Origin of the sequence: Agrococcus sp. DT81.2, assembly GCF_049844935.1 — a bacterium.
Taxonomy (GTDB): Bacteria; Actinomycetota; Actinomycetes; order Actinomycetales; family Microbacteriaceae; genus Agrococcus.
The window spans coordinates 56,125-112,742 of record NZ_JBNCLZ010000005.1; the positions used below are offsets into that span (position 1 = coordinate 56,125).

General features: G+C 72.6%; 51 protein-coding genes (2 of these 51 only partly in view). 20 read left to right on the forward strand and 31 right to left on the reverse strand.

Annotated features, from left to right (window positions below):
• Positions 1–1,232 carry the 3' portion of a vWA domain-containing protein gene (locus ACLQ21_RS10725; RefSeq protein WP_425663531.1) on the forward strand. 580 nt of this gene lie to the left of the window's left edge, so 1,232 of the gene's 1,812 nt are visible here — the last part of the coding sequence; its start codon lies beyond the left edge, outside the window; its stop codon occupies positions 1,230–1,232.
• Between the two features lie 55 nt (positions 1,233–1,287).
• On the opposite strand, the gene ACLQ21_RS10730 is transcribed toward ACLQ21_RS10725, so the two are convergent.
• The 8 genes from ACLQ21_RS10730 to rpsP form a co-directional block, all read right to left on the reverse strand.
• Positions 1,288–1,914 (reverse strand): ribonuclease HII, encoded by a 627-nt coding sequence (locus ACLQ21_RS10730; protein ID WP_425663533.1) that lies wholly within the window; start codon positions 1,912–1,914, stop codon positions 1,288–1,290.
• On the reverse strand, positions 1,914–2,684 hold the full coding sequence (gene lepB / locus ACLQ21_RS10735; RefSeq protein ID WP_425663535.1) for a signal peptidase I: 771 nt from the start codon (positions 2,682–2,684) through the stop codon (positions 1,914–1,916). The genes ACLQ21_RS10730 and lepB overlap by 1 nt, the downstream gene beginning before the upstream one ends.
• Before the next feature lie 133 nt (positions 2,685–2,817).
• Positions 2,818–3,168, reverse strand: coding sequence for a 50S ribosomal protein L19 (gene rplS / locus ACLQ21_RS10740; protein ID WP_425663537.1), 351 nt, complete (start codon positions 3,166–3,168; stop codon positions 2,818–2,820).
• A gap of 196 nt (positions 3,169–3,364) precedes the next feature.
• On the reverse strand, positions 3,365–3,988 hold the full coding sequence (locus ACLQ21_RS10745; RefSeq protein ID WP_425663538.1) for a hypothetical protein: 624 nt from the start codon (positions 3,986–3,988) through the stop codon (positions 3,365–3,367).
• 65 nt (positions 3,989–4,053) lie between these two features.
• Positions 4,054–4,767 carry a tRNA (guanosine(37)-N1)-methyltransferase TrmD gene (gene trmD, locus ACLQ21_RS10750; RefSeq protein WP_425663540.1) on the reverse strand — a complete coding sequence of 238 codons (714 nt, stop codon included), beginning with the start codon at positions 4,765–4,767 and terminating at the stop codon, positions 4,054–4,056.
• A 3-nt stretch (positions 4,768–4,770) separates the two neighbouring features.
• Positions 4,771–5,436, reverse strand: a complete 666-nt coding sequence (rimM, locus tag ACLQ21_RS10755) for a ribosome maturation factor RimM (RefSeq protein WP_425663542.1) — start codon at positions 5,434–5,436, stop codon at positions 4,771–4,773.
• 7 nt (positions 5,437–5,443) lie between these two features.
• Positions 5,444–5,680 (reverse strand): RNA-binding protein, encoded by a 237-nt coding sequence (locus tag ACLQ21_RS10760; RefSeq protein WP_425663543.1) that lies wholly within the window; start codon positions 5,678–5,680, stop codon positions 5,444–5,446.
• Between the two features lie 2 nt (positions 5,681–5,682).
• The gene (rpsP, locus tag ACLQ21_RS10765; protein ID WP_425663545.1) at positions 5,683–6,105 is read right to left on the reverse strand and encodes a 30S ribosomal protein S16; all 423 of its coding nucleotides are present in this window, start codon (positions 6,103–6,105) and stop codon (positions 5,683–5,685) included.
• Positions 6,106–6,287: 182 nt separating this feature from the next.
• Here rpsP and ACLQ21_RS10770 point away from each other — a divergent pair, with 182 nt between their 5' ends.
• Positions 6,288–7,382: a carboxylate-amine ligase gene (locus ACLQ21_RS10770; protein WP_425663547.1), complete on the forward strand. Its 1,095-nt coding sequence runs from the start codon at positions 6,288–6,290 to the stop codon at positions 7,380–7,382.
• Positions 7,383–7,397: 15 nt separating this feature from the next.
• Here ACLQ21_RS10770 and ACLQ21_RS10775 read toward each other — a convergent pair whose 3' ends face one another.
• The gene (locus tag ACLQ21_RS10775) at positions 7,398–8,060 is read right to left on the reverse strand and encodes a hypothetical protein (RefSeq protein WP_425663549.1); all 663 of its coding nucleotides are present in this window, start codon (positions 8,058–8,060) and stop codon (positions 7,398–7,400) included.
• 18 nt (positions 8,061–8,078) lie between these two features.
• Positions 8,079–8,888, reverse strand: coding sequence for an LLM class F420-dependent oxidoreductase (locus tag ACLQ21_RS10780; protein WP_425663551.1), 810 nt, complete (start codon positions 8,886–8,888; stop codon positions 8,079–8,081).
• Between the two features lie 40 nt (positions 8,889–8,928).
• On the opposite strand from ACLQ21_RS10780, the gene ACLQ21_RS10785 reads away from it, so the two are divergent.
• Positions 8,929–10,032 (forward strand): GNAT family N-acetyltransferase, encoded by a 1,104-nt coding sequence (locus tag ACLQ21_RS10785; RefSeq protein ID WP_425663553.1) that lies wholly within the window; start codon positions 8,929–8,931, stop codon positions 10,030–10,032.
• 128 nt (positions 10,033–10,160) lie between these two features.
• Here the strand turns inward: ACLQ21_RS10785 and ACLQ21_RS10790 are convergent, their stop codons facing one another.
• The 6 genes from ACLQ21_RS10790 to ffh form a co-directional block, all read right to left on the reverse strand.
• Positions 10,161–10,820: an NAD(P)-binding oxidoreductase gene (locus tag ACLQ21_RS10790; protein ID WP_425663555.1), complete on the reverse strand. Its 660-nt coding sequence runs from the start codon at positions 10,818–10,820 to the stop codon at positions 10,161–10,163.
• A 58-nt stretch (positions 10,821–10,878) separates the two neighbouring features.
• Positions 10,879–11,637 (reverse strand): ABC transporter ATP-binding protein, encoded by a 759-nt coding sequence (locus ACLQ21_RS10795; RefSeq protein WP_425663557.1) that lies wholly within the window; start codon positions 11,635–11,637, stop codon positions 10,879–10,881.
• Complete coding sequence (locus tag ACLQ21_RS10800; RefSeq protein WP_425663559.1) at positions 11,634–12,629, reverse strand: iron chelate uptake ABC transporter family permease subunit; 996 nt, start codon at positions 12,627–12,629, stop codon at positions 11,634–11,636. Before ACLQ21_RS10800 ends, ACLQ21_RS10795 begins: the two co-directional genes overlap by 4 nt.
• Positions 12,622–13,596 carry an ABC transporter permease gene (locus tag ACLQ21_RS10805; protein ID WP_425663560.1) on the reverse strand — a complete coding sequence of 325 codons (975 nt, stop codon included), beginning with the start codon at positions 13,594–13,596 and terminating at the stop codon, positions 12,622–12,624. Before ACLQ21_RS10805 ends, ACLQ21_RS10800 begins: the two co-directional genes overlap by 8 nt.
• Positions 13,597–13,603: 7 nt before the next feature.
• Positions 13,604–14,551 carry an ABC transporter substrate-binding protein gene (locus ACLQ21_RS10810; protein ID WP_425663562.1) on the reverse strand — a complete coding sequence of 316 codons (948 nt, stop codon included), beginning with the start codon at positions 14,549–14,551 and terminating at the stop codon, positions 13,604–13,606.
• A 134-nt stretch (positions 14,552–14,685) separates the two neighbouring features.
• A complete protein-coding gene (ffh, locus tag ACLQ21_RS10815; RefSeq protein WP_425663564.1) occupies positions 14,686–16,230 on the reverse strand; it encodes a signal recognition particle protein in 1,545 nt (514 codons plus the stop codon).
• A gap of 161 nt (positions 16,231–16,391) precedes the next feature.
• On the opposite strand from ffh, the gene ACLQ21_RS10820 reads away from it, so the two are divergent.
• Positions 16,392–17,555, forward strand: coding sequence for an AMP-binding protein (locus tag ACLQ21_RS10820; protein WP_425663566.1), 1,164 nt, complete (start codon positions 16,392–16,394; stop codon positions 17,553–17,555).
• 164 nt (positions 17,556–17,719) lie between these two features.
• Here ACLQ21_RS10820 and ftsY read toward each other — a convergent pair whose 3' ends face one another.
• Entirely contained in the window at positions 17,720–18,589 is an 870-nt protein-coding gene (ftsY, locus tag ACLQ21_RS10825; protein ID WP_425663568.1) for a signal recognition particle-docking protein FtsY, read from the reverse strand.
• A gap of 170 nt (positions 18,590–18,759) precedes the next feature.
• Here ftsY and ACLQ21_RS10830 point away from each other — a divergent pair, with 170 nt between their 5' ends.
• Positions 18,760–20,031 carry a TerC family protein gene (locus ACLQ21_RS10830; protein WP_425663570.1) on the forward strand — a complete coding sequence of 424 codons (1,272 nt, stop codon included), beginning with the start codon at positions 18,760–18,762 and terminating at the stop codon, positions 20,029–20,031.
• Between the two features lie 4 nt (positions 20,032–20,035).
• Positions 20,036–20,854: a DNA-3-methyladenine glycosylase family protein gene (locus ACLQ21_RS10835; protein ID WP_425663572.1), complete on the forward strand. Its 819-nt coding sequence runs from the start codon at positions 20,036–20,038 to the stop codon at positions 20,852–20,854.
• A gap of 21 nt (positions 20,855–20,875) precedes the next feature.
• On the opposite strand, the gene ACLQ21_RS10840 is transcribed toward ACLQ21_RS10835, so the two are convergent.
• Positions 20,876–21,991, reverse strand: coding sequence for a class I SAM-dependent methyltransferase (locus ACLQ21_RS10840; RefSeq protein ID WP_425663574.1), 1,116 nt, complete (start codon positions 21,989–21,991; stop codon positions 20,876–20,878).
• 74 nt (positions 21,992–22,065) lie between these two features.
• Between ACLQ21_RS10840 and ACLQ21_RS10845 the strand changes: the two genes are divergently transcribed.
• Complete coding sequence (locus tag ACLQ21_RS10845) at positions 22,066–23,433, forward strand: FAD-binding oxidoreductase (RefSeq protein WP_425663576.1); 1,368 nt, start codon at positions 22,066–22,068, stop codon at positions 23,431–23,433.
• A 3-nt stretch (positions 23,434–23,436) separates the two neighbouring features.
• Here the strand turns inward: ACLQ21_RS10845 and ACLQ21_RS10850 are convergent, their stop codons facing one another.
• Positions 23,437–24,165 (reverse strand): arginase family protein, encoded by a 729-nt coding sequence (locus tag ACLQ21_RS10850; protein ID WP_425663578.1) that lies wholly within the window; start codon positions 24,163–24,165, stop codon positions 23,437–23,439.
• 220 nt (positions 24,166–24,385) lie between these two features.
• Between ACLQ21_RS10850 and ACLQ21_RS10855 the strand changes: the two genes are divergently transcribed.
• Complete coding sequence (locus ACLQ21_RS10855; protein ID WP_425663579.1) at positions 24,386–25,060, forward strand: hypothetical protein; 675 nt, start codon at positions 24,386–24,388, stop codon at positions 25,058–25,060.
• Between the two features lie 207 nt (positions 25,061–25,267).
• On the opposite strand, the gene smc is transcribed toward ACLQ21_RS10855, so the two are convergent.
• Entirely contained in the window at positions 25,268–28,750 is a 3,483-nt protein-coding gene (smc, locus tag ACLQ21_RS10860; protein ID WP_425663581.1) for a chromosome segregation protein SMC, read from the reverse strand.
• A 107-nt stretch (positions 28,751–28,857) separates the two neighbouring features.
• Here smc and ACLQ21_RS10865 point away from each other — a divergent pair, with 107 nt between their 5' ends.
• Genes ACLQ21_RS10865 through ACLQ21_RS10880 form a run of 4 tightly spaced genes read left to right on the forward strand, consistent with a single transcriptional unit; the run spans position 28,858 to position 33,591 of the window.
• The gene (locus tag ACLQ21_RS10865) at positions 28,858–29,952 is read left to right on the forward strand and encodes a hypothetical protein (RefSeq protein WP_425663583.1); all 1,095 of its coding nucleotides are present in this window, start codon (positions 28,858–28,860) and stop codon (positions 29,950–29,952) included.
• A complete protein-coding gene (locus tag ACLQ21_RS10870) occupies positions 29,949–31,034 on the forward strand; it encodes a GNAT family N-acetyltransferase (protein ID WP_425663585.1) in 1,086 nt (361 codons plus the stop codon). The genes ACLQ21_RS10865 and ACLQ21_RS10870 overlap by 4 nt, the downstream gene beginning before the upstream one ends.
• Positions 31,031–32,185, forward strand: a complete 1,155-nt coding sequence (locus tag ACLQ21_RS10875) for a GNAT family N-acetyltransferase (RefSeq protein WP_425663587.1) — start codon at positions 31,031–31,033, stop codon at positions 32,183–32,185. The genes ACLQ21_RS10870 and ACLQ21_RS10875 overlap by 4 nt, the downstream gene beginning before the upstream one ends.
• A complete protein-coding gene (locus ACLQ21_RS10880) occupies positions 32,182–33,591 on the forward strand; it encodes an aldehyde dehydrogenase family protein (protein ID WP_425663589.1) in 1,410 nt (469 codons plus the stop codon). Before ACLQ21_RS10875 ends, ACLQ21_RS10880 begins: the two co-directional genes overlap by 4 nt.
• 220 nt (positions 33,592–33,811) lie before the next feature.
• On the opposite strand, the gene ACLQ21_RS10885 is transcribed toward ACLQ21_RS10880, so the two are convergent.
• From ACLQ21_RS10885 to ACLQ21_RS10905, 5 genes are read right to left on the reverse strand one after another with little or no spacing between them, the layout of a single operon-like run.
• Positions 33,812–34,441 (reverse strand): DUF2461 domain-containing protein, encoded by a 630-nt coding sequence (locus ACLQ21_RS10885; RefSeq protein ID WP_425663591.1) that lies wholly within the window; start codon positions 34,439–34,441, stop codon positions 33,812–33,814.
• Positions 34,442–34,462: 21 nt separating this feature from the next.
• The gene (mutM, locus tag ACLQ21_RS10890) at positions 34,463–35,359 is read right to left on the reverse strand and encodes a bifunctional DNA-formamidopyrimidine glycosylase/DNA-(apurinic or apyrimidinic site) lyase (protein ID WP_425663593.1); all 897 of its coding nucleotides are present in this window, start codon (positions 35,357–35,359) and stop codon (positions 34,463–34,465) included.
• A 1-nt stretch (position 35,360) separates the two neighbouring features.
• Complete coding sequence (gene rnc, locus ACLQ21_RS10895; protein ID WP_425663595.1) at positions 35,361–36,047, reverse strand: ribonuclease III; 687 nt, start codon at positions 36,045–36,047, stop codon at positions 35,361–35,363.
• Between the two features lie 10 nt (positions 36,048–36,057).
• Positions 36,058–36,261 carry a 50S ribosomal protein L32 gene (gene rpmF, locus ACLQ21_RS10900; protein WP_123698226.1) on the reverse strand — a complete coding sequence of 68 codons (204 nt, stop codon included), beginning with the start codon at positions 36,259–36,261 and terminating at the stop codon, positions 36,058–36,060.
• Between the two features lie 3 nt (positions 36,262–36,264).
• On the reverse strand, positions 36,265–36,825 hold the full coding sequence (locus tag ACLQ21_RS10905; protein ID WP_425663597.1) for a YceD family protein: 561 nt from the start codon (positions 36,823–36,825) through the stop codon (positions 36,265–36,267).
• Between the two features lie 212 nt (positions 36,826–37,037).
• Between ACLQ21_RS10905 and ACLQ21_RS10910 the strand changes: the two genes are divergently transcribed.
• The gene (locus ACLQ21_RS10910) at positions 37,038–38,546 is read left to right on the forward strand and encodes a DUF222 domain-containing protein (protein WP_425663599.1); all 1,509 of its coding nucleotides are present in this window, start codon (positions 37,038–37,040) and stop codon (positions 38,544–38,546) included.
• Between the two features lie 9 nt (positions 38,547–38,555).
• Here ACLQ21_RS10910 and ACLQ21_RS10915 read toward each other — a convergent pair whose 3' ends face one another.
• Entirely contained in the window at positions 38,556–39,341 is a 786-nt protein-coding gene (locus tag ACLQ21_RS10915; protein ID WP_425663601.1) for a ZIP family metal transporter, read from the reverse strand.
• Between the two features lie 63 nt (positions 39,342–39,404).
• Here ACLQ21_RS10915 and ACLQ21_RS10920 point away from each other — a divergent pair, with 63 nt between their 5' ends.
• From ACLQ21_RS10920 to ACLQ21_RS10930, 3 genes are all read left to right on the forward strand, one after another.
• Positions 39,405–40,862: an MFS transporter gene (locus tag ACLQ21_RS10920; RefSeq protein WP_425663603.1), complete on the forward strand. Its 1,458-nt coding sequence runs from the start codon at positions 39,405–39,407 to the stop codon at positions 40,860–40,862.
• Between the two features lie 165 nt (positions 40,863–41,027).
• A complete protein-coding gene (locus tag ACLQ21_RS10925; RefSeq protein WP_425663605.1) occupies positions 41,028–41,873 on the forward strand; it encodes a hypothetical protein in 846 nt (281 codons plus the stop codon).
• Between the two features lie 22 nt (positions 41,874–41,895).
• Positions 41,896–42,837 carry a Vps62-related protein gene (locus ACLQ21_RS10930; RefSeq protein ID WP_425663607.1) on the forward strand — a complete coding sequence of 314 codons (942 nt, stop codon included), beginning with the start codon at positions 41,896–41,898 and terminating at the stop codon, positions 42,835–42,837.
• A 42-nt stretch (positions 42,838–42,879) separates the two neighbouring features.
• Here ACLQ21_RS10930 and ACLQ21_RS10935 read toward each other — a convergent pair whose 3' ends face one another.
• Complete coding sequence (locus tag ACLQ21_RS10935; RefSeq protein WP_425663609.1) at positions 42,880–43,653, reverse strand: SDR family NAD(P)-dependent oxidoreductase; 774 nt, start codon at positions 43,651–43,653, stop codon at positions 42,880–42,882.
• A gap of 139 nt (positions 43,654–43,792) precedes the next feature.
• Here ACLQ21_RS10935 and ACLQ21_RS10940 point away from each other — a divergent pair, with 139 nt between their 5' ends.
• Both ACLQ21_RS10940 and metX read left to right on the forward strand, forming a co-directional pair.
• Positions 43,793–45,112: a bifunctional o-acetylhomoserine/o-acetylserine sulfhydrylase gene (locus ACLQ21_RS10940; protein WP_425663611.1), complete on the forward strand. Its 1,320-nt coding sequence runs from the start codon at positions 43,793–43,795 to the stop codon at positions 45,110–45,112.
• Between the two features lie 19 nt (positions 45,113–45,131).
• A complete protein-coding gene (metX, locus tag ACLQ21_RS10945) occupies positions 45,132–46,355 on the forward strand; it encodes a homoserine O-acetyltransferase MetX (protein ID WP_425663613.1) in 1,224 nt (407 codons plus the stop codon).
• Between the two features lie 1,190 nt (positions 46,356–47,545).
• Here metX and ACLQ21_RS10950 read toward each other — a convergent pair.
• The 4 genes from ACLQ21_RS10950 to ACLQ21_RS10965 all read right to left on the reverse strand — a co-directional run bounded on the left by ACLQ21_RS10950 (position 47,546) and on the right by ACLQ21_RS10965 (position 53,069).
• A complete protein-coding gene (locus ACLQ21_RS10950) occupies positions 47,546–48,589 on the reverse strand; it encodes a hemolysin family protein (RefSeq protein ID WP_425663615.1) in 1,044 nt (347 codons plus the stop codon).
• Complete coding sequence (locus ACLQ21_RS10955) at positions 48,586–49,905, reverse strand: hemolysin family protein (protein WP_425663617.1); 1,320 nt, start codon at positions 49,903–49,905, stop codon at positions 48,586–48,588. Before ACLQ21_RS10955 ends, ACLQ21_RS10950 begins: the two co-directional genes overlap by 4 nt.
• Before the next feature lie 121 nt (positions 49,906–50,026).
• Positions 50,027–51,469 (reverse strand): GuaB1 family IMP dehydrogenase-related protein, encoded by a 1,443-nt coding sequence (locus ACLQ21_RS10960; protein ID WP_425663619.1) that lies wholly within the window; start codon positions 51,467–51,469, stop codon positions 50,027–50,029.
• A gap of 10 nt (positions 51,470–51,479) precedes the next feature.
• On the reverse strand, positions 51,480–53,069 hold the full coding sequence (locus tag ACLQ21_RS10965; protein ID WP_425663620.1) for a bifunctional 3'-5' exonuclease/DNA polymerase: 1,590 nt from the start codon (positions 53,067–53,069) through the stop codon (positions 51,480–51,482).
• Positions 53,070–53,136: 67 nt separating this feature from the next.
• On the opposite strand from ACLQ21_RS10965, the gene ACLQ21_RS10970 reads away from it, so the two are divergent.
• Both ACLQ21_RS10970 and ACLQ21_RS10975 read left to right on the forward strand, forming a co-directional pair.
• Positions 53,137–53,643, forward strand: coding sequence for an HNH endonuclease (locus ACLQ21_RS10970; RefSeq protein WP_425663622.1), 507 nt, complete (start codon positions 53,137–53,139; stop codon positions 53,641–53,643).
• Positions 53,644–53,781: 138 nt separating this feature from the next.
• Positions 53,782–56,618: the 5' portion of a multifunctional oxoglutarate decarboxylase/oxoglutarate dehydrogenase thiamine pyrophosphate-binding subunit/dihydrolipoyllysine-residue succinyltransferase subunit gene (locus ACLQ21_RS10975; RefSeq protein WP_425663908.1), read on the forward strand. Its footprint extends 985 nt past the window's final position; 2,837 of the gene's 3,822 nt are visible here — the first part of the coding sequence; it begins with the start codon at positions 53,782–53,784; its stop codon lies beyond the right edge, outside the window.

The following is a 56,618-nucleotide window of genomic DNA, read 5'->3' on the forward strand; positions in this document are numbered from 1 at the left end:
GCATCGCCGACCGCGGCCGCGGCGACTACCTCGGCGTCTCCGAGGCGAGCAGCCTGCAGCACGCGCTCGAGCGGCTCTCGGCACGCGCGTTCCGGCCCTTCGGCGTCGTGGGCGAGCCCGTCGATGGCACGCTGTCCGCCGACGGTGCCCCGGCGCTCGCCGCGGGCGCGCAGTACGTCGACGAGCTCGTCGGCGACTCGACCCTCCACTACCTCGTCGATCGCGGCACACCGGGCTCCGTCATCCACGTCGGCATCGCCGGCCGCCTGCCGCACGATGGCAGCGTCACCGTCGAAGGCACGCTCACGACCCCCGACGGCGAGGCGTGCGACGCCACGAGCATCACCGCGCTCGGCGAGGACCGATTCTCGGTCTTCGCAGGCCGCGTGAGCGCCGCGGAGGGCAGCCCGGAGCACGCGTGCGCCACCGCCGAGCAGCTACTCCTGTCGGTCGCCGCGACCACGCCGCCCGGCGTCGCGGTGCCCTTCGAGCTGCGCATCGCGGAGCACGCGTGGCCGAGCAACGCCGCTTCCCTCCCCGCGCCGGCCGACGCGGAGCGCGGCTGGCAGCTCTCGCTCGCGGGCGACGGCGCGGGCGGTCCTGTCGTCGGCGGCTCGAGCCTCAACGACGCGCCGCTCATCGCGCCCGGCTCCTACCGCACCGACATGCTGCCGAGCGAGTTCCAGTTCTTCCGCGTCGCGGCCGAGTGGGGGCAGACGCTGCACGTGCAGGCGAGCCTCGACCCGGCGTACCCGGCGCCGCCCAGCGCCTACGGCATCCTGCAGGTGCTCGACCCGGTCGGCGCCGACGTGTCGGCCCTGCTCGCGACGACGTCCGACGGCGTGCGCTGGGCCCAGGCGATGCCCGAGCCCGGCTCGTCGGTCGCGGTCACCGCCGCGCCGGTGATGTTCGACGGCAACCCGGGGGCCGTGAAGCGGCCGGTGATGTCGGGCGAGTACATCGTCGCCGTCGGCTTCGAGGCGGATGCGGGCACGACGCCGTCGCCGCTGCTCGTCACGATCGAGGTGGTCGGGGAGCCCGCCGGCACGCCCGACCTCTCCGGAGCGCCGCCGGTCGATGCCGCGCCGCCGCCCGCCGCCGCCGGCCCGGCGCTCGACGCCGCCGCGTGGACGGTCGTCGCGGTGTTCGCGGGCGTCGGCCTGCTCGTCATCGCCCTCATCGCGGTCGCGATGTGGCTGCGCCAGCGCCGAGCGCCGCGCTACCGCGGCTGACGACGCATCCGTCGCACCAGGCGGCCCGGCCGCCGCCGGCCCAGTCGCAGCGGGCTCAGTGCAGCCACGACCGCCGGTGCAGCACGCTCGGCCCGAGCTCGGCGATCGCGGCGAGGTGGGTGGCGGAGCCGTAGCCCTTGTTCGACGTCCAGCCGTAGCCGGGGTGCACGCCGTCCCACTCGATCATCCGGCTGTCGCGCTCGACCTTCGCCACGAGCGCGGCACCCGAGACGGATGCGCAGTCCCGGTCCGCCTTCGCACGCAGCACGGTGCGCACCGGCCTGCGCAGCGCCGGGGCGAGCCAGTCGTGGATGCCGTCGAGCAGGATCGCCGCCGCCGGCACGTCGACGCCGGCCTCGTGCAGGCCGACGAGCGCGCGCCTGCCGGCGAGCCCGAGCGCGACCTGGATGCCGAGCGCGTCGATCTCGTCGTTCGTCGCGTGGCCGACGGCGCTCACGCCCCACGAGCGCACGAGCGGCGCGGTCGCGACCCTGCGCGGCTCGGTCATCGTCTTGGAGTCGCGGAGGTGCTCCGGCCACTCGCCGCAGTCGGGTCGCAGCGCGAGCGCCCCGACGCTCACCGGACCGGCGAGCGCGCCGCGACCGACCTCATCCATGCCGATCACGAGCGGCGTCACCGCCCACAGCTCGCGCTCGACCTCGAGCGTGGGCAGCTCGGGCATCAGGCCGAGACGCCGAGCGGCAGCAGGCGCTCCTCTGGCGCGCTCTGCGGCTCGACGCCGACGTAGGAGGACTCGTAGCCGTCGAGCAGCGTCCACCGCTCGAGCGGCCACGAGATGAGCACCGCGCGGCCGACCACCGACGCGATCGGCACGAAGCCGCCGCCGGGCGCGTCCATGTGGGCGCGCGAGTCACCGGAGTGGTTGCGGTTGTCTCCAAGCACCCAGAGGTGGCCCTCCGGCACGGTGACGTCGAAGGCGACCGAGCTCGCCGGCTGCCCGGGCGCGTCGAGGTGCAGGTAGGGCTCGTCGATCGGCACACCGTTGACCGTGAGCTGCCCGAAGTCGTTGCAGCACTCGACGCGATCGCCGGGCAGGCCGATGACGCGCTTGATGAGGTAGCCGTGGTCGTCCTCGGGTGCGAGGCCGACGAAGGTGAGGAACCAGTCGACGGTGCCGAGCAGGCCGGCCTCCTGCTCCGCCGGCGGCTCGGGCAGCCAGCCGCCCGGATCCTCGAAGACCACGACGTCGCCGCGCTCGACCGGCACGACGGCGGGCGTCAGCAGGCTGACGATGATGCGGTCGTCGACCTGCAGGGTCTCGTTCATCGACTCCGACGGGATCCAGAACGGCCGGATCAGGAACGTCTTCACCAGGAACGAGATGAGGAGCGCGATGAGGAAGATCACCACGAGGTCGCGCAGGAACAGCAGGAAGCCGCGCCCGCTGGACCGCTCGCGGCCGACCTCGCCGGTCTCGACCGTGTCCGTCATCCCCCACCCTTCGCCTCGGCAAGTCTAGGTGCGCGCGTGTGCCCGACCCGTGGCCCGCTCGACGCGGCGGGTCACGATCAGGCCACGAACGCGCGAACGGGGCCGGCGTGGAGCCGGCCCCGTTCGTCGTGGATCAGGAGTGGTCGCGCTTCTCGCGGATCTTCGCTGCCTTGCCGCGCAGGCCGCGCAGGTAGTACAGCTTCGCGCGGCGCACGTCGCCGCGGCTCACGATCTCGATGTGGTCGATGACCGGGGAGTGCACGGGGAAGGTGCGCTCGACGCCGACCTGGAACGACACCTTGCGGACCGTGAAGGTCTCGCGCACGCCGTGGCCCTGGCGGCCGATGACGACGCCCTGGAAGATCTGCACGCGCGAGCGCGAGCCCTCGATGATGTTGACGTGCACCTTGACGTTGTCGCCGGGGCGGAAGTCGGGGACGTCGGAACGGAGGCTGGTCGCATCGACCTTGTCGAGGATGTGCATGGCGGTGTCGCTCTCTGCAGCCGCCACAGGTCGGCCGCGCAATAGGAAGGATCAGGGGTTCTGGTGCGGTGCCCGCCGCTCCCCTGTGGCAGAGGAAATGTGGCAGTGGCCGCGCGAAGGCGGTGACTACGTGGCACCAACGAGCCATCTTGCCACACGCGCGCGGTCCACGCCAACGGCGCGGCGGCGCGCCGGGTCAGCCGCGAGGGTCGTCGTCGATGCTGATGACCCTGCCGGCCTGCGGCCCGTCGACGGGCTCGAACGTCGCGTCGGCGCGGCGGGCGCGCTGCTCGATGATGGGCGCCTGCAGGTCGTTCACGGCGCGCTCGACGCGCGCCCGGGTCTCGCGACCCAGCTCGAGCGCCTGCAGCCACGCGAGCACGGCTCCGCCGATGACGGTGATGAGCACGCCGATGGCGGTGAAGGACTGGGATGCGGTCAGCCAGCCGTCGCCGAGCCACGCGGTGAGGGCGCTGCCGGTGCGTCCGCCGCCCGAGTCGACGACGGTGAAGCCCATGAGCGCGATGACGAGCAGCCAGGGGCCGATGAGGCGCACGTCGCGCCACTGCACCGCGCGGGGCCGGCGCACCTGCTTGCGCGCGACGGTGAGGCCGACGACGACGCCGATGAGCACGGCGAGCGCCGGTCCCAGCAGCGCCTGCAGCAGCAGCCAGTCCCCCAGCGGAGCGCCCGCGAGGGCGCGGCCGAACATGATCCAGGCGGGCAGCACCACGATGGCGCCGATCATCGCCCAGAAGAACCCGCGCAGCGCCCAGTGCCGCTGCCCGGCTCGGGTCGACGTGCGTGCGCTCGCTGCCATGGCATCGAGGCTAACGCCAGGGGCCGCTGATCGCCCCCGTGTTCGCTGAGGGCTGGCGCCGCGCGCTAGAGCGGGCTGTCGCCGCCCGGCAGCAGGTCGGGCCGCACCCGCCGGGTGCGCTCGAGCGCCTCCGCCCGGCGCCAGGCGTCGACGGCCGCGTGGTTGCCGCCGCGCAGCACCTCGGGCACCTCGAGGCCGCGCCACACGCGCGGCTTCGTGTACGACGGGTGCTCGAGCAGGCCGTCCTCGTGGCTCTCCTCGACGAGGCTCTCGGGGTTGCCGACCACGCCGGGCACGAGCCTGCCGATCGCCTCGATCATGGCCATCGCGGCGACCTCGCCGCCGTTGAGCACGTAGTCGCCGAGGCTCACCTCGAGCACGCGGGCGCGCGTCGCGACGTGCTCCGCGACCCGCGCGTCGATGCCCTCGTAGCGACCGCACGCGAACACGATGCGCGACTCGGTCGCCAGCTCGCGGGCGAGCGACTGGGTGAACGGCACGCCAGCGGGTGTCGTGAAGATCACCAGCGCATCCGACGGCGGGCCGTCCTCGGGCCCGAGCAGCGCGTCGAACGCCTCGCCCCACGGCTCCGGCTTCATCACCATGCCGGCGCCGCCGCCGTACGGGGTGTCGTCGACGGTGCGGTGGCGGTCGTGCGTCCACTCGCGCAGGTCGTGCACGCCGAGCTCGAGCACGCCGTCGCGGCGCGCCCGCCCGAGCAGCGAGACGTCGAGGACGCCGAAGAACTCGGGGAAGATCGTGACGATGTCGAAGCGCACGCGCTAGGCCCGGTCGTCGCCGTCGGCCTGCGTCGGTGCCTCGTCGACGGATGCGTCATCACCGGTTGCGACGTCGCCGGCTGCCTCGTCGGCGGCGTCCGCGCTCGCCGGTGCGACGGCTTCGTCCTCGGACGTCTCGAGCTCCTCGAGCAGTCCGGGCGGCGGCGTGATGACGATGCGGCCGGCGCGGAGGTCGACCTCCGGCACGATCGCCTTGACGAACGGCACCATCGCCTCGGTGCCGTCGATCTCGATGATGAGCATGTCCTGGGCCGGCATCGGGTCGACGCGCACGACGCGGCCGATGCGGGCGCCGTCGCGCCAGACCTCGAGGCCGGCGAGCTGGTGCACGTACCAGGCGTCGGGCTCGGTCGAGACCTCGGTCGGGTCCTGATCGATCCAGAGCACGGCCTTGACGAGCGACTCCGCCTCGGTGCGGTCGGTGACGCCGGCGAAGAAGGCGACGGGTGTGCCGTTGTAGACGCGCAGCTCGAGCAGCTCGAGCGTCTTGCCGTGCCACTTCGACGACGTGGGCACCTGCAGCGCGAAGCGCGCGCCCGGCGTGAACCGGCGCTCGGGGTCGTCGGTGTAGAGCTCGACCTTGATCGCGCCCTTGAGCCCGTGGGCCCTCGTGAGCCGTCCCACGCGCAGCTGGGTGCGGGCGGGCACGGCGGGCCTAGCGATCGGTGTCCACCACGTCCACGCGGACGCGGCGTCCTCCGGGGAGCGCACCGATCACGGTGCGCAGCGCGCCGGCCGTGCGGCCGCCGCGCCCGATGACGCGGCCGAGGTCCTCGGGGTGCACGTGCACCTCGAGGACCTCGCCGCGCTGCGTGTCGCGCGCGCCGACGCGCACGTCGCCGGGGCGATCGACGATCCCCTTGACGAGGTGCTCGAGGGCGTCGCGCAGCATGGTCAGGACTCGGTCGACTCGGCCTCGGCGGCGGCGGGCGCCTCCTCGGCAGCGGCGGGAGCCTCGGCCGGCTTCTCGGCCTTGGGCTTCAGCACCGGCTTCTTGAGCTCGTCGGCGGCGAACGCCACCTTGCCCTCGGGCTGCTTGACCTGGTTCTCGGTCGAGCCCTCGCCCGAGAACTTGCCCCAGTCGCCCGTGAGCTTGAGGAGCGCCGCAACCTGCTCGGTCGGCTGCGCGCCGACACCGAGCCAGTACTGGGCGCGCTCGCTGTCGATCTCGATCAGCGAGGGGTGCACGGTCGGGTGGTACTTCCCGATCTCCTCGATGACGCGACCGTCGCGCTTGGTGCGCGAGTCGGCGACGACGACGCGGTAGTAGGGTGCGCGGATCTTGCCGAAGCGCTTCAGACGGATCTTGACTGCCACAGTTCTCCTGCTTTGTGTTCTCGTGTTGCACCGCGGCCTGCGCACGTGGGATATGCGCGGCCCGCAAAGCTCGGTGAGCATCCGCGCGCCGGATAGAGGGTCGGGCGCGTGCTCGACCCCCTATTCTGGCACATCCACGACCGACGCGCGCGCCATGCGCCGCGCGGCCCTACGCTCGACGCATGGACTTCGCATCCTCCAGGCGCTCGACCCTCGGCGTCGAGTGGGAGCTCGCGCTCGTCGATCCGGACTCCGGTGAGATCGTGCCGCGCGCGAAGGAGCTGCTGACCGCCATCGACGACAAGCGCTTCGACAAGGAGTTCCTCGCGGGGATGATCGAGCTCATCACGGGCGTGCACCGCACGACCGACGAGGCCATCGACGAGCTCAGGGGCATGCGCGACACTGCCGTGGCGGCTGCCGAGCGGCTCGGGCTCGCGATCGTCGGCACGGGCACGCACCCGACGAGCCGGTGGCGCGAGCAGGAGCAGGCCGACGACGACCGCTACCGACGCGTCGTGCAGAAGGCCGGCGACTGGGGCAGGCGGCTCATCATCTTCGGCGTGCACAACCACGTCGGCGTCGAGGATCGCGACAAGGTCGTGCCGCTGCTGCGCTCCATGCTCGACCGGCTGCCGCTCATCCTCGCGCTCTCGGCATCGAGCCCCTTCTGGCAGGGACTCGACACCGGCTTCGCGTCGCACCGCACGATGCTGTTCCAGCAGCTGCCGACCGGCGGCCTCCCGCCCATGCTCGTCGACTGGCAGGAGTACGAGCGCACGCTCGCCGACATGCTCAGGGCCGGCGTCATCGACGAGCTCGGTGAGCTGCGCTGGGACGTGCGCCCCTCCCCCGCGATCGGCACGCTCGAGGTGCGCATCGCCGACGGCGCGCCATCCATCGACGACCTCGCCGCCGTCACGGCGCTGAGCCACTGCCTGATCGAGGAGGCGTCGCGCGCGCTCGACGCCGGCGAGCCGCAGCACCACCTCCCCTACTGGCTCGTGCGCGAGAACAAGTGGCGAGCCGCGCGCGACGGGCTCGACGCCACGGTGATCATCGACGAGCAGGGGATGCTCCAGAGCGCGCGGGATGCGCTGGGTGACGCGGTCGAGCGGCTCGCGCCGATCGCGGCCGACCTGGGCGCTACCCGCTCCCTCGAGGCGGTGACGCGCGTGCTGGAGCGCGGCGGCTCCGCTGCGCTCCAGCGCGCCGCCTTCGGGCGCGGCGGCCACGCCGCGGTGCTGGCCGAGCTGATCGAGGCGCTGAAGGCGTAGCCGGCACCTCCGGGCTCATGGACGTGCGCGCTCGGGCGCGAAGGCGGAGATGCGCGCGGCCAGCTCCTGGACGTCGCTGACGCGTGAGGTCGTGGCTCCGAAGCGCCAGTCCTCCCGCGTCGGTGCGAGCCCAACTGTCACGACGCCGTCGCCCGCGCGCACATGCAGGTCCACAGTGGGGTGCACGATGGGCATGCCGTACCAGGACCGACCGCTGGTCACGTCGGCGATCTCACCCCATGGCAGGTGCCAGCCGAAGCGGTTCCGCAGGAACCCGCGATAGAACGTGAGGCCGCGGACGTCCACCACGACGCTCGGGGTTGTCCCAGGATCGCCGTCGACGAGGACACCCCGCGCGAGCGAGAGCTCGTACAGGAAGTGCCCGCTCGTCGCGGCAGCGAAGACCAGCGCGCCCGGATGCTGGTCCCGCAGCCGGCGGAGTCGCCGCCGTTGCGGCAGGAGGATGCCCAGCAGCCAAACGAGTCCGGACGCGAACAAGCAGCTCGCGACGATCCCGAGGATGAGCGTCGTCGCCGCACCCGTCCCTTGGACTGCGTCGCCGATCAACAGCGTCCACGACAGCACGGTGCCCAGCCCTGTCGCGGTGAGCCATCCGAGGACAGCGGTCCACCCCCACCGCGAGCGCAGCGCTGCTCGCCGTGCCCCCTGCTCCCGCATGGACGCAGAGCCTCCCACTCAGGCGTTCTTGCGATCGCGCCAGTCGAGGTAGGCCTGCACCCGGTCGAGCGCGTAGCCGTCCGGGGTGTCGTCGCCCGACAACGGGATCGTGAGCAGCCGGGTCCCCGCCGCGTGCAGCGCGTCGAGGCGATCGAACCCGACGCCGCCGACGCCGTCGCGCACGCTCGCGCCGTTCGAGATCTCGATCTCGCTCACGTCCCGGCCGATCGCCTCGCAGTTGCGGCGCAGCACGTCGAGCTTGTGCGGCAGGTCCTGCGGGCCGACGAACGAGTGCCAGATGTCGGCGTGCTGCGCGACCATCGGCAGCGTCTTCTGCTCCCCCTTGCCGCCGATGAGGATCGGCATCGGGCCGACGGGCGGCGGGTTGAGCTTCGACCAGCGCTCCCGGATGCGCGGCAGCGCCGCCCCGAGCGCGTTCAGCCGCGAGCCGACCGTGCCGAAGTCGTAGCCGTACTCCAGGTAGTCGCGCTCGAACCAGCCCGAGCCGATGCCGAAGATGAAGCGGCCGCCGGAGATGTGGTCGATCGTTCGCGCGACGTCGGCCAGGAGGTCGGGGTTGCGGTACGAGTTGCAGAACACGAGCGGGCCGATCTGCACGCGCTCGGTCGCGACCGCCCATGCCGCGAGCTGCGCGGTGGCCTCGAAGTGGATGCCGTCGAGGTCGCCGGAGAGCGGGAAGAAGTGGTCCCAGCCGAACACCGCGTCGACGCCCATGTCGTCGAGCCTCCGCGCCGCGTCGATCGTTGCCTGCATGGAGACGTGCTGCGGCGCGAGCTGCACGCCGATCCTGGTGGGTCGCTCGATCATGTCCTCGACCCTACGTGCATCGCACGCGTAGCCTGTCGAGGTGCACTCCCTCGCCCCCATCTCCCAGCGGGCCGAGGCGCCCGCGACGCTGCCCGCCATCACCGCCGGCGGACTGCGCTGGCGCCCGGCCACCACCGACGATGCCGACGCGATCCTCGTGCTGTCGAACACCATGCACGAGGCAGACGGCGCGCCCTACCGGGAGACGATCGACGAGGTGCGCGCCGACCTCGAGGCGCCGTGGCGGCGGCTCGACACCGACACCCTGCTGGGCTTCGACGACGCCGGCGAGCTGCGCGCGACCGCGATGATCGAGACGCCGCCCGGCGACGAGTCGACCGTTCGCACGTACTGCTTCGGCGGTGTCCACCCGGAGCGGCGCGGCGAGGGCATCGGCCGCGAGCTGTTCGCGTGGCAGGTCGCGCGCGCCCGCCAGATCATCGCGGCGACCGGCAGGGACCTGCCGGCGCGCATCGCCGCGTTCGCCGAGGACGACGCGCCGGTGCCGCTGCACCGCCTGTACGCGCACGCCGGGCTCGAGGCGCGCCGCTTCTACAGCGACCTCAAGCGGCCGGTCGGCGGCGATGCGCCGCTCATCCCGCGGGTCGAGCTCACCGGCTCGCTGCGGCTCGTGCCGTGGTCGGAGGAGCTCGACGACGCGGCGCGGCTCGCGCACAACGACGCCTTCCGCGACCACTGGGGCAGCGAGCCGCAGACGATGGCGCAGTGGACGAAGAACCGCAGCGAGTTCGCGCCGGAGTGGTCGTTCCTCGTCGTCGACGAGCAGCCCGACGTCAAGGCGCTGCTGGCGGATCCGAGGACGGATGCGCCGACCGCGCAGGCACTGCGCGACGGCCGGCCGATCGTCGCCGGGTACGCGATGAGCAGCCGCTACGACGCCGACTTCCCGGTGCGCGGGTACTCGTTCGGCTACACCGACGTGCTCGGCACGCGCCGCGCCTACCGCGGCAGGAAGGCGGCGCTCGCGGCGCTCGCCGCCAGCATGCAGGCGTTCGCCGACGCAGGCATGGACGCTGCCGTGCTCGACGTCGATACCGAGAACCCGAGCGGCGCCCAGGGCCTGTACGCGAGCCTCGGCTACGTCAAGGAGCACGGCTCGAGGATGTACTCGATCGAGCTGTAGCGTCGCGCAGCTTGTCGTCGAGCAGCGCGTCGTCGAGCCGCGCCTCGCCCCCCTCCGACAGAGTGGCGCCGCGCTGCAGTCGTGGCATGCCACGACCGCAACGAGCCGCCATTCTCGAAGAGGCCGGCCTAGCTCCGCCCGGTGCCCAGCGCCTCCGCGACCGGCGTGCCGCCCGCGTTGCAGCGGATCGTGAGGCCGCGGACGGCCGGATGCGCGACGACCTCTGCGATGAGCCGCGCGACCGTGGCGCGCGGGATCTCGCCCGACTCGATCGAGCCCTCCGGCTCGTCGACCTCGATGCCGGTCTCGTCGTCGAGCGTCAGCGCGGAGGGCGCCAGGATCACCCAGTCGGCGCCGGAAGCGCGGATCGCCTCGTCGACGAGCGCCTTCGCCTCCGCGTAGGCGTGGAAGGGGTGGTCCTCGGGCACGCCGTGATCGCGGCGGGCGCCGAAGTACGACACCATCACGAGCCGGGCGCCGGAGCGCTGCACCGCGTCGAGCACGCGCAGCGCCGCGTCGTGGTCGACGGCACGCGTGCGCTCGGCGGCGCCGCCGCCCGCGCCCGCGGACCAGACGACGACGTCGAAGCCCTTGACGAGCTCGTCGATGCCGTGCTGGTCGAGCTGCTCGAGGTCGGCGACGACGGGCTCCGCACCCGTCGCGGCGACGTCGTCCCGGTGGTCGGGGTTGCGGATGACGCCGTGGACGGTGTGCTGCGCGCCGGTGAGCATGGGCTGCGCGAGCAGCGCCACCTTGCCGTGGGCGCCGAGGACGAGGATGCGTGCCATGCGGCCCACCGTACGCGGGCCGCCTGAACCTGTCTGCCCGTGCCGCGGGCACCGGATGTCAGGGCGTGAACACCGCGAACGGCACGCCCTCGATGCGGTGCACGCGCACAGGCGTGTCGAAGACCCGCTCGAGCACGGCGTCCTGCATGACCTCGTCGACCGTCCCCTCGACGCAGACGGTGCCGTCCTTGAGCGCGATGATCCGGTCGGCGAAGGCGGCCGCCATGTTGAGGTCGTGCAGCACGATCACGACCGTGCGGCCCAGCTCATCGGCCGCCTGTCGCAGCTCGCGCATCATCGCGACGGCGTGCTTCGGGTCGAGGCTCGCGAGCGGCTCGTCGAGCAGCACGACCTCGGTGTCCTGCGCGAGCACCATCGCGACGAAGGCGCGCTGCCGCTGGCCGCCCGAGAGCGCGTCGAGCTGCCGGTCGGCGAGGTCCTCGAGGTGCAGGAACCGGATCGCGCGGTCGATGTGCTGCTGGTCGCCGAACGTCAACCGGCCGGCCGACCAGGGGAAGCGGCCGAAGGCGACGAGCTCCCGCACGGTCAGGCGCGCCTCGATGCGGTTCTCCTGGCGCAGCACCGACACGACGCGCGCAAGGTCGGCCGACTTCGTCGCCTGCACGTCCCGCCCGGCGACACGAACGTGGCCGGCCGACGGGTCGAGCAGCCGGCCGACGACCGACAGCAGCGTCGACTTGCCGGCGCCGTTCGGCCCGACGAGCGCGGTGATGCCGCCCGCCGGCACCGAGACCGAGACGGGGCCGAGCACGACGTGCTCGCCGTAGCGCTTCGAGACCTGCTCGATGGCGATCACTGCTGCCTCCTCCCGCCGAGCAGCAGCGCGAGGAACACGATGCCGCCGACGACTTCGATGATGACCGTGACGAGTCCCGCCGCGTCGAACACGTGCCGCATGACGAGCTGGGCGCCGGCGAGCGCGAGCACGCCGAGGCCGACCGCCATCGGCAGCACGAACGCGTGCCGGTGCGTGCCCGCGAGCCGGTACGCGAGCGTCGCGACGAGGAACCCGAAGAATGTCATGGGACCGGCGAGCGCCGTCGCGAACGCGATGAGGATCGACACGCACACGAGCGCGACGATGAGCTCCTTGCGGTGGTCGACGCCGAGGGCGGTCGCGCCGTCGCGACCGAGGAGGACGACGTCGAGCCGTGCGCGACGCATCCACACCACGGCTCCGACGCCCGCGCACACCGCGAGCGCGAGCGGCAGGTGGTCGGGCTGCACCGAGCTGAGCCTGCCGAACAGCTCGAGGCTCAGCAGGTCGTAGTCGGTCGGCGAGAGGATGCGCTGGATGAACGTCGACACGGAGTCGAACGCCAGCCCCAGGACCACGCCGACGAGCAGCAGCGTGAGCACGCCGCCGCCCGAGCGGTCGAGGAGCCACGTGTAGAGGGCCGTCGCCGCGACGACCATGAGCGCCGTCTGCACGAGCAGCTTGGGCAGCCCGTCGGTCGCGGCGATCGCCGAGCCGCCGAAGGCGAAGACGGTGAGCGTCTGCATGAGCGTGTACATCGAGTCGAACCCGATGATCGAGGGCGTGAGGATGCGGTTCGACGTGACCGTGTGGAACACGACGGTGCCGATCGCGTGCGCGAACGAGGCGACGAGGATGCCGCCGACCAGCGTCGCGCGGCGAGGCAGCGCGAGCTCGAGCGGGCCCCGCACATCGACGACGAGCACGAGTCCGAGCGCGGCGAGGCCGAGCGCCCACACGAGGGCGAGCCGGAGCGCGGGCTTGAGGTCCGTGCGGGCGCGTAGCACGGCGCCGGTCGAGAGCTCAGGCACGCTGCCGCCCTCGCAGGAGGAAGCCGAGGAAGGCGACGGCGCCGACGGCGCCCATGATGACGGATGCGGGGATCTCCATGGGCGCGACGACCGTGCGGCCGATGAGGTCGCACACGAGCAGCAGCGCGACGCCGGCGATCGCGATCCACGGCAGGCTCCTGCGCAGGTCGTCGCCGAGCACGAGCCGCATGATGTTCGGCACGACGAGGCCGAGGAATGGGATGAACCCGACGACGACACTCGTCACGCCCGAGCAGAGCGCGACGCCCGCGACGCCGATCAGGGTGAGGAGGCGGTAGTCGATGCCGAGGTTCGTGGCGATGCCCTCGCCGAGGCCCGCGATGGTGAAGCGGTCGGCGAGCGCCCAGACGACCACGGCCACCAGCGCGGCCGCCCAGAGCGGCTCGTAGAAGCCCTGCACGATGCCGCTGAAGCCGCCGGAGCTCCACGCCGCCATCGACTGCAGCAGGTCGGCGCTCGCGGCGAGGTACTGCGTGACACCGCCGACGATCGCGCCGAGCATGATGCCGACGAGCGGCACGATGAGCGGGCCGCGCGTGCGCACGCGCCGCAGCATCCCGAGGAACACGAGCGTGCCGAGGAAGGCCGCGATCGTCGCGACCGCCATGCGCGCGAGGATCGGCGCGTCGGGCCACAGCATCAGCACGAGCAGCATGCCGAGACCCGCCCACTGCGTCGTGCCCGCCGTAGTGGGCTCCACGAACCGGTTCTGCGTCAGCAGCTGCATGACGACTCCGGAGACGCTCATCGCGACACCCGCGAAGATGAGGGCGAGCGTCCGCGGCACGCGCGAGATGAGCAGCATCTCCAGCTGCGCGGGATCGGTCAGGACGCCGGCGAGCGTGAGGTCGTAGCCGCCGACGAGCAGCGACGCGACGACGAGGAGCGCCGTCGCGACAGCGAGCGCCGGCAGCAGCCGGCGCTCGCGAGCGCTCCTGACGGGCAAGGAGGGCTCAGCCGGCCATCGACTGTGCGATCTGGTCGAACGCGCGCGTGTATGCCTGCGCGCCCTCGGTGCGGTAGAAGTCGTCCTCGAGGTAGACGATGCGGCTCTCCTGGACGAAGCCGGTGCCGGCGAGTGCGGGGTTCCCCTCGATCACCTGGCGCGCCGGCTGCGCGTCGGCGGCGCCGGCAGCGGCGTCGCGGTCGAGCACGATCGCCCACTCGGGATCGGCCTGCGCGATGGTCTCGGGCGCGAGGCCGGAGTCCTGGTGGATGTCGCCGGCCTCGCCCGCGAAGACGTCGGTCATGCCGATCGGGCCGCTCATGCGCGACAGCCGCTCTGCGCCGTTGTCGAGCTTGCCGCCGTTGACGATGCCGAGGAAGACGCTCTTGCCCTCAGCCGCGGTCGTCGCGGCGTCGACCGCCGCGTCGAGCTCGGCGACGATCGCCGCCGCCTCGTCCTCGCGGTCGAAGATCGCGCCCAGGGTGGTGGTCTGCGCGCGCAGCGACTCGACCCATCCGCCCTCGTGCTCCTCGCTGCCGGCGATGTCGATCGTCGGCGCGATCGCGGCGAGGTCGTCCTGATACTCGCCGAAGCGGTAGCCGCCGATGATGAGGTCGGGCGCCGACTCGGCGAGCGCCTCGAAGTCGGGCTCGCGGTGCGTGCCGACGTCGGCGATCCCCTCGTCCTCGACCCACGCCGCGAAGCGGTCGGGCGAGACCAGCTGCTCGGGGATCGCGACGGGCGTGATGTCCCACGCGAGCAGCGTCTCCATCGCGGTGTTGTCGAGCACCGCCACCCGCTCGGGCTGCACCGGCACGTCCACCTGCCCCAGGTTCGACGCGATCGTCACCGTCTCAGCGTTGGTCGTCTCTGCGGCGGCGGTCGGGGCGCTGCAGCCTGCCAGCAGCGCGATCGCCGCGGCGGCCACCACGGTGGTGCGGAGGGCTCGGGACATGGAGGTGCTCCATTCGAAGAGGGGGGATCCACGACGCTCCGACGCGACCGTAGTTAGGCAAGCCTAACCTTCACGCCATTCCCGTCGCAATTCGACCGCGCCTGAGGCGCGCGTCGTGCGGGTGCGCGACCGCGTCAGCGGTTGCCGAGCATGCGCTGCAGCGCCTCCTGGTCGGGCCCGGAGAGCTCGCCGAAGGCACCCTCGGCCTTCGGCTTGCCGAACGCGCTGCCCTGCGACGCCTCGACGGCGGGCGCCTGACTGCGCTTGGCGGGGTTGCCGGAGCGCCGCTGCTGCTTGCCCTGCGGCTTCGCGGCCTTCTTGTACTGCTGCATGCCGGGCGGCATCGGACCCATCCCCTGCATGTTCGGCATGCCGCCCTTGGCGACCGTCTTCATCATCTTGGCGGCCTGCTCGAAGCGGGCCACGAGCTGGTTCACGTCGGTGACGGTGACGCCGGCGCCTCGGGCGATGCGGAGCCTGCGCGAGCCGTTGAGCAGCTTCGACTGCTTCCGCTCCTGCGGCGTCATCGACTGGATGATCGCCTCGGTGCGCACGAGCTCCTTCTCGTCGAAGGAGTCGATCGCCTCGCGCATGCCCTTGCCGCCGGGCAGCATGCCGAGCATCTGCTTGAAGTTGCCGGCCTTGCGCAGCTGCTGCATCTGCTTGAGGAAGTCCTCGAGCGTGAAGCCGTCGGTCGCGATCGCCTCGGCGAGTCGGTGCGCCTCGTCCTCGTCGAACGCCTTCTGCGCCTGCTCGATGAGCGTGAGGATGTCGCCGAGGTCGAGGATGCGGCTCGCCATGCGGTCAGGGTGGAAGGGCTCGAAGTCGTCGAGCGTCTCGCCGGTGGAGGCGAACAGGATCGGCTTGCCGGTCATGCCGCGGATCGAGAGCGCGGCACCGCCGCGCGCGTCGCCGTCGAGCTTCGTCAGGACGACGCCGGTGAAGTCGACGCCCTCCTGGAAGGCCTTGGCGGTCGCGACCGCGTCCTGGCCGATCATCGCGTCGATGACGAAGAGCACCTCGTCTGGCTGCACGGCCCTGCGGATGTCCGCGGCCTGGCGCATCATGTCGGCGTCGACGCCGAGGCGGCCGGCGGTGTCGACGATGACGATGTCGTGCTGCTTGCGCTTCGCCTCGGCGACGCCGTCGCGCGCGACGCGCACCGGGTCGCCGACGCCGTTGCCCGGCTCGGGCGCGAACACGGGCACGCCCGCTTGCCCGCCGACGACCTGCAGCTGCGTGACGGCGTTCGGGCGCTGGAGGTCGCTCGCGACGAGCATCGGCGTGTGGCCGAGGCCGGCGAGGTGCTTCGCGAGCTTGCCGGCGAGGGTCGTCTTGCCCGCGCCCTGGAGGCCAGCGAGCATGATGACGGTCGGCGGCGTCTTCGCGAGCTCGAGCCTGCGGGACTCGCCGCCGAGGATGCCGACGAGCTCATCGTTGACGATCTGCACGACCTGCTGCGCCGGGTTGAGCGCCTCGGAGACCTCCGCGCCGAGCGCGCGCTCGCGCACCGCCGCGGTGAACGACTTGACGACCTCGAGCGCGACGTCGGCGTCGAGCAGGGCGCGCCGGATCTCGCGCACCGTGCCGTCGACGTCTGCCGCCGAGAGCTTGCCCTTCGTGCGCAGCTTGGCGAGGGTCTCGGTGAGCCGAGTGGAGAGGGAACCGAACGCAGCCATGGTGGCCGCAAGTCTACGCCAGGCGCGGGCTCCGTCCGTGGCGTTACCCGGGGTCCGGGACGGGCCCCGGCGCTGGGGTCGCGACGGAGGCCCGAAAGGGCCTCCGTCCTCAGCTCCACCGCGCGGGCTGGCATGCTGGTCGCGAGCAGGAGGGGGAACGGATGCGCCTTCGAGGCATGCCGCCGACGCACGCGAGGTCGCTCTGGCACAGCGTGCGCACGCACGGGTTCACCGTCACGGCCCTCGCCAGCCACGCGGCGCGAGTGCACGGGGACCGGCTCGGGCTCGTCGTCGACGGCTGGAGCGTGACCTTCCGCGAGCTGTGGCGCGCGGCGCAGGGCGTCGCCGCCGTGCTCTACCTCGACCCGCTCGATCGCACGCCGCGGCCGGTCGTGATCGCGTGCGGCGGGCCGGCGATGCCGCTCGCCCTCATCGCCGTCGCGCGGCTCGGGCTCGACGTCATGCCCGTCAGCCGCGGCTCGCTCGAGGAGTTCCGGCGGGCCGTGCCGCAGGAGGCGCTGCTCATCCACGACGGCGAGCCGCCCGCCTGGCACCGCGGACCCACCGTGCGCGCCGAGCAGATCGTCGAGTGGTCGTCGAGCGACGGCTCTGGCCTCGCGCGCGCCCGCCGCCGCGCGCGCATCGTGCTGCCCGACCGGTCGCTCGCCGGCACCATCACGACGCACGTGCAAGGGGCGATGGGCGTACAGGGACTGCGCCAGCTCGCCGGGCTCCACGACCGGCTGGGCCTCGAGGGCACCGACGTCATCCTCACGTGCGCGCCGCTGCACCGCGGCAAGGGCCTGCAGCTGCTGGGCATGGCGCTGCTGACGGGCGCCACGCTCGCGAACGCGGCGCACACACCGGCGGCCGACCGCATCCGCATCATCCGCGAGCGCTTCGTCTCGGTGCTCTCCGCCTCCCCCAGCCAGCTCAGCGGCATCCTCGACGAGCTCGAGCGCACCGGCGAGCAGCCGCCGCGGCTGCGGCGGATCCTCGTCGCCGGCCAGGACCTCGACGCCGACCTCGTGCGGCGCCTCCACACCGTGTGGGGCCCGATCGTGCTGAGCGCCTACGGCTCGGTGCAGACCGGCACCGTCGCCGTCGCGACGCCGGAGGTGCTCACGTCGCACCCCGGCACCGTCGGCCGGCGGCTGCCGGGCGCCGACTTCGGCATCGTCGGCCACGCCGGCCGCGGCGACGCGAGCGGCCTGCTCTGGGTGCGCGGCGCGCACGCGACGGTCATCACCGAGGACCGGGCCCGCATCGAGGACGGCATGCTGACGATCGACGGCCCAATGACGCAGCCCGACACTTCCGACTGACGGTCGGCACCCTCGCCGGCTTCACGGCAGGAGGCGATCCGGAGACATCGCCACGAGCAGAGGCGATTCGGCGGCTACTGATGCCGCCCGACCTCTCCTCGTGAGGTGCGCGCTCAAGCGGCGACGCATCCGTCCCTGCCCGAACCGCCGATCAGCGGCGCCCGCTACCCGACCAGTTGCTCCACGAAGACGTGCGGCGTGAAGCCCGTCAGGTCGTCGATCCCCTCGCCCTGCCCGATGAGCTTGATGGGGATGCCGGTGCGCTCCTGCACGGCGAGGATGAACCCGCCCTTCGCGGAGCCGTCGAGCTTCGTCACCACGAGGCCCGTGATGCCGGCGTGCTCGATGAACGCCATCGCCTGGTTGACGCCGTTCTGACCGGTGGTCGCGTCGAGCACGAGCAGCACCTCCGAGATGGGCGACTGCTTCTCGATGACGCGCTTGATCTTGCCGAGCTCGTCCATCAGCCCGCCCTTGGTGTGCAGCCGGCCGGCGGTGTCGATGATGCACATCGTGTGCCCGTGCGTCTTCGCGGCCTCGACCGTCTGGAAGGCGACGGATGCGGGATCCTGGCCCTCGCGCTCGGGTCGCAGGATGCCGGCGCCCGCGCGCTGCGCCCAGGTGGCGAGCTGCTCGACCGCGGCGGCGCGGAACGTGTCGGCGGCGCCCACCACGACCGACTGACCGTTCGCGACCAGGAAGCGCGCGAGCTTCCCGATCGTCGTGGTCTTGCCGACGCCGTTGACGCCGACGACGAGGATGACCGCGGGCCGCTCCTTGAGCGCGAGCGTCGGGTCGTACTCGGCGAAGCGCTCCTCGAGCCGCTCGCGCAGCATCCGCTTGAGGTCCTTCGGGTCGTCGACCATCAGCCGCTCGACGTCGGCGCGGAGGCCCTCGACGAGCTGCTCGGTGATGTCGGGCCCGAAGTCGGCGGTGATGAGCGCCGTCTCGAGGTCGTCCCACGTCTCCTCGGTGATCGTCTCGCGCTGGAACATGCCCCGGAGGGCGCCGGTGAGAGACCACTTCGCTGCCATGCGTCCATGCTAGGCGGGCAGCCGCTAGACTCTGGTCTCGGCGAAGGGGAGTATCCCGGATCGCCGCGATCGTCATCACGGAGTCCGAAGCTGCACTCCCGGTCGCGGCGGCGCGTTCAGCGCGGGAGAGACGTTCGCGCCCGATCGCGCACCCACCGGAAGGCCTTCGCTTGACCCCGTACCAGATCTTCGAGATCGTCTCGATGGCGCTGCTCGTCGCCATCCTGATCTTCGACCTGCTCATCGTCGTCAAGCGGCCGCACGTGCCCTCGATGAAGGAGGCGACCGCGTGGGTCGGCCTCTACGTCGGCCTCGCGCTCGTCTTCGCCGGCGTGCTCTTCGTGTCGGGCGAGCAGCAGAAGGCCGGCGAGTTCGTCACCGGCTGGCTGCTCGAGTACTCGCTGTCGATCGACAACCTCTTCGTCTTCATCATCATCCTGAGCCGCTTCGCGGTGCCGAAGGAGATGCAGCAGCGGGTGCTGATGATCGGCATCCTGATCGCGATCGTGCTGCGCGGCATCTTCATCGTGGTCGGCGTGCAGCTCATCGAGTCGTTCTCGTGGCTGTTCTACATCTTCGGCGCCTACCTCGTGTACGTCGCATGGCAGCAGGCCTTCGGCCACGACGACGACGCGGGCGAGAAGGACAACTTCGCCGTGCGGATGCTGAAGAAGCGGGTGAACGTCACCGACACCTGGAACGGTGGCAAGATCCGCCTCCGCTCGGAGGGCGTCACGTACTTCACGCCCTTCCTGCTGGTGATCATCGCGCTCGGCACGACCGACCTGCTGTTCGCGATCGACTCGATCCCCGCGATCTTCTCCGTCACGACCGATCCGTTCCTGGTCTTCGCGTGCAACATCTTCGCGCTCATGGGCCTCCGCCAGCTGTACTTCCTGCTGGGCGGCCTGCTCGACCGGCTCGTGTACCTGCACTACGGCATCGCCGCGATCCTCGGCTTCATCGGCGTCAAGCTCGTGTTCCACGCCATGGAGAAGAACGACCTGCCGTTCATCAACGGCGGCGAGCCGATCACCTGGGTGCCCCACATCGAGACGTGGCACTCGCTCGTGGTCATCCTCGCCTCGATGATCATCGCGACCGTCGCATCGCTCATCAAGCTGCGCATCGACGCGAAGCAGACCGGTGACGCGTCGCTGCACATCGGCCCGTCCGAGGCCGAGCTGGGCGCCGACGGGCACTACCACATCGTCGACGCGACCGGCACGACGTTCTACCGCCCGCTGCGCGTCGAGCACAGCGACGAGGGCACGCTCACCGTCGTCGACGCGAAGGGCAAGCAGGCGCCGGTCGCCGACTTCGCCGAGGACGTCGTCCGCGAGGCCGCTCGCGAGGACATGGACCCCGCGGACCTCGAGGAGCTCCGTCGCCGGATCCGCGAGGGCCGCGAGTTCGACGAGCGCGGCGACCGCAACGTCTGACCGCGTGACCGGGGCGACCGGCATCCTCGCGTGGCTCGCGCCGCGCGCGGTGCCGGGCGTCGAGGTCGTGCTCCCCGACGGCTATCGGCGGGCGCTGCCCGGCCCGCGCATCGCGACGGCGGCCGTCGCCGGCGATGTCGCGACGACCGCGGACCCCGACCTCGCGCGCGTGTTCGACCTCGACCGCATCGGCGAGCGCGGTGCGGATGCTCGCGCCGAGGCGGATGCCCGCCTCACGTGGGCAGCCGCCCGGCACGACGTGCCGGCGCTCGCCACCGCGATCGCTGAGCGCCCCGCGCTCGCGCAGCCCGGCTGCGCCGACGCCCACGAGATGCTCGTGCGCGCGATCGTCGGCCAGCAGATCAGCGTGGTCGCGGCAACGCAGCAGCTCGTGCTGCTCGCCGCGCTCGGCGACCCGCTGCCCGAGGCGCTCGCCGGCGACGGCGTCGAGCGCTGCTTCCCGACCATGGCGCAGGTCGCGCAGGGCGCGGATGTGCTCCGCGGCCCAGCGGCGAAGACGGCGACGGTGCGGCGGGCCGCCGAGGCGGTCGCGGAGGGCGCGATCGACGTCGGGCCCGCGACCGACCTCGAGGCCATGCGCGCTCGACTGCTCGAGCTGAAGGGCATCGGGCCGTGGACGGTCGGCTACCTGTCGCTGCGGCTCGGCGACCCCGACGTGCTGCTGCTCGGCGACGTCGCGGTGCGGAAGGGCGCCAGGCGGCTCGGCATCGGCGACCGCGTCGCGGACCTCGCGGCGTTCGCGGCCGACTGCGCCGGGCACCGCTCCGCGCTCATGCTGCGCTGCTGGGCCGCCGCGGCCTGAGCCGGCTCAGCCTGCATCGGCTCAGCGGCGCCGCGTCGCGGTGACGACGAACTTCGCGTTGCGCGACACCTGCCGCGTCTCGCCGATCCGCTCGAGCAGCGGGCGGTAGCCGAGGTGGCTGTTCCAGACGCACCACAGCTCGCCGCCGCGCGCGAGCGCGCGGCCGGCGTCGGCGATGAGCCGCTCCGCGACGCCCGTGTGCACGGCCGCGCCGATGTGGAAGGGCGGGTTGAGCAGGATGAGCGGGGCGGATGCATCGGGCACGTCCTCGAGGCCGTCCGCCTGCCGGGCGACCACGCGGTCGGCGACGCCGTTGGCCTCGGCCGTCGCGCGCGTCGAGGCGATCGCCGCGGCGGAGGCGTCGGTCGCGAGCACCCGCGCGTGCGGCCTGGCGAGCGCGAGCGCGACGCCGATCACGCCGGTGCCGCACGCGAGGTCGACCACCTCGCGAGCATCCGGCATCGCGTCGAGGTGTGCGAGCAGCGTCTGCGCGCCGATGTCGATCGACGTGCCCGCGAAGGCGCCGCCGTGCGCGACGACCGTCAGCTCCCCGCCCGCGACTTCGTGGCGGCGGCTGCGCGGCCAGCTGATGCCCGGCCGTCGAGGACCCTGGGCGCGGAGCACGCGCGACTTGCGCCAGCCCAGCGTCGCGTGCACGCTGCGGAAGCTGCGGCCGAGCAGCGCGTTCATGCTCATCGACATGTGCTTGACGCGGCCGCCGGCGACGAGCAGCACGCGGTCGTCCGCGTGGGTCGCGACGAGCTCCGCGATCTCGTCGAGCTCATCGAGCGAGCGGGGCAGCTGCAGCAGCACGAGCCGCGCACCCTCGACGAGCGACGCGTCGAGCGGGTGGTGCGTGAAGCCGGCGACGCCGAGCTCGCGGGCGTTGGCGTCGAGCGCCCGCTCCCCCACGATCGAGTCCTGATGCACCCGCACGCGCTCGGCGCCGTCGTGCAGCGCGCCGAGGGTGAGCGCCCCGTGCCGGTCGCCGATGACGACGACGTCGGCGGGCATCCGCCCTGGCTCGACGGCCTGATCGAGGATGAGCGCGTCGCTCGCGTCGTGCGCCTGCAGCGTCGGGTCCTCGACGTCGGGCCAGCGGCGCAGGCCGGCGAAGAGCGCGTCGCGATCCGTCACCCCTCGATCCTCCCATCCCACAGGTCTCCGGGCGCCCCTGGCGGCCGTCGGCGGCTCGGAGTACGTTCGCCCGCGTGACCACGGAACAGCGGTACCGCGACCTCCCCCTCCGTTCCCTCGCCGACCGACTCGGCGGTCGCCTCCTCGCGCCGGATGACGCCGACTACGACGCCGAGCGCTCGCCGTGGAACCTCGCCGTCGACCAGCGACCAGCCGCGATCGCGCACCCGCAGGGCGTCGACGACTTGCGCGCGATCCTGGCCTTCGCGCGCGACGCCGGCGCGACCGTCGCCGTGCAGCCCAACGGGCACGGTGCCTCGAGCTCGCTCGAGGGCGCGATCCTGACCCGCACGCGCGCGTTCGACCGGGTCGAGATCGACACGGATGCGCGCACGGCCGTCATCGGCGCCGGCGTGCAGTGGGGCACGGTGATCGAGGCGCTCGCGGGCACGGGCCTTGCCGTGCCGAGCGGCACGAGCCGCGTCGTGAGCCCGTCCGGCTACCTGCTGAGCGGCGGCCACTCGTGGCTGAGCCGCTCCGCCGGGCTCGGCGCCCAGTCGCTGCGGGCCGTGTGGATGCTGCGGCCGGATGGCACGCACGAGCGTGTCGACGACGTGACCGACGCCGACACCATGTGGGCGCTGCGTGGAGCGGGCGGCACCGTCGGCATCGTCACCGAGCTCGAGGTCGACCTGCTCGAGGCGCCGACGCTCTTCGGCGGGTCACTGATGTTCTCGGCCGACGACGGGCCGGCGGTCCTGCGCGCGGTGCGCGACGCGGCGGCGGATGCGCCAGAGGGGCTCGGCGTGTTCGTCTCGACCATGCGGATGCCCGACGCGCCGTTCCTGCCCGAGGAGGTGCGCGGACGCAGCTTCACGACCGTCGACGTGCTCGCGCGCGCCGAGGCCGACCTCGCGCCGCTCGATGCGGTGCGCGCGGCTGCGACGCCCATCCGGGAGCAGCTCGGTGCGACGACGCAGGCCGCCATGGCGGCGATGTCGATGGAGCCCGAGGACCCGACGCCCAGCCGCGGCGGCTCCATCGCGCTCGAGGCGCTGCCCGACCGGGTGATCGACGAGCTGCTCGACTGGCGGGCGCTGCCGGAGCAGGCGGCGCTCGTGAGCGTCACGCTCCGCATGCTGGGCGGAGCGCTCGACGCGCCCCGGCGTCCGGGCTTCGCGACGCTCGCGGGGGCGTCGTGGCTGTCGATGGGGCTCGCGCCGATGTTCCCGGGTGCTCCGCCCGAGGCGGGCGCGGCGAGCCTCGCCGGTCTCGAGGCGCTGCTGCGCCCGCACGCGTCGGAGCGGATGGTGCCGACCTTCCTCGGCGAGGACGACACGCTCGAGCGCTGCGCGACCGACGACGACCTCGCGCGGCTGCGGGCCATCCGCGACGCCGCCGACCCCCACGGCGTGCTGCACGAGGGGCGCCTGCCTCGCTGACGCTCAGTCGGCGGCCACCAGCAGATCGGCGATGCGCCGCGCCGCCGGTCCGGAGCGCTCCGACGTGGTGCACGCCAGGCTGATGGCGACGACGTCGTTGCGCTCGATGAGCTGCTGCAGCACGGCCACGACCATGTCGAGCGACGGACCGTCCGCGACCGGGAACAGCAGGCCCGGCGCATCCTGCTCGTCCACGACATCGAGGTCGACGTGCAGCACGACGGGGCACGGCACCACGACCGGCTGCAGCGGCAGGTGACGGATGCGCGAGGCGGCGAGGAAGGCCGCCTCCGGCGGGTCGAGATCGCGGCCGTCGAGCAGCACGACGTCCGCCTCGTCGATCGGCCGCAGGCCGACGGCGTCGGGCACGGTGCGGTTGGCGCCGCCGACGAGCTGGCGGATCGGCATGCCGCCCAGGTAGCCGGAAGCGCTCGTCTCGGGTGACTGCACGTCGCCGTGCGCGTCGAGCCACACGAGCGACGGCTCGACCCCGGCCGCCTGGATGCCCGCGACGACCGCGAGCGACGCCACGCAATCGCCCGAGAGCACGATCGGCACAGTGCCGGCCCGCGCGACGTCCGCGACGGCATCCCTGAGCGCGGTCGCGATGACGGCCATCCGCTCCCACGGGCTCCCCTCGGACAGCACCGGATCAACCGTCGCGTCCGCCTGCAGCGGCCATGGTCCGGCGAGTCGCTCGTCGAGGTGGAAGGGCGACACGATCACAGTCATGCCGCGACGCTAGCGAACTGAGGCGAAGTCAGGAAGCCGGGATCTCCCGGAGGAGACCACTGACGGAGGTGCCGAGCCGCGTGAGCGCGGATCGCACCTCCGCGCGTGACGCAGCCGCGCAGATCGCCTCGCCCGAGGCGCCGGAACCGCGCTGGCCGGACGATCGAGTCGCGGAGAAGGTTGGGATGTGCTTCTCGCGCCGCCGACCTACCGTGATGCCATGAGAAGCATCATCGTCGGCGGCATCGCGGCCGCCGTGCTCACGTTCGCGCTCGCCGGTTGCGCGAGCGCCGGATCGGCGCCCGACGCGCCCGTCTCGCCCGGCGCATCCGACTCCCCGACAGCTCCCGCCGCGCCTGTCGGCACGGGCGACGACGCCCGGGAAAAGCTCGCCGACCTGCCGATGCCGAGCGCCACCGAGCCCGTGCTCGCCATCGGCACGGTGCTGGAGCAGGATGGCGCCCCCACGCTGTGCGTCGGCTTCGTCGCCGAGTCGGCGCCGCCGCAGTGCGCGGGCATGGAGCTGATCGGCTGGGACTGGGCAGCGTTCGAGCACCAGGACTCAGGCGGCGTGCGGTGGACTCAAGGCGTCGCGATCGAGGGCACGTACGACGCAGCCGCGCAGACGTTCACGGCGACCGGCGAGCCGATGAGCGCCGCTGCGATCCAGCTGCCTGCGATCGAGACGCCGCAGGGCGATCTCGACGAGGCCACGGTCTCGGCGATCCAGGACGACCTCGAGCCGCTGATGCTTGAACGACCGGACATCCTGGGCAGCTGGTCGGAGAACGGCACCCTTGTGCTGAACGTCACCTACGACGACGGCTCGGTGCAGGCGGCGCTCGATGACATCTACGGCACCGGCGTCGCGTTCGTCGTGCCGGCGCTGCGCTAGCTGCCCGGACCGCGAGGCGGTCGCGACGTACCGGTACGGGTTTGCGGGTGCTCACGGCCGCGACCCGCAGGTCAGTACGGCAATGCGAGGCGGCCGCGAGGGACCTGCACCGAACCGCGGATGCCGCGGGTCGCGACCCGCAGTTCGGTACCGCCAGTCGGCGGGCCCTACGCGGAGCCCACGGGCCCTACGCGGGCCACCGGGGCCTCATGCGTCGACGCGCTCCCGCTCGCGGGTCGTGCGCTGCCCGACGACCGCCGAGACGCCGTCCTGCCGCATCGAGACGCCGTAGAGCGCATCCGCGATCTCCATCGTGCGCTTCTGGTGCGTGATGATGATGAGCTGGCTCGCCTCGCGCAGCTGCTCGAAGACCGTCAGCAGGCGACCGAGGTTCGCGTCGTCGAGCGCGGCCTCGACCTCGTCCATGATGTAGAACGGGCTGGGCCGCGCCTTGAAGATCGCGACCATGAGCGCGACCGCGGCGAGCGAGCGCTCGCCGCCGGAGAGCAGCGAGATGCGGTCGATCTTCTTGCCCGCCGGCCGCACCGTCACCTCGATGCCCGTCTCGAGCATGTTCTCGGGGTCCGTGAGCGCGAGCGCACCGGAGCCGCCCGGGAAGAGGATCGGGAACACCTCGGTGAACGCCGCCTTCGTGTCCTCGAACGCGGCGGCGAAGATCTGCTCCATCGTCACATCGAGGTCGGCGATGATCTGCTCGAGATCCTTGCGGGTGCTCGCGAGGTCGGCGAGCTGCTCGGTGAGGAACGTGTGCCGCTGCTCGAGCGCCGCGAACTCCTCGAGCGCGAGCGGGTTGACGCGACCGAGGCGCGCGAGCTTGCGCTCCGCCTCCTGCAGCCGCGCCTGCTCCGCCTTGCGCTCCCAGCCGTCCTCGGGCGCGTGCTCGGCGACAAGGACCGCCTCCGTGAGTCCGAGCTCGCTGCCGGCGCGCTCGAGCAGGTTCGACAGGTGCAGGCGCTGCTCGTAGGCCTCCATCTCGGCGACGTGCACGTGCTCGGTGATGACCTGCAGCCGTTCGCGGAGGCTCGCCTCGTCGCGGCGCAGCCGGCCGAGCTCCTCGTTGCGGTCGCGGCGGGCGGCCTCCCGCTCGGCGAGCATCTGCCGGGCGTCCGCGACAGAGCGCTCGGCGACGCCGAGCACGGGCGGGATCGCCTCGAGCACGCGCGACGCCTGCTCCCGCTGCCGCTCGCGCAGCACGGCGCGGCGGGCCGCCTCCTCGGCGCGGGCGCGCTGGGCCTCGACGTCGCGCTCGAGCGACGCGGCGCGCGCGAGCTCGGCGCGCACGCGCTCCCTCGCCGTCTCGAGCTCGATGCGCAGGTCGGTCTCGGCGGTGCGCGCCGCCTCCAGCTCGGCGAGCATGCCCTCGCGGGCGGAGGCGTCGAGCATCGGCCGCGGCTTCGCCTCGAAGCGCTCGAGCGCGAGCGTCGCGGCCTCGACACCCTCGGCGGCTTCGCGGATGCCCTGCCTCGCCTCGCCGAGCGCTGCCTCGGCGCGCTGGTGCTCGCCCGTCGCCGACTCGAGCCGTGCGCGGGCGCGACTGCGCTGCTCGCCGCGAGCGGCGGATGCGGCGTCGTGCGCGCGCAGCTCGTCGAGCGCGGCCTGCGCATCGCGCTTCGCCTGCTGGTGGGCCTGGCGCGCGTCCTCGAGCGCGCCGGCCTCCCGCTCGATCGCAGTGGAGAGCTCGTCGAGCCGCTCGGTCGCCGCATCCCGCTCGGCGAGCAGCTCGAGCCGGGACTGCGCGTCGTCGCTGCCGCCGCGCATCAGGTACTCGCTCACATAGTCGCCGCGCCTCGTGACGATCGTGACCGGCGCATCGAGCTCGAGCGCCGCGATCGCAGGTCCCGCCTGCCGTGCCGCGTCGAGCGAATCGACGACGAACGTGAACGCGAGCACGCCGAGCACGCCTGCCGGCGCGTCGACGACCGATGGCGCGTGCACGGCGCCCGCGACCTTCGCGACCTCGGGCCGCATGGGGACGGCGTCGCCGATGACGGCCTCGATGCGGCCGAGCCCGGCTTCGTGGGCGTGCTCGATCGCAGCGGCCGCCGCCTCGCGCGAGTCGGCGAGCACGGCCTCGCCGAGCGTGCCGAGCGCCGCGGCGATCGCCGCCTCGAAGCCCTTCTTCACCTTGACGTGCTCGGCCACCAGGCCGCCGAGGCCGGGGATCCCCGCGTCGACGAGCCCGGCGGATGCGTTGGCCGTCGCGAGCGCGGCGGTGAGGGCCGACGTGCGGGCGGCGAGCGCGTCCCGCTCCCGCTCGACCGCGTGCAGCGCATCCCGCCGCTCGTCGAGGCTCGCGGAGAGGGCCGCCTGCCGGTCGTCGGCGTCGCGGTAGTGCTGGGCGAGCGACTCCGCGTCGCCCTCGGTCTGCTCGTCGCCGAGCTCCGCCGCCGCGCGCTGCGCCTCGGCGAGCCGCTGCTCGGCGTTCGCGAGGGCGGTCTCTCGCCGCGCGACCTCCGCCTCGCGGGCGGCGAGCGTCGACTGCGCGACCTCGACCTTCGAGCGGTGCGCCGCGGCCTCGAGGTCGTGGCGCGAGACGAGCGCCGCCTGCGCTGCGATCTCCTCGTCGAGCGAGTCGAGGCCCGCGCGGGCCAGCGCGGTCGCCGAGGCGGCCTTGCCGAGGCGACCCTCCGCATCCGCCACCCTGGCGCCGAGCGCTGCCGCCTCGTCGCGGGCTGCCTGCACCATGTCGGGGGTGATGAGCGGTGCGGCGTCGCCGACCTCCGGCGCCTCCTCGAGCAGCGCGAGCCGCTGCCCGGCGAGCGCGTGGAGCGACTGCAGCCGCGAGAGCTCCCGCTCCAGGGCGTGCGCCACGGTGCGCGCGCGATCGACGTCGTCGCCGACCATCGACTCCTCGATGCGGCCCGCGCGCAGCTTGGCCTGCTCGAGCTGCTCCTGCAGCACGATCCGCTCCGACTTCCGCTCCGACTCCGAGCGCGCCGCCGCGTCGAGCTGCTGCCGCAGGCCGATGACCTCGTCGGCGATGAGCCGCGCGCGGGCGTCGCGCACGGTCGCCTGGATGGTGGCGGCCTCCTTCGCGATCTCGGCCTGCTGACCGAGCGGCTTGAGCTGGCGCCGGATCTCGCCGGTGAGGTCCTGGAGCCGCGTGAGGTTCGCCTGCATGGCGTCGAGCTTGCGGAGCGTCTTCTCCTTGCGGCGGCGGTGCTTGAGGATGCCCGCGGCCTCCTCGATGTAGCCGCGGCGGTCGGCGGGCGTCGCCTGCAGCACGTTGTCGAGCTGGCCCTGGCCGACGATGACGTGCATCTCACGGCCGAGCCCCGAGTCGCTCAGCAGCTCCTGCACGTCGAGCAGCCGGCACGACTCCCCGTTGATCGCGTACTCGGAGCCGCCGTTGCGGAAGAGCGTGCGCGAGATCTGCACCTCGGCGTACTCGATCGGGAGCGCGCCGTCGCTGTTGTCGATCGTCAGCTCGACGTGCGCTCGGCCGAGCGGGCCGGTCGTGGCCGTGCCGGCGAAGATGACGTCCTCCATCTTGCCGCCGCGCAGCGTCTTCGCGCCCTGCTCCCCCATCACCCACGCGAGCGCGTCGACGACGTTCGACTTGCCGGAGCCGTTCGGGCCGACGACGCACGTGACGCCCGGCTCGAACTGGAACGTCGTGGCGCGCGCGAACGACTTGAAGCCCTTGACGGTGAGGGTCTTGAGGTGCATGCGGCTCCCGGGTCGGTGCTCAGGACACCGTAGCCGCGCGATCGCGCGTTGTGCGGGCGGCGCGCGCGGCGCTAGTCTGCAGGGCTGCCCGCCGGCACGGTGCCGGGGTGAGCGGCAGAGCCTCCATGCAGATCGACATCCGCCCCATGGCGCTCCCCGCGCATCCGGACGAGCCCGGTCCCGCCGGTGACGAGTTCCGCACCGCCTTCGCCTTCAACGAGCGCAGCAACGCCGAGCGCTACGGCGAGGGCCTCTACGTGAACACGCCGGTCGAGCTGCTCGCCTCGTTGCAGCCGAACGCCGACTACCGCATCGACCGCCTCCACGCGTGGGACGGCGATCGGCTGGTGGGGATCCTGACGCTCTACTCGAACCTGCTCGACTCGACCGACGTGGTCGAGGCGCAGCCAGAGCTCTCGAGCGACCTCGGCGCCGACGAGCAGCTCGAGCTCGCCGAGCTGCTCGCCGCTCGCGCGCACGAGGAGTCAGCACGCGCCGGTCGCTCGACCGTGATCATGGCCACGGTGGGCGCCGCCACGGGGCCAGTGACCGCCCGCAGCGGATTCGGCGGGGCCGACCCCGCGCATCCGGAGGTCGCGCCGCTCGTCGGCCGCGGCTACGCGCTCGAGCAGGTCTACCGGGTGAGCGTCGCGGAGCTCGCCGACCTCCCCGACCTCGACGACCGGCTCGCCGCCGCCGAGGCGCAGTCGGGCGGCTACGACCTCGTGCGCTGGATGGGCGACACCCCGCCGGAGCACCGCGAGGCGATGCGCACCCTCCACGAGCGCATGTCGACCGACGCGCCGGTCGGCGGCCTCGCGTGGGAGCCGGAGGTGTGGGACGACGCGCGGCTCGCGGAGTTCGAGCGCACCGCGCAGGCGGGCGGCCGGGTGCTGCTGACGGTCGCGGCGCGCGAGCGCTCCACCGGCGAGCTCGGCGGCTTCTCGGCGCTGATCCTGCCGCTCACCGGCTCGACGGCCCGTCAGCACGACACGCTCGTCACCAAGCCGCACCGCGGCCATGGCCTGGGCATGCGCATGAAGCTCGACAACCTCGTGCGGCTGCGCGAGGTGCGGCCGGAGCTCGTGCGAGTCGTGACCTGGAATGCCGAAGAGAATCGGCCCATGCTGTCGGTGAACGAGGCGACCGGGTTCCGACCGGTGGCCTACGAGGCGCAGTGGCAGTGGAAGGAGCCGCGATGACGATCGAGATCGTCGACGTGCCGGTCCCGGATGCGTGGGACGACGACAGCGAGGGCGCGCGGCTGCTGCGCACCCTCGTCGACGTGCGCAACGCGGTCGTCGCCGACGCGTGGGGCGGCGACGAGAGCCACGCGTTCACGTACCGCGAGGCGTGGGCGCAGTGGCACGCCAACGTCGGCGAGAGCGACGACCTGCGCACCATCGCGCTCCTCGACGGGGAGCCGGTCGGCCGCGGCTACGCGTCGCGCGGCCTGCTCGAGGCGACGACGATCGCCGAGATCGACGTCATGGTGCTGCCCGGCGCGCGCGGCCGCGGCGTCGGCACGGCGCTCGCCGACGACCTCATGCGGCGGATGCGCGCTCGGGGCGCGACGACGTTCCAGGCGTGGGTGGGCCACCACGCGGCCCCCGGGCCGATCATCGCGCCGCCCACGGGCTTCGGCGCCGTGCCGGCCGGCTCGCCCCAGGTGCGGCTGCTGCGGCGGCTGGGCTTCGGGCTCGAGCAGGTCGAGCGCATGAGCGAGCTCCGGCTGCGCGACGCGCGGCCGGCCCTGCGGACGCACCTCGCCGGCGCCGAGTCGCACGCGATGCCGCGCTACCGCGTCGAGACGTGGCAGGGTCGCACGCCCGACACCCGTGCGGCATCCCTCGCGGCCCTGCACGCGCGCATGTCGATCGACGCCCCCTCCGCCGCACTCGCGCACGAGCCGGAGGTCTGGGACGCCGAGCGCTTGCGCCGCTACGAGTCGAGCCAGATCGAGGGTGGCCGCAGCGTGCTGCGCGCCGTCGCGGTCGACGCATCCGACGAGCGGGTCGTGGCCTTCACGACCCTCGTCGGCTCGGGCGGCGGCGCCCCTTGGTACCAGCACGACACGCTCGTGCACGCCGAGCACCGCGGGCACCGCCTCGGCATGCTCGTGAAGGCGGCCAACCTGCTCGCCCTCGCCGAGCTCGAGCCCGAGAGCGTCGTCCGCACCTGGAACGCCGAGGAGAACCGCCCCATGCTGGCGGTGAACGAGGCGCTCGGCTTCGTCGCGATCCGCAGCGAGGGCGTCTGGCAGCGGTCGGAGGAGGGATCGTGACCGACGCAGGCACGCCCGACGCGGGCACGTCGGCCGCCGTCGAGTACATCGAGCTCGGGGCGCCCGCCGACGACTTCGACGAGCCCGCGCTCTCGCTCATCGCGCGCTACGTCGCGACCGCCAACAAGGTCACGCAGGAGTTCTGGGGCGACGACTCGCACGACACGACGGTCGACGAGATCGTCGCGAGCATGCGGCACCAGGAGGACGAGATCGTGCGCCGGTTCCTCGTCGTCGAGGACGGGCGCGACGTCGGCCGAGCGGTCGCAGCACTCAACACGGAGGAGGGCTCGTCCGTCGCCTACGTCTCGGCGTGGGTCGTACCCGAGGCGCGCGGCCGCGGGCTCGGCCGGGCGATCGCCGAGCACATCGAGCGGGTGGCGATCGAGCTCGGCGCGACGACGCTGCAGGCCTGGGCCGACCACCACGCCCCGGTCGAGGGCGATGCCGGCATCGCGCCGGCGAGCGGCCACGGCGCCGTCGCGGCAGACGCGGCCGCTCGGCTCGCGGTCGCGGCCGGCTACACGCTCGAGCAGGTCGATCGCATCTCGGAGCTCGACGTGGTCGCGGCGCGCACGACGCTCGAGCAGCACCGGGCGGATGCGCTGCGGCACGCGGGCGACGCCTACGAGGTGCGCTCGTGGTCGGGTCGCACGCCGCCGGAGCTGCGCGACGGGATGGCGGCCCTCCACGCCCGCATGGCGACCGACGTGCCGAGCGCGGGCCTCGACATCGACGACGAGCGCTGGGATGCGGCGCGGCTCGAGCGCGTGGAGCGCGAGCTCGAAGCGGCCGGGCACGACATCCTGCAGGCCGTGGCGGTGCACCGCGAGTCGGGCGAGGTGGTCGCGTTCACCGTGCTGCTCGTGCCGGATCAGGGGCGGCCGGCCATCCAGGAGGACACGCTCGTGCACGCCGAGCACCGCGGACACCGTCTGGGCATGCTCGTGAAGGCCGAGAACCTGCTGCAGCTCGGGCGACTGCACCCCGACCGCTCGCGCGTCGTCACCTGGAACGCCGAGGAGAACCGCCCGATGCTCGCGGTGAACGAGGCGCTCGGCTTCAGGCCCGTCGGCGCGGAGGGTGGCTGGCAGAAGCGGGTGTCGGGGCGGGCGGAAGGCACAGCAAGCGCTGACAGCATGGGGGCATGACCGACCCCATCGCCGCCACCGCGCCCGAGCCCACCGCATCCGTCGACGGCATCGCCGCCGAGCTGCGCGGGGCCGTCGACAGCGGGCTCACGCGGCCGCGCGCGTACCGCGAGCAGCAGCTCGACGGGCTCGTCGCGATGCTGCTCCAGCACGCGTCGCTCTGGGAGGCGGCGCTGAAGGCCGACCTCGGCAAGAGCGAGATCGAGGCGCACCTGACCGAGATCGGCTTCGTCGTCGCCGAGGCGCGCGCGGCGAAGCGGAGCCTGCGCCGCTGGATGGCGCCCACGCGCGTCGCCGCGCCGCTCGCGCTGCAGCCCGCGGCGGCGCGCTCGGTCCCCGAACCGCTCGGCGCGACGCTCATCATCGCGCCGTGGAACTACCCGCTGCACCTCGCGCTCGCGCCGCTCGTGGGCGCGATCGCCGCCGGCAACGCGGCCGTCGTGAAGCCGAGCGAGGTCGCGCCGGCCACGTCGCGGCTGCTCGCGCAGCTCGCGCCCGCGCATCTCGACCCGCGCTCGGTGCGGATCGTCGAGGGCGGTGTCGCCGAGACGACGGCGCTCCTCGAGCAGCGCTGGGACCTCATCTTCTACACCGGCAACGCCCGGGTCGCGCGGGTCGTCGCAGCGGCCGCCGCGAAGCACCTGACCCCGACCGTGCTCGAGCTGGGCGGCAAGAGCCCCGTCTACGTGCACCGCTCCGCCGACATCCCCGCGGCCGCTCGGCGCATCGCGTGGGGCAAGTGGATCAACGCGGGCCAGACGTGCGTGGCTCCCGACCACATCCGCGTCGACCGGGAGGTCGCCGACGAGCTCGTCGAGCAGCTGCGCATCGCGACCGCCGAACAGCTCGGCGACGCCCGCACCTCGCCGGACTTCGCCCGCATCATCAACGACGGGCACGTCGAGCGGCTGCGCGGGCTGCTGGGCGGCAGCACGGTCGTCACCGGCGGCGACGTCGACGCCGACACGCGCTACGTGGCCCCGACCATCCTCACCGACGTCGACGAGGCGGCACCGGTCATGCAGGAGGAGATCTTCGGCCCGATCCTGCCGGTGCTGCCGGTCGACGGCGTCGACGGCTTCATCGGCGCGATGCGCGGCCGCGACAAGCCGCTCGCCCTCTACGTGTTCGCGCGCGACCGGGATGCGGTGCGGCGCGTCGAGCGGGAGACGTCGTCGGGCGGCCTCGGCATCAACGTCGCGGTCGCGCAGGTCGGCGCGGCCGGGCTGCCGTTCGGCGGCGTCGGCGAGAGCGGATCCGGCGCGTACCACGGGCGCCACTCCTTCGAGGCGTTCAGCCACCGCAAGGCGGTGCTCTCGAAGTCGACGTCGCTCGACACGCTGCGCGTGATCTACCCGCCGTTCACCGAGCTGCGCGGCCGCATCGCGAAGCGCATCCTGGGCTGACCCGGATCACGCTCATCGAGTAGCTGCCGCAGGCAGCCTCAACCCGCTGATCGAGTAGCTGCCGCAGGCCGCGTATCGAGATCACGCCCGCTCGACGCCAGCGTATTTCGTCTCGATACGCGGCCGGCTCCGCCGGCAGCTACTCGACGAGCGGGAGGGCGGCCGGCTGCAGCCCTCCCGCTCGTCGAGTAGCTCGCGGCCGCAGGCCGCGTATCGAGATCTACCGCTTCGGCGCCACGTGCTTCGCCGCCCACCGCACGAGCGGCTGCAGGTCGTCGACCGTGTCGAAGAGCGCGTCGAGCAGGCCGGGACCGGCATCGCCCGGCTCGACGTGCCGCCGCGCGGTGAGCCACTTGTAGCGCAGCAGCTCGATACGTGGATGCTGCGGGTCGACACCGCGCGGCGCCGTCTTGAGCGCCTCACCACCCGTCTCGTAGCCCGCCTCCCGCAGCTCGGCGACGATGCCCTCCAGCTCCGTGCCGGGCGCGACCGCCTCGACGGCCGCCCGATACGCCTTCGTGAACGTCGCATCCCCGAAGAACCCGCCGCCGAGCGAGACGCCCGTCGCGTCGAGGTTCACGAACCAGCCGATGCCGGGCGCGCGCTGCGCGAAGAGCCCCTGGCGCGTCTTGTACGGGGTCTTGTCGTGGGCGAAGCGCACGTCGCGGTAGGGCCGGTAGAGCTTGACGGTGCTCGCGATCGGCTCGAGCTCCTCGGCGAGCGCCTCGAACGGCGCCCGCACCTGGGTCTCGTAGCGCTGCTTGTTCGCGAGCCACCACGGCTTCTCGTTGTTGGTCTCCAGCTCGCGGTAGAACGCGAACGCATCGTCACCGAATCCGTCGAACGCCATCCCTCGAGCCTACGACGACCGTCAGACCGCGATGCCCCGCGGCCGCCGCTGGCACCGCGGGCACCGCGTCGACGAGCGGTTCGCCCACGGTTCGCGCACCATCGTCGCGCCGCAGCGCGGGCACGGCTGCCCGCCCCGCCCGTACGCGTTCAGGCTGTGCGCGAAGTAGCCGGCCTGGCCGTTGACGTTCACGTACTGCGCGTCGAACGACGTGCCGCCCTCCGCGAGCGCGAGGTCGAGCACGTCGCGCACGTCGGCGAGCAGCGCGAGCGCCCTCGCCTGCGTGAGCCGCTCCCCCGGCGTCGCGTAGTGCAGCCTGCTGCGCCACAGCGCCTCGTCGGCGTAGATGTTGCCGATGCCAGACACGAGCGTCTGGTCGAGCAGCGCCGCCTTCACACCCTGGCGGCGCATCCGCAGCCGCCGGGCGACGGCGGATGCGTCGAAGGCCGCGTCGATCGGATCGAGCGCGATGTGCGCGGCCTGGTCAGGCACCCCGTCGACGGTCGGCCGCACGGCGAGGCCGCCGAAGAGCCGCTGGTCGGCGAAGCGCACCTCGATGGGGCCGTGCCCCGGAAGCTCCAGCAGCAGGCGGATGCGCGTGTGGCGGTCGGAGGGAGCGCCGGGCTCCCGCACGAGCACCTGACCGGACATCCCCAGATGCGCGAGCAGCGCATCCGGAGGGCGCACTCGCGCGCCGTGGGCATCCGTCTCTTCATCGAGCGGCACCCACAGGAACTTGCCGCGCCGAGCGGGCGCGCCGAGCGTGCGGCCGACGAGCGCCGCCTCGAAGTCGTCGGGCCCGCCGGCGTGGCGTGAGAGCGATCGCGCGTCGAGCACCTCGACGCGCTCGATGCGGGCGCCGGTGACGGCGGGGGCGAGGCCGGCGCGGACCACCTCGACCTCTGGCAGCTCCGGCACGTCAGCCCTGTGCGGCGCGCGTGAGCTGCTCGTGGGCGGCGAGCGCGGCGGCCATCTCGGCGACCTTCTTGCTCGTGCCCGAGCCGCTCGCGATCGCCTCGTCGTCGATGCGCACGGTCGCGGCGAAGCTGCGGGCGTGGTCCGGGCCGGTCGCCACGACCTCGTAGACGGGCGCGCCGCGTCCCTGCGCGGCGGCGACCTCCTGCAACGCCGTCTTCGGGTCGAGCGCGGCGCCGGTGCGGCCGGGGTCGTCGAGCAGCGGCCCGACGAGGCGCAGCACGAGGTCGGCGGATGCGGTGTGCCCGGCGCTCAGGAACGCGGCACCGAAGATCGCCTCCATGGTGTCGGAGAGGATCGACGCCTTGTCGGCGCCGCCCGACGCGGCCTCGCCCTTGCCCAGGCGAATGTGCTCGCCGAGCCCGATGCTCCTCGCGACCTCGGCGAGTGCGACCGACGAGACGACGCCGGCGCGGCGCTTCGCGAGTTCGCCCTCCGTCGCGTCGGGGAACCGCCGGTACAGCTCGATCGTGATCGCCTGGCCGAGGATGGAGTCGCCGAGGAACTCGAGGCGCTCGTTGTGCGGCGAACCCCCGTGCTCGTACGCCCAGGACCGGTGGGTGAGCGCCAACGACAGCAGCCCGGGGTCGATGTCGACCCCGAGCTGCTCGAGCAGTCGGTGCTCCGTCACAGGACGGAGATCAGACGTCAGCGACCTTGCGGCCCTTGTACTCCATGTACAGCGGCGTGCCGGCCGAGTCCTCGACGACCTTCGCGCGGTGCGGAAGGCTGTAGACGGTCTTGCCGCCCTCGATGGTCTTGACGAGCTTGGGCACGACGGCCTTCCACTGCGAACGGCGCGCACGGGTGTTGGACCGCGACATCTTCCTCTTGGGAACAGCCATTGCTCACTCCTTCTTGGACGCCTGAGCGTCATCGTCCGACTTGTCGTCGGTCACGTCTTGTGCGAAACCCTGGAGCGCTGCCCACCGAGGATCGATGGTCTCCGTCGGCACGTAGGCGGTGCCAGGCTCGAGCCGCTCCCCTGTCTCCGGGTCGAGCCCAGAGCAGTCCGGTCTGTCGACCGGTTGGAACGGCAGCGCCAACACGATCGCGTCCCGGACCACCGGAAAGAGGTCGACCGTTTCGTCGACCACGAGGTAGTCGGTTTCCGACGTATCAGCATACGCGAACAGCTCGAGGAAGTCGACTTCGACGTCGAGGTCGAACTCCACGAGGCAGCGCGAGCACGTGGCGAGGGCGGTGACGAAGGCCTCGCCGGTCGCGAGGATGCCCTCGTGCACGCTCTCGAGCCGCACGTCGAGATCGACGGGCTGCTCGGGCAGCACGGTCGCGAGCCCCTCGCCGACCTTGACGCCGAACGGCGCCGTCAGCTCTGCGTCGCGCATCCGGCCCGGCTTCCGCACGATGTCGCGCACGGAGATCGTGAACGGGTGGGTGGTGGCCATGCCCCCCAGTCTACGGGCCGTCGATGGGCGCCGGATCCGCCCCACGCCCGCCCCTCCCGCCGGTTGAGCCGGTCCGGGCGCGCAGCGTGCGGACCCACCCATACTGGATGAGCCGGTCCGGGCGCGCAGCGCCCTGACCGTGTCGAAACCACCCGCTCCGCGATTGTCCACAGGCCCGATTCCATGTCAGTGGCCCGTGGTGGAATGCGGTCATGGACGAGTGGGGCTGCGACCCGGAGGCGTACATCGCCGCGATCCGCGCGGGCGCCATCGACCCCTTCGGCCGCACCGCCGCAGAGCTGCAGGAGCTGCTGGATGCGTTCGACCGCGAGTGGGATGAGCGGCTTGCCGCGCTCTCTGACGATGAGGTCGACGCGGTCGCCGAGGGCCGCATGGCGATGCCCGAGCTGCCCGGTCCGGCCGAGTCGGAGGCTGCCGCGTGGCTGCGCCGCGAGGAGGAGTTCACCGGCGGGGTGAAGGCGCTGCAGGCCCAGCGAGCACGGCTCGAGGCGGAGGAGCGGGAGCTGCTCGCGGCCCGCTTCGCGCGGGTGCAGCAGGAGCCGGGTCCGGCGGTGGCGGGGCTGCGGGAGGCGGCGTCGGTGCTGGCGGCGGAGCTGCGGCAGTCCGATCGGGGCGTGGAGCGGCGGATGGCCGAGGCGTGGACGATCGTCACGCAGCTGCCCGCGACGCACGCCGCGCACAAGGCGGGCCGGATCGGGAGCGGCCACCTGCGGGTGATCGAGCAGGCCACGCACGCGCTGCGCACCGACATCGGCGCCGACCCGGCCGAGACGGCGAAGGTCGAGCAAGAGCTCGTGGCGATCGCCGAGACGACCACGCCCGGCCGGCTCCGCGCCCGGGCGAAGATCGTCGTGAACCGGGTGCTGACGGCGCCGCTGCAGCAGCGGCACGACCGGGCGATGGAGCAGCGGTCGGTGTGGATGGTCGACGCCGGCGACGGGATGGTCGACCTCGGCGCCCGGCTGCCCGCGATCGTCGGCGTGGCGATCTTCGACCGGCTCACGCAGGCCGCGAAGGCGAAGCCGAAGGACGACCCGCGCACCTTCGACCAGTTCCGCGCCGACGGGTTCGGCGAACTGCTGCTGTGCGGCGTCAGCCCGGACGACCTGCACGGCATCAGCCCGATCAAGGCGACCGTGACGATCACGATCCCGGCGACCGAGCTGCTCCGCGACCCCGACGAGCCCGAGGACCCGCGGCTGCGGTTCCCGGCGCTGCTCGACGGGCGGATCCTGGTCGACGCCGCGACCATCCGCGCCCTCGCCGCCGAGACGGTCGTCTGGGAGCGGCTCTTCCTCCACCCCGTCACCGGGCTGCCGGTGACGGTCGACACGTACACGCCCAACCGGGCGATGCGGCGCTGGCTCAAGGCCCGCGACGGCCGCTGCCGCTGGCCCGGCTGCACGAACCCCGTCCAGCGCGCCGACCTCGACCACACTCAGGCGTGGGTCGACGGCGGCCCCACGAGCATCGCCAACCTCGCGCACCTCTGCAGGCGCCACCACCTCATGAAGCACACCACCGCGTGGCGCGTCCGGCAGCTGCCCGGCGGGGTGCTCGAGTGGACGTCGCCGCTCGGCAACATCCACCGCGACGAGCCAGAGCCGCAAGGGCCGGTGTTCGTCGAGACGATGGAGCACGTGTGGGAGATGGCTCTCGCCGGCACCGCACCACCGAGCGGACCACCACCGCCCTTCTGACGCCGCCGCTCAGGCGAGGGACAGCACGAACGACAGCACGAACCCTGCAGCGGTGCTCATTGCCACGGCCGGCCCGCCGTGCTCGTACGCCTCCGGCATGAGTGTGTCGGCGAGGGATGCGATGACCGCGCCGGCGGCGAAGGCGAGCGGCAGCGAGATGGTCTCCTCGTCGACCACGGCGAGCGGACCCGCGCCGAGCACGGTCGCCCCGACCAGCAGCACGGCGCAGATGGACCAGAGCCCGAGGATCTTGCCCTTCGACATGCCCTGGGTGCGCATCGACGATGCGCCGACGAGCGACTCCGGCAGGTTCGAGACGAAGATGGCGGCGAGCAGCGCGAGTCCGCCAGACCCCTCCCCGAGCGAGACGCCCATCGCCACGTTCTCGGGCACGCCGTCGAGCGTGACCGCCGCGAGCAGCGCGAGCCCGGCAGCGCCCCGCGTCGTCGCCTTCGTGGCCGCGCGGTCGGAGGCCGCCGCATCCGTGTCGAGCTTCGCGCTCCCCTGGTGCTCGTCCGCCGGCTTGCCCTTGCCCGGCTGCGCGGCACGGTCGAGCAGCGCGCTCAGCACGGTGAACACGAGCGCGCCGACGAACAGGCCGATCGCCGCCCGCCAGATGCCGCCCTTCTCGAAGGCGTCCTCGAAGAGCTCGAACGCGAGCGCGGTGATCAGCGCACCCGCCGCGAACGACAGCAGCACGGCGAGCACGCGCTTGGGCAGATCGAAGCGGATCCCGATCAGCGCGCCGATGATCAGCGCGCTCGAGGCGATGATGCCGAAGATCAGCGACTGCATGCGGTCAGCGTACGACCGCGTGGGCCGCCGTTGGGGGACGAATCCGGGTGCCATGATGCACTCGTGCCAACGACGCGCGCCGTTCCCCTCGCCCTGATCGGCTGGCTCGTGTGCGTCGAGCTCACGAGCGGCGTGCTGCAGGGCTGGTACGTCACCCTCACGCCCGACATCGCCCGCCACCTCTCGGTCACCGACGCCGACGTGAACTGGTTCGAGGCCGGCCAGCTGCTCCTGTCGGCGCTCATGGTGCCCGTGCTCGCGAAGCTCGGCGACATGCACGGCCACAAGCGGATGCTGCTGGTCGCGACCGCGCTCACGGCCGGCGCGAGCTGGTGGATGGCGTTCGCCGGCGACTTCTGGAGCTACCTCATCGCCTTCTCGCTGCAAGGCGCGTACGCCGTCTGGCTGCCGCTCGAGGTCGCGCTCATCTTCGACCGCGGGCGCCGAACCGCTGCAGCGCCGTCCACCACCCGCCGCGCCGCCGGCCTGCTCGTGATCGCGCTCGAGGCGGGCGCGATCCTCGGTGCGCTCGGCTCCGCTGTCGCGCTCGGCGCGTTCGGCGAGGCGATGACGCCGACCCTCATGGTGCCGGCGGCGATGGTGACCCTCACGTTCTTCGCGATCCTCTGGGGCGTGCCAGAGTCGGAGCCACTCCCCGGCCGCAGCCTCGACGCCGGCGGCTTCGTCCTGCTCGCCCTGTCGCTGCTCACGATCACGTCGGGCCTCACGTTCCTCAAGATCGGCGGGGCGGATGCGTGGTGGGGCTGGGCGGTCATGCTCGTCGGCGTCGCCCTGCTGCTGCCGTTCGGACGGTGGGTGCTCGGCAAGGACGACCCCGCGATCGACCTGCGAGTCATGCGCCGGCCCGAGATGTGGCCCGTGCAGCTCACCGCCGGCCTCGTCGGCGTGAGTCTGCTCGGCGCGCAGACGCCGCTCGCGACCTACGCGGGCACCGACCCGTCGCTCGGCTACGGGCTCGGCCTCGACGCATCCGGCCGTTCGATCCTCATCGGCGTCTACCTGCTGTCGCTCATCGTCGGCGCCGCGGCCCTCGCCGTGCTGTCGGCGCGCATCCGCCCCCGGTTGCTGCTCATCGTCGCCGCGACGCTCGTCGGCGTCGGCTACCTGCTGCTCGTGCCGTTCCACCTCGAGGTGTGGCAGGTGTTCGCGTGCATGGCCGTCGCCGGCGTCGGCTCCGGCGCGCTCGTGGGTGCGCTGCCGGCGGCCGCGGCCGCTGCGGCGCCTCGCGGCCAGACCGGCGTCGCGACCGCGATGACGAACACGACGAAGACGATCGGCGGCTCGTTCGCGTCGTCGATCTTCGCGATCGTGCTGGCGATCGGCGCGATCGGCACCGCCGCGAGCATCGGCGGCTACATCGTCGTGTGGATCGTCTGCGGTGTGACGGCGCTCGTCGCGGCCGTCGGCCTCATCGCCGTACCGCGGCTCGCGTTCGCCGATCCCGAGACCGCTGGCGCTGACGCCACCACACCCCTTCCGACGGACGCTGCGCGACGCTGAGGCGTGTGCGCGTGCGACCGCATGAAGCCGATCGCCGCTTCATGTTCACCGTCATCGGTGTTATGGACAGTGCAAGCATCCCGGAGGAAGATGCGAGCTGGAGCGACCGACGGCTCGCCACTGTGCGCGCGGCGGCTGCCTGTCTCTCCCCAAGATGGAGTTCTCATGGCTGAATCGATCGTCGGGCCACTTCGCATCACCGGCACGCCAGTGGACCGCCAGACAGTCCTCACTGCGTCCTCGGTCCGGATCGGCCTCCAACGCCGCACGGAGGGACCAGTGACCGATGGCGTCGACGCCATGGCCGCCGCCGGAAGCTCGGTCATGCCGACTGCGGATGTCACCCTCGACATCGGCGACGATGGCGCTTCTGGGGGCCTGCGGGTGCGCGACTCGAACGGCCAGACCGTGGTTTCCATCAATGGCGAAACGGGCATCGGAACCTTCGGCACCGGACGCGGCCAGTCGGGCGGCCTGGTGATCCGAGCGGCTGCCAATGGACCGGTCATCCAGGTCGACGGTGCTACCGGGAGGATCTCATTCCTCAATGCCCGCCTTGAGACGACACTCGTGATCAACGGCGTCACGGGCGACATCGAGTTCTCCGGCGCCGACTGCTCGGAGGACTTCGATGCGGTCCGGCACCTGCAACCAGGCTCGGTCCTTGTGGCACGAGCCGATGGCCTCGTTGACGCGTGCACCATCGCATACGACCACCGGGTCGTCGGTGTGCGTTCCGGTGCCGGGGCGTACCATCCGGCGCTTCGCCTGGACAGCCACGCGGAGCATCAGGACCGGGTGCCAATTGCGATTGCCGGGAAAGCGGAATGCCTCGTTGACGCGGACATTTGCCCGGTTCGAGTCGGCGACTTGCTCACCACTTCACCCACTCCAGGCCACGCGATGGCTGCTGAAGACCGCGCCAGGATGATCGGCGCCACCATCGGGAAGAGCCTTCTGGCCAGAAGCGGCGGTCGCGGCTTGATCCCGATGCTGGTCGGGCTCGGATGAGACCAGCGAGCGCGACACCACGATGGACACGAGTGCGCTCCGCGTTGTAACGAAGGTAGTGCGAGCGGTCCCGCCAGCCACCCTTCGCGGCAGTCTCGCCTCTGTGCCGCGCCTCCCGCCCGGTCCCGGTGCACGAGCCTCCGTAGAACTGCTCGACGCGATCCATCGGTTTGCACCTGAAGTGCGACTGCACCCAGATGACAGATACAGGCCGAGCTCGGTGCCCTGGTATCTGCAGAACGTGCGCATGCGACGGCACCGCGCATGGTGGCCGGACGTGCGAATCCTGGATGTCGGCGAGGTCAACGTCAACACGCTGATCGCCCAACGAAGCGGCGGGCAGTCCTCAGGACAGGGGGCAGATCGCACCAACTTCTTCCTGGAGATCGCCGCCAACACGACCGAAACTCGGCGCGGACGGCTCGCGATCGCCGAGTGCTATGTCCATTTTCGGCGTGCTCCAGGTACGAGCACTGCTTGGGATCTGCAGTACTGGTTCTTCTACCCGTACAACGGCGACATCACGACCGGAGCCGACTTCGAGCATGAAGGAGACTTCGAGCACGTCACGGTCCGAATCGGTCGCGATCTGCGGTCGGTGCAGGAGGTGTTCTATCACGTGCACAACACAGAGAGCACATGGCGACGGCCGGGCGAGTTCAGCTCGACGTCGGAGGGTCATCCGATCGTGTACTCCGCCCGGCACACGCACGCGACCTACTGGTCGGCCGGCAAGCAAGCACGCACGGCGTTGCCCGACGATCACACGGCTGACGGCGGGCCCGTCTGGCAGACCTGGGACCACCTTCGTCTCGTCGGCCACCGCCGCAGACCCACAGCGGGGCAGGAGTGGATCCGATATACCGGACACTGGGGCCAGATCGGCACCGGCTTCTCCTGGCTGGGCGGTCCGTACGGGCCAGCGTTCCAGGGCTATTGGCTCGATGACGACAGCGGCGGCTGACCGTCGACAGGGGCGCGCAAGACGCCGATGCGGAGCGAGCCATCACCCCTTCGCGACGAGCGGCCCGCGGTGCACCATCCACGGGTGCGTCTGCGCGACGGGCTTGATGATCGTCTCGTCGACGGAGACGTGCCCCGGCAGCGCGAGGATGTCGGTCATCACGCGCGCGACGTCATCGGCCGAGAGCGGGTCCTGCACGTCCTTGTAGACGGCATCCGCCTTCTCCTTGTCGCCCTCGAAGCGCACGAGCGAGAACTCCTCAGTCCAGACCATGCCGGGCGCGACCTCCATGACGCGGATGGGCTCGCCGTGCAGCTCGAGCCGCAGCACGTCGACGAGCTGCTTCTCGGCCGACTTCGCCGCGTTGTAGCCGGAGCCGCCCGCATAGGAGACCGTCGCCGCGATCGACGTGACGACCATGATCTCGGCATAGCCGCCATCGGCGGTGGACTGACGGAGCAGCGGGAGCACGGCGTCGATGACGCGCTTTGCGGCGATGACGTTCGACTCGAACATCCAGCGCCAGTCCTCGATCGTCGTCTCGGCGAGGTGCGCTGCGCCCTTCGCGCCGCCCGCGACCTGCACGAGGCTCGTCGGCCGGAACGCGGCAGCGGCGTCGGCGAGCCGCGCGACATCGTCCTCGTCGGTGAGGTCGGCGGCGAGCACCTCGCAGCCGATGTCCGCCGCGAGCGACTCAAGCCGCTCGGCGCGTCGCGCGACCGCGAGCACCTGCCAGCCGCGCGCGACGGCCTGCCTGGCCACGGCCTCCCCGATCCCGCTCGACGCTCCGGTGACGATGATCCGCTTCTCGCTCATGCCGACATGCAAGCACCGGATGCCCGAGGGCGCCAATCGCGCGAGTGTTACGCCGTGCGTCGCCGTGCGCTGGCCACCGCGGCGCATCCCCTGCACGCTGAGGACAACACCCCACCGCTGACAGCCGAGGAGGCGCACCATGAGCGACTGGAAGTTCGAGACCCTGCAGGTGCACGCGGGCGCCCAGCCCGACCCCACCACGAAGGCGCGCATCACGCCCGTCTACCGCACCACCTCCTACGTCTTCGACAACGCCGACCACGCAGCCCGGCTCTTCGGCCTCGCCGAGTTCGGCAACATCTACTCGCGCATCATGAACCCGACGAACGACGTCGTCGAGCAGCGCCTCGCGGCCCTCGAGGGGGGCAGCGCCGCCCTCCTGCTGTCGTCGGGCCAGGCCGCGACCACCTACGCGGTCCTCAACATCGCCCAGGCCGGCGACCACATCGTCTCGTCGTCGTCGATCTACGGCGGCACCTACAACCTCTTCCACTTCACGTTGCGCAAGCTCGGCGTCGAGGTGACGTTCGTCGAGGACCAGGACGACCTCGACGAGTGGCGCCGCGCGATCCGCCCGAACACGAAGCTGCTGTTCGCCGAGACGATCGGCAACCCCCGCATCAACCTGCTCGACATCGCGGGCGTCTCCGACGTCGCGCACGACGCCGGTGTGCCGCTCATCGTCGACAACACGATCGCGACGCCCTACCTCATCCGCCCGCTCGAGCACGGCGCCGACATCGTCGTCCACTCCGCGACCAAGTTCCTCGGCGGCCACGGCTCCGTCGTCGCCGGCGCGATCATCGACGGCGGACGCTTCGAGTGGTCGAAGTCCGACAAGTTCCCGGGCCTCACGCAGCCCGACGAGTCGTACCACGGCGTCACCTTCGCCGAGGCGCTCGGCGACCAGATCGCCTACATCATCAAGGCCCGCGTGACGCTGCTCCGCGACGTCGGCGCATCCTCCTCCCCCGACACCGCCTGGCAGCTGCTGCAGGGCATCGAGACCCTCTCGCTGCGCATCGACCGCCACGTCGCGAACGCCACGGCGGTCGCGCAGTTCCTCGAGGGCCACCCGCAGGTGGCCGGCGTGCACTACGCCGGACTCCCGTCGAGCCCGTGGCACGAGCGCGGCAAGCAGATCGCGCCGCGCGGCACCGGCGCCGTGCTCTCGTTCGAGCTCGTCGGCGGCGTCGAGGCCGGCAAGGCGCTCGTCGAGTCGCTGCAGCTCTTCAGCCACCTCGCGAACATCGGCGACGTGCGCTCGCTCGTCATCCACCCGGCGTCGACGACGCACGCGCAGCTCACCCCCGAGCAGCAGCTCACGGCCGGCGTCACGCCGGGCCTCGTGCGGCTCTCGGTCGGCATCGAGCACGTCGACGACCTCATCGCCGACCTCGGCACCGGGCTCGAGGCAGCGGCCGCGAAGGCCGCCGCGCTCGAGGCGGCCGCGGCCTGAACCGGGACGGCGGGCACCCGTGGACTGGCAGCTGAGCGACGACGTCCAGCCTGCCTCCAGGGTGCCCGCCGCCCGGCTCGTCGATGCGCTGCCGTTCGGTGACGTCCGCCGGACCCACCCCGTACCGGTCACCGGCGCGTGGCGCCCCGGCGACGACCCTGGCGAGCGCAGGTTCGCCCGCATCGGCGACATCGCCGTCGAGGCCGGCGGCACGGTGACGGATGCGGTGCTCGCGTTCGAGACGTGGGGTCGCCTCAACGACGCCCACGACAACGCCGTGCTCATCGCGCACGCGCTCACGGGCGACAGCCACGTGCGCGGCGACGCCGGCCCCGGTCACGTCACCGCCGGCTGGTGGGGCGATGTCGTCGGCCCCGGGCTCGCGATCGACACCGACCGGTTCTTCGTCGTCGCCCCCAACATGCTCGGCGGCTGCCAGGGCTCAACAGGACCGGCATCCTTCGCCGCCGACGGCGTCGAGTGGGGCTCACGATTCCCGCGCGTGACGATCCGCGACCAGGTCGAGGCGCAGCGCCGTCTCGCCGACCGGCTCGGCATCGAGCGCTGGCACGCCGTCATCGGCGGCTCGATGGGCGGGATGCACGCGCTCGAGTGGGCGATCGCCCACCCCGAGCGGGTCGGCAGCACCGCCCTGCTCGCCTCGAACGCGGCGACGAGCGCCGACCAGATCGCCCAGAACTCCCTGCAGATCGAGGCGGTCACCACCGACCCCGGCTGGCTCGACGGCGACTTCTACGACCTGCCGGGGCACGCTGGGCCCGCTCGCGGCCTTGCGCTCGCGCGCCGCATGGCGATGCTCGGCTACCGCTCGCAACACGAGCTCAACGAGCGCTTCCGGCGCGAGTGGCAGTCGAGCGTCGACCCGCTCGCGGGCGGCCGGTTCCAGGTCGAGTCGTACCTCGACGTGCACGGCAACCGCTTCACCCGGAGGTTCGACGCCGGCTCCTACGTGCGGCTCGTCGATGCGATGTCGACGCACGACGTCGGTCGCGGCCGGGGCGGAGTCGAGGCCGCGCTCGAGCGCGTCACGTCACCGACGCTCGTCGTGGGCATCTCCAGCGACCGGCTCTTCCCCGTCGCCGACCAGCAGCGGCTCACCGCCGGGCTGTCGACGAGCGTGTCGGGCGCCGAGCCGGTCGTGCTCGAGAGCGGCTTCGGCCACGACGGCTTCCTCATCGAGACCGGCCGCGTCGGCGACCTGCTCGCGCCGCTCCTCGGCTGAGCCGCCGAGCCGGTCCGGCGGGACGATCGGTCCGCGACGCGCGGCGCGCAGCAGCATCCACACCGCCCCGATCAGGATGCCGACGTGCAGCACATTCCGCACCGTCAGCAGCGCCACGGCCGCGGGGTGCCCGACGACGAGCCAGTCGTACGTCCACGGGAACTGCAGCTGCGTCGCGACCGACACCGCGACGACCGCGCCGACGCCGATCCAGTGCCGCCGCGCGCCGAGCTCGGCGAGCAGCAGCGCCGGCACCGTGAGCCAGAGCACGAACTGTGGCGAGCCCACCTTGTTCGTCACGATGAGCGCCGCCACGAGCGCGACCGCGAGCCACACGATCGCCTCGCGGCCGTGCGAGCGCCGCACGGCGAGCACGCCGATCGCGCACAGCAGCACGACGGTGCCGACGAGCACGGGCGTCGCGAGCGCGGCGACCGTGCCGACGCCGTCGCTGTCGACCTGGTAGGTCCAGATGCCGCGGTCGAAGTAGACGTGCGCGTCGTCGCCGCCGACGAGCCACATGTAGGGCGTGGCCGCGACGGCCTCGATCTGCAGGCCGCGATCCTCCTGCTCGGTGAGGAACGACAGCGCGTGCTCGGAGCCGAGCAGCGCCGCGACGGCGAGCACCGCCGCCGAGACGATCGCGCCGGCCGCGAGCACGCGCAGCCGCTCCCGCCGCGCGATGAGCAGCGCGAGGTAGAGCACCCCCGGCCACACCTTCATCCAGGCGGCCGCGGTGAACGCGGCAGCCGCGAGCCCCGGTCGCCCGCGCCGCAGCACCGCCAGGCCGATGATCGACACCGCGACCGCCACGGTGTCGATGCGGGCGAGCGCGACCGGGCCGAGCGCGAGCTGCAGCGCGAGCCACGTCCACGCGAGCACCGGTCCCCGCGGCACCGCGAGCAGCAGCGCGAACGCGACCGCGTCGAGCGCCGTGACGACGAGCATCCACACGAGCGGCAGCGCATCCGTGCCCAGCACGTTCGACGCGAGGATGGGCGCCCACGCGACGAGCGGGTACACCCACGGCACGTCGATCCCGAGCCACTCCCCCGCCTCGCCCTGCTGCACCCACGAGGGGTAGACGAGCAGCACGTCGCCGTAGGCGTCCGAGATGCTCGGCACGTTCAGGATCGCGAGCAGCGCGTGCACGCCGCCGAACGCGAGCCACGCCCACGCGCGGTCGCGCGTCAGAAGAGCCTCCTGGTGGCGTCGCGAACCTCTCCGACGAGCTCCTCGATGATGTCCTCGAGGAACAGCAGACCGGTGGTCTCGCCGCTCGCGTCGAACGAGCGGGCGATGTGCGCGCCGGTCGAGCGCATGAGCGCGAGCGCGTCCTCGACCTCCGCCTCCTGGTAGATCGAGGCGAGCTGGCGGATGCGCTTGGGCGGCACGGGCAGGGCCGCGTCCTCGTCGTCGGCGCCGAGCACGTCCTTGATGTGCACGTAGCCGTTCGGGTTGCCGTCCGCGTCGGAGATGACGTAGCGCGAGAACCCGCGCTCCCGCACGGCCTGCTCGAGGTCGGCCGGCGTCGCGCCGAACGGCAGGGCGACGATCTCGTCGAGCGGCAGCGCCACCTCGCGGACCCGTCGCTCGGTGAACTCGAACGTCCGCGAGATCGCGCCGGTGGGATCGAACAGCAGCCCCTCGCGCTTCGACGTCTCGACGATCGTCTCGACCTCGTCGATCGTGAAGGCGCTCGCCGCCTCGTCGACCGGCTCGACCCGCACGAGCCGCAGGATGCCGTTCGCGGTCGCGTTCATCGCCCAGATCACCGGCTTGAAGACGCGCGAGATGAGCACGAGCGGCGGCGCGAGCAGCAGCACCGCGCGGTCGGGCACCGAGAACGCCGCGTTCTTCGGCACCATCTCACCCAGCACGACGTGCAGGTAGGTGACGAGCAGCAGCGCGATGACGAATGCGACGACCGACACCACCTCCGGCGCGAGGCCGGTCCAGGCGAGCGGCCCCTCGAGCAGGTGATGGATCGCCGGCTCCGAGACGTTCAGGATGAGCAGCGAGCAGATCGTGATGCCCAGCTGGCACATCGCCAGCATGAGCGAGACGTGCTCCATCGCCCACAGCGCGAGCTTCGCCGCGCGGTTGCCGCGGTCGGCGAGCGGCTCGATCTGGCTGCGGCGCGCGGAGATGACGGCGAACTCGGCGCCGACGAAGAAGGCGTTGGCCGCCAGCAGGATGACGAGCCACATGATGCCGAGCCAGTCGTCGCTCATCGTGCCTCTTCCTGCTGCTGGTCCTGCTCCTGGCGCTCGATGAAGCGCACTCGGTCGACGCGGCGGCCGTCGACGCGCTCGACGCGCAGCGTGCCTCCCTCGATCTCGACGCTGTCGCCCGCGACCGGCACGGTGCCGAGCGCGGCCATGATGAAGCCGCCGATCGTCTCGTACGGACCGTCCTCCGGCACGTCGACCCGGGCGCGCTCGCGCAGCTCGTCGGGCCGGAAGGAGCCGGGGAACGTGACCCAGCCGGGTCCGCGCACGACCTCGACGTGCATCCGGTCGTGCTCGTCCGACACCTCGCCGACGACCTCCTCGACGAGGTCCTCGAGCGTCGCGATGCCGGCGGTGCCGCCGTACTCGTCGACGACGATCGCCATCTGGTAGCCGCGCTCCTTCAGGTCGCGCAGCAGGGCGTCGAGCTTGACCGACTCGGGCACGCGGTGCGGCTCCTCGGCGATCGCGGCGACGGGGACGTCGGCACGGCGGTCGCGCGGCACCGAGATCGCCTGCTTGATGTGGGCGATGCCGAGCACGTCGTCGAGGTCGTCGTCGTAGACGGGGAATCGGCTGAGCCCGGTCGCGTGCGCGAGGGCGACGAGGTCGGCGACGGATGCGGAGCGCTCGACGGCCTGGACGCGGGGGCGCGGCGTCATGACGTCGCCGGCGCTCAGCTCCGAGAAGCGCAGCGTGCGCGAGAGCAGGGTCGCGGCGCCCGCGTCGAGGGCACCCTCCATCGCGGAGCGGCGCACGAGCGTCGAGAGCTCCTCCGCGGTGCGGGCGCCGGAGAGCTCCTCCTTCGGCTCGAGGCCGATCGAGCGGAGGATGCCGTTCGCGGAGCCGTTGAGCGCGAGCACCGCGGGCTTGAAGACCGCGGTGAAGGCGCGCTGGAAGGGCGTGACGGCGATCGCGGTGCCGAGCGGCTTCGCGAGCGCGAAGTTCTTGGGCACGAGCTCGCCGATGATCATCGAGAGGATCGTCGCGCCGGTCATGGCGATGACGCTCGAGAGCGGGCCGGCCACGCCCTCCGGCACGCCCCAGCTCACGAGCACGGGGGTCAGGAGCCGCGAGATCGCGGGCTCCATCGTGTACCCGGTGAGGAGGGTCGTGAGCGTGATGCCGAGCTGCGCGCTCGAGAGGTGCGTCGAGGTCTGGCGGAGCGCCTTGATCGGCCCCTCGAGCCGAGCCTCGCCCCGCTGGCGCCGCGCTTCGAGCTCATCGCGGTTCAGGTTGACGAGCGCGAACTCGCTCGCGACGAAGAGGCCGGTTCCGATGGTCAGGACCACGCCGACGCTGATCAGCAGCAGGTCCATCAGAGGGTCGGTTCCGGCTCGGGACTATGACTGGGGTCGTCGTTCACCCGGGCATCCTACCGGCGCCCGCCGTGCGCAGACCCGCGTGGTCGGCACGAGACGGGCTCACCACGAGACAGGCTCACCACGAGACAGGCAGCGCCTTGCCCTCCTCGTAGCCCGCCGCCGACTGCACGCCGACCCGCGCGCGATCCCGGAACGCGGGCACGCTGTCGGCCCCGGCGTACGTGAACGACGAGCGCACGCCCGCGGTGATCATGTCGACGAGGTCCTCGACGCTCGGCCGCTGCGGGTCGAGCATGATCGTCGACGACGAGATGCCCTCGGCGAAGAGCCGCTTGCGCGCGAGCTCGTACGGGTCGAGGCCGCCGAAGCGGCCCTCGACCGCCCTCGTCGAGGCCATGCCCCACGACTCCTTGTACAGCCGGCCCTGCGCATCCCGCTGCAGGCGCCCTGGCGCCTCGATGGTGCCCGCGAACCACGAGCCGATCATGACGCTGGATGCGCCGGCCGCGAGTGCGAGCGCGACGTCGCGCGGGTAGCGCACGCCGCCGTCGGCCCACACGCGCGCGCCGAGCTCGAGGGCCGTCGTGGACGTGTCGAGCACCGCCGAGAACTGCGGCCGGCCGACGGCCGTCATCATCCGGGTCGTGCACATGGCGCCAGGGCCCACGCCGACCTTCACGATCGACGCGCCCGCCGCCACGAGGTCGCGCACGCCGTCGGCGGAGACGACGTTGCCGGCCGCGACGGGCACGTCGTCGCCGATCGCCGATCGCACGGCCGCGAGCGCGCGCAGCATGCCCGCCTGGTGACCGTGCGCCGTGTCGACGACGATGACGTCGGCGCCGGCCTCGACCAGCGCACGCGCCTTCGCCCCCGGGTCCCCGTTGATGCCCACGGCCGCAGCGACGCGCAGCCGGCCGGCCACGTCGAGCGCGGGCAGGTAGAGGTCGGCGCGCAGGGCGCCGAGCCGGGAGGCGATGCCGACGCAGCGGCCGTCGTCGACGACGGGTGCCACGTCGACGCCCTCGCGCTCGAGCGCCGCGAACATCGCGCGGCCGTCGGCGACGTCCTCGAGGCGGAGCGTGGGCAGGTGCGAGTGCAGCAGGTCGCCGAGCCGCGCATCCGGCAGGGCGGAGGCGAGCCGCTCCGCGGGGATCGCGCCCAGCAGTGCGCCCTCGGCGTCCTCCACGACGACGCAGTGCCCCGCGATCGCCGGCACCCGCTCGAGCACGGCCTGCACGACGTCGTCGGGCGACGCCCGGTGCGGCGACTCGAGCGCGATGGGCTGCGCCTTGACCCACGCGATCGACCCGCACGTCTCGTCGAGCGGCGGGTCCTGCGTGAGCACCGCGAGCCCGCCGCGGCGGGCGAGGGCGGCCGCGAGGCGCGGGCCGGTGACCGAGCTCATGTTCGCGGCGACGATCGGCAGCGAGCCGCCCGTCCCGTCATCGGGCGAGAGGTCGACGTCCATGCGCGAGCTGAGGTCGCTGCGGCTGGGGACGAGGAAGACGTCGGAGTAGGTGAGGTCGTGCTCCGGCACGTCGCCGATGAATCGCATGCCCCCCACGCTACTTCGCTTGTCCCCAGTCCCCCACGACGGCCGTCTGCACGGGGAACTCGATCGGGAACGCGCCGAACAGCGTCCGGCCGGCGAGGGCCGCCGCCTCCTGCACGGCCTCGGCGACCTCCGCCGCGCGCTCGGCGGGAGCCTGCACGATCACCTCGTCGTGCAGGAAGCACACGAGCGCGGCGCCATCGACGTCGCGGATCGCGCGGCGCACGCCCGCCATCCAGGCGAGCGCCCACTCGGCGGCCGTGCCCTGCACGACGAAGTTGCGGGTGAACCTGCCCCACGCGCGCGCCTGCCGCCCGCCCCGCTCGTCGTCGCGCCAGCGCGGCGGCTCCGGGCTCGCCCGGCCGAGCCATGTGCGCACCCGCTCCCGCCGCTCCCCGGCTCGCGCCGCTCCCTCGACCGCCGCCATCGCCCGCGGGTAGGCGCGCGCGAGCCGCGGCAGCACGACCGCCGACTCGCCCGTCGTGCCGCCGTAGAGCGCACCGAGCATCCCGAGCTTCGCGTGCGTGCGGGTGTCGACGACGCCGCGGTCGACGAGCGCCTGGTAGAGGTCGGCCCCGCGGCCCGCCTCTGCGAGCGCCTCGTCGCGGGCGAGCGCGGCGAGCGCGCGTGGCTCGAGCTGCGCGGCGTCGGCGACGACGAGCCGCATCCCCGGCTCGGCCGCGACCGCCCCGCGGATCTGCCGCGCGATCTGCATCGCGCCGGAGCCCTCGGTCGCCCAGCGGCCCGTGACGACGCCGCCGGGCACGTACTCGATCGCGAGCCTGCAGCGCCCGCGATCGTCGACGCGCGCCCACCGATGGGCCCACGCCCAGCCGTTCGCGGTGTGCAGGCGCGCCATCCGCTTGTACGCGATGAGCGGCTCGATCGCAGGATGGTCCTGCTCGCGCAGCTCCCAGCGGGCGGTGGAGGCGACGTCGACGCCCGCCCGCCGCAGCGCGCGGAGCACCTCCTGCGGCGAGTCGGGGTTGAGCGACGCGTCGCCGAGCGCGGAGCGCACCTCGGCGGCGAGCGCCTCCATGCGGCGCGGCCTGCCGGTCGCGGTCGGCCGCTCGCCGAGCGCGTCCTCGAGCAGCGCGTCGTGGCGGGCGGGATCGAACGGCAGCCCCTCGCGCCCCAGCTCGACCGCGACGAGCGCGCCCATCGACTCCGCGCCCGCGAGCATCGCGAGGCCCGCGTCATCGCCGATCGCCGCGTCCTGCAGTCGCAGCTGCTCGGCGAGCGCGTCGAGCGGCTCCGCCTCGGGAGCGAGCGAGAACAGCGCTTCCGCGTCGGTGCGGAGCGACCGCGCCCACCGCTCCTCGAGCGGCAGCGAGCGCGCCTCGACCAGGATCCGGTGCACGAGCCGCACGTCGCGCACCCGGTCGATCGGCACGCCGGCGTCGAGCAGCACCGGGGCCGCCGACTTCGCGTCCTGCCAGACGATGCGCGCGCCGGGCCGCAGCCGCTCGTCGGCGGCGACGTCGGCGGCGGCGTGGATCCGCGCATCCGCCGCCTTGCCGCCCGCGAGCGCCGCGACGGCGACGCGCGCGCCGCGATCGAACGGCACGACGCCGACGTCGAGGGGGCCGGCATCCACATCCATGACACTAATCTGCGCCTCCCACACGCGCTGGAAGCCGCCGATGCGGCAGGATGGGTGCGGAACCGCGATGACAGCGCAAGTGGTGGTGCTCAACGCGACGCTCGAGCCGATCGGCGTCGCCTCGCTGCAGCGCGCGGTCGCCTTCATCGTCAAGGAGCGCGCGCAGATCATGCTCGCGGCCGACGGCACGATCCGGTCGAACTCGCTCGAGCTGCCGGTGCCGCGCGTCGTGGTCTTCAACGACTACGTCCAGATCCCGCACACGCGGCTGTACGACCGGATGCCGTGGAGCCGCAGGGGCGTGCTCGACCGCGACCGTCGACGCTGCGCGTACTGCGAGGGTCCGGGCGCGACGATCGACCACATCCACCCGGCGTCGCGCGGCGGCGAGTCGACCTGGCTCAACACCATCACCGCGTGCGTCGCGTGCAACGGCGCCAAGGGCGACCGCACGCCGTCGGAGGCGGGCATGCGCTTGCGGTTCGAGCCTCGCGTGGTGTGGCGCCGCGAGGTCATGCTGCTCGCGGTCGAGGCTGCCGGCGTCGACCTCGCCGAGCTCGGCCTGAGGCACTGACCCCTCGCCGCACGCGACTATGCTGGAAGGCGATGTCGCCGCGGACTGCCTGCGGCATGCCCGGAGAATTCGGAAGAGGCGATCGATACCGTGTCCAGCCCGTCGGACGACAACGACTTCGGAGCGAACGAGTGGCTCGTGGAGGAGCAGTACCAGCTCTTCGAGAAGGACAAGAGCTCGGTCGCGCAGTCGTGGTGGCCCATCCTCGAGCGGTACGCAGCGCAGCGCACGTCCGGTGAGGCGGCGACGAGCATGAGCACCGCGCCCTCGTCGGTCAGCCCCGCGGCCAGCACCGCGCCGACCGCGACCGCGACCGCGCCTGCGAAGCCCGCGCAGCCGGCTGCCGCGCCGTCGGCGGCTCCCGCGCCGCCGAGGAAGCCCACCCCGCCCCGAGCACCCGCGCGCGCCGAGTCGCGACCGGATGTGCCCGTCGACTCCGGCGAGGGCCAGCGCGCGCAGGATGCGCCGCAGGAGCAGCGCGAGGGCCAGGCCGAGACGCCCGCCCCCGCGCGCGCCGACGGGACCATCGTCGCGCGCACGACCGCCCAGGCGGCTCGGCCGACCCCCGTGCCCGCCGACGCCCCCTCCGCCGGTGCGAAGCAGGCCGCGAAGACCGAGCAGGCCGAGTCGCCCGCCGATCAGCCCGTCGTGACGACCCTGCGCGGCATGCCGAAGTCCCTCGCGGCGAACATGGACAAGTCGCTCGCGGTGCCGACGGCGACGAGCGTGCGCACGGTCCCCGCGAAGCTGATGATCGACCAGCGCATCGTCATCAACAACCACCTGCGCCGCACGCGCGGCGGCAAGGTGTCGTTCACGCACCTGATCGGCTACGCCATCGTGCAGGCGCTCAAGGTCTTCCCGAGCCAGAACGTCTACTACGACGAGGTCGACGGCAAGCCGTCGCTCGTCGCGCCGCCGCACATCAACTTGGGCATCGCGATCGACATGCCCAAGCCCGACGGCAGCCGCGCGCTGCTCGTGCCGAGCATCAAGGCCTGCGAGACGATGGACTTCTCGGAGTTCGTGGCCGCCTACGAGGCGATCGTGAAGAAGGCGCGCGCGAACAAGCTCGACGCCGGCGACTTCGCCGGCACGACGATCTCGCTCACCAACCCCGGCGGCATCGGCACCGTGCACTCGGTGCCGCGCCTCATGCAGGGCCAGGGCTGCATCATCGGCGTCGGCGCGCTCGACTACCCCGCCGAGTTCATGGGCTCGAGCCCCGAGCGGCTCGCGGACGCGGGCGTCGGCAAGACGGTCACGATGACCTCCACGTACGACCACCGCGTGATCCAGGGCGCCGGCTCCGGCGAGTTCCTGAAGATCGTCAACGGCCTGCTCGTGGGCGAGCAGGACTTCTACCGCGGCATCTTCGCCGACCTCCGCATCCCCTACGAGCCGATCAAGTGGTCGACGGATGTCTCGGTGCGGGCGGCCGATGAGCTGTCGAAGCAGACGCGCGTCACCCAGCTCATCAACTCGTTCCGCGTGCGCGGCCACCTGATGGCCGACATCGACCCGCTCGAGTACGTGCAGCGCACGCACCCCGACCTGGAGATCGAGCAGCACGGGCTGTCGTTCTGGGACCTCGACCGCGAGTTCGTCACGGGCGGCTTCGGCGGCAAGCGCTCCGCGCTGCTGCGCGACATCCTCGGCGTGCTGCGCGACTCCTACTGCCGCACGACCGGCATCGAGTACATGCACATCGCCGACCCGGCGCAGCGCCAGTGGTTCCAGAGCCACCTCGAGGTGCCCTACGTCAAGCCCACCCACGACGAGCAGATGCGCATCCTGCGCAAGCTCAACGAGGCGGAGGCGTTCGAGACGTTCCTGCAGACGAAGTACGTCGGCCAGAAGCGCTTCTCGCTCGAGGGCGCCGAGTCGATGATCGCGTTCCTCGACTCGCTGCTCGCCGGCAGCGCCGAGGCGGGCCTCGACGAGGTCGCCATCGGCATGCCGCACCGCGGCCGCCTCAACGTGCTCACCTCGATCGCCGGCAAGACGTACGGCCAGGTGTTCCAGGAGTTCGAGGGCGCCGCCGTCTTCCAGGGCTCCGGCGACGTGAAGTACCACCTCGGCAACGCGGGCCAGTTCACCGCCGCCGACGGCTCCACCGTGCCCGTCTACCTCGCCGCGAACCCCTCGCACCTCGAGGCCGTGAACGGCGTGCTCGAGGGCATCGTGCGCGCGAAGCAGGACAGGATCGGCAACGGCGAGGCCTCGGTGCTGCCCGTGCTCGTGCACGGCGACGCCGCGATGGCGGGCCAGGGCGTGGTCTTCGAGACGCACCAGCTCTCGCAGCTGCGCGCGTACAAGACCGGCGGCACGATCCACCTCGTGGTCAACAACCAGGTCGGCTTCACCACCCCGCCCACCGAGTCGCGCTCCTCGACCTACGCGACCGACGTCGCGAAGGCGATCCACGCGCCGGTGCTGCACGTGAACGGCGACGACCCGGAGGCGGTCGTGCGCGTCGCGGAGCTGGCGTTCCAGTACCGCCAGGAGTTCAAGCGCGACATCGTCATCGACCTCGTCTGCTACCGCCGCCGCGGGCACAACGAGGGCGACGACCCCACCATGACGCAGCCGCTCATGTACTCCCTCATCGAGGCGAAGCGCTCGGTCCGCACGCTCTACGCCGAGAACCTCGTCGGCCGCGGCGACATCACCGAGGAGGAGTACCAGTCGGCGCAGGCGGACTTCCAGGCGAAGCTCGAGCAGGCGTTCATGGAGACGCACGCCGCCGCGACCGGCTCCATGGCGGTCGTCTCTGCCGAGCCCGAGCCCGCCGTGAGCGAGCCCGAGGCCACCGGTGTCGACGCATCCGTCATCGAGGCGATCGGCGACGCCCACGGCAACCCGCCCGAGGGCTTCGAGGTGCACCCGAAGGTCAAGCAGGTGCTCGACAAGCGCGTCAAGGCGAGCCGCGAGGGCGGCATCGACTGGGCGTTCGGCGAGCTGCTCGCACTGGG

Excerpts from the sequence above, each read along its gene's own strand:
- ffh (WP_425663564.1), bottom strand. The coding sequence starts at position 16,230 with ATGGCTGCGTTCGGTTCCCTCTCCACTCGGCTCACCGAGACCCTCGCC.
- ACLQ21_RS10965 (WP_425663620.1), bottom strand. The coding sequence starts at position 53,069 with ATGGATGTGGATGCCGGCCCCCTCGACGTCGGCGTCGTGCCGTTCGAT.
- ACLQ21_RS10745 (WP_425663538.1), bottom strand. The coding sequence starts at position 3,988 with ATGGCAGCGAGCGCACGCACGTCGACCCGAGCCGGGCAGCGGCACTGG.
- ACLQ21_RS10770 (WP_425663547.1), top strand. The coding sequence starts at position 6,288 with ATGGACTTCGCATCCTCCAGGCGCTCGACCCTCGGCGTCGAGTGGGAG.
- ACLQ21_RS10930 (WP_425663607.1), top strand. The coding sequence starts at position 41,896 with ATGGACACGAGTGCGCTCCGCGTTGTAACGAAGGTAGTGCGAGCGGTC.
- ACLQ21_RS10885 (WP_425663591.1), bottom strand. The coding sequence starts at position 34,441 with ATGGCGTTCGACGGATTCGGTGACGATGCGTTCGCGTTCTACCGCGAG.
- ACLQ21_RS10940 (WP_425663611.1), top strand. The coding sequence starts at position 43,793 with ATGAGCGACTGGAAGTTCGAGACCCTGCAGGTGCACGCGGGCGCCCAG.
- ACLQ21_RS10950 (WP_425663615.1), bottom strand. The coding sequence starts at position 48,589 with ATGAGCGACGACTGGCTCGGCATCATGTGGCTCGTCATCCTGCTGGCG.
- rplS (WP_425663537.1), bottom strand. The coding sequence starts at position 3,168 with ATGCACATCCTCGACAAGGTCGATGCGACCAGCCTCCGTTCCGACGTC.
- ACLQ21_RS10855 (WP_425663579.1), top strand. The coding sequence starts at position 24,386 with ATGAGAAGCATCATCGTCGGCGGCATCGCGGCCGCCGTGCTCACGTTC.
- ftsY (WP_425663568.1), bottom strand. The coding sequence starts at position 18,589 with ATGGCAGCGAAGTGGTCTCTCACCGGCGCCCTCCGGGGCATGTTCCAG.
- rpmF (WP_123698226.1), bottom strand. The coding sequence starts at position 36,261 with ATGGCTGTTCCCAAGAGGAAGATGTCGCGGTCCAACACCCGTGCGCGC.
- ACLQ21_RS10905 (WP_425663597.1), bottom strand. The coding sequence starts at position 36,825 with ATGGCCACCACCCACCCGTTCACGATCTCCGTGCGCGACATCGTGCGG.
- ACLQ21_RS10970 (WP_425663622.1), top strand. The coding sequence starts at position 53,137 with ATGACAGCGCAAGTGGTGGTGCTCAACGCGACGCTCGAGCCGATCGGC.
- ACLQ21_RS10915 (WP_425663601.1), bottom strand. The coding sequence starts at position 39,341 with ATGCAGTCGCTGATCTTCGGCATCATCGCCTCGAGCGCGCTGATCATC.
- ACLQ21_RS10730 (WP_425663533.1), bottom strand. The coding sequence starts at position 1,914 with ATGCCCGAGCTGCCCACGCTCGAGGTCGAGCGCGAGCTGTGGGCGGTG.
- ACLQ21_RS10850 (WP_425663578.1), bottom strand. The coding sequence starts at position 24,165 with ATGACTGTGATCGTGTCGCCCTTCCACCTCGACGAGCGACTCGCCGGA.
- ACLQ21_RS10775 (WP_425663549.1), bottom strand. The coding sequence starts at position 8,060 with ATGCGGGAGCAGGGGGCACGGCGAGCAGCGCTGCGCTCGCGGTGGGGG.
- ACLQ21_RS10925 (WP_425663605.1), top strand. The coding sequence starts at position 41,028 with ATGGCTGAATCGATCGTCGGGCCACTTCGCATCACCGGCACGCCAGTG.
- ACLQ21_RS10910 (WP_425663599.1), top strand. The coding sequence starts at position 37,038 with ATGGACGAGTGGGGCTGCGACCCGGAGGCGTACATCGCCGCGATCCGC.
- ACLQ21_RS10935 (WP_425663609.1), bottom strand. The coding sequence starts at position 43,653 with ATGAGCGAGAAGCGGATCATCGTCACCGGAGCGTCGAGCGGGATCGGG.
- ACLQ21_RS10810 (WP_425663562.1), bottom strand. The coding sequence starts at position 14,551 with ATGTCCCGAGCCCTCCGCACCACCGTGGTGGCCGCCGCGGCGATCGCG.
- ACLQ21_RS10820 (WP_425663566.1), top strand. The coding sequence starts at position 16,392 with ATGCGCCTTCGAGGCATGCCGCCGACGCACGCGAGGTCGCTCTGGCAC.
- ACLQ21_RS10760 (WP_425663543.1), bottom strand. The coding sequence starts at position 5,680 with ATGCTGCGCGACGCCCTCGAGCACCTCGTCAAGGGGATCGTCGATCGC.
- ACLQ21_RS10880 (WP_425663589.1), top strand. The coding sequence starts at position 32,182 with ATGACCGACCCCATCGCCGCCACCGCGCCCGAGCCCACCGCATCCGTC.
- ACLQ21_RS10780 (WP_425663551.1), bottom strand. The coding sequence starts at position 8,888 with ATGATCGAGCGACCCACCAGGATCGGCGTGCAGCTCGCGCCGCAGCAC.
- ACLQ21_RS10870 (WP_425663585.1), top strand. The coding sequence starts at position 29,949 with ATGACGATCGAGATCGTCGACGTGCCGGTCCCGGATGCGTGGGACGAC.
- ACLQ21_RS10960 (WP_425663619.1), bottom strand. The coding sequence starts at position 51,469 with ATGCGATTCATCGGCGACGTGCCGGAGCACGACCTCACCTACTCCGAC.
- ACLQ21_RS10790 (WP_425663555.1), bottom strand. The coding sequence starts at position 10,820 with ATGGCACGCATCCTCGTCCTCGGCGCCCACGGCAAGGTGGCGCTGCTC.
- smc (WP_425663581.1), bottom strand. The coding sequence starts at position 28,750 with ATGCACCTCAAGACCCTCACCGTCAAGGGCTTCAAGTCGTTCGCGCGC.
- lepB (WP_425663535.1), bottom strand. The coding sequence starts at position 2,684 with ATGACGGACACGGTCGAGACCGGCGAGGTCGGCCGCGAGCGGTCCAGC.
- ACLQ21_RS10955 (WP_425663617.1), bottom strand. The coding sequence starts at position 49,905 with ATGGACCTGCTGCTGATCAGCGTCGGCGTGGTCCTGACCATCGGAACC.